Source organism: Pedobacter sp. KBW01 (assembly GCF_003852395.1).
Classification (GTDB): domain Bacteria; phylum Bacteroidota; class Bacteroidia; order Sphingobacteriales; family Sphingobacteriaceae; genus Pedobacter.
The window spans coordinates 1-57671 of the sequence record NZ_QAJQ01000022.1; the positions used below are offsets into that span (position 1 = coordinate 1).

At 40.2% G+C, this 57671-nt stretch carries 43 protein-coding genes, 2 tRNA genes and 1 pseudogene; 27 read left to right on the top strand and 19 right to left on the bottom strand.

What is annotated here, in order from left to right; translation table 11 throughout:
• Positions 1 to 459: pseudogene (locus DBR40_RS26905) on the bottom strand (Fis family transcriptional regulator); the annotation flags it as partial.
• A gap of 121 nt (positions 460 to 580) precedes the next feature.
• On the opposite strand from DBR40_RS26905, the gene recO reads away from it, so the two are divergent.
• The 6 genes from recO to DBR40_RS20555 all read left to right on the top strand — a co-directional run bounded on the left by recO (position 581) and on the right by DBR40_RS20555 (position 4487).
• A complete protein-coding gene (gene recO / locus DBR40_RS20530) occupies positions 581 to 1306 on the top strand; it encodes a DNA repair protein RecO (protein ID WP_124561628.1) in 726 nt (241 codons plus the stop codon).
• 93 nt (positions 1307 to 1399) lie between these two features.
• Positions 1400 to 1477 (top strand) — tRNA-Val (locus tag DBR40_RS20535).
• A 45-nt stretch (positions 1478 to 1522) separates the two neighbouring features.
• A tRNA-Val gene (locus DBR40_RS20540) sits at positions 1523 to 1600 on the top strand.
• A gap of 299 nt (positions 1601 to 1899) precedes the next feature.
• The gene (locus tag DBR40_RS20545) at positions 1900 to 2811 is read left to right on the top strand and encodes a UbiA family prenyltransferase (protein ID WP_124561629.1); all 912 of its coding nucleotides are present in this window, start codon (positions 1900 to 1902) and stop codon (positions 2809 to 2811) included.
• Positions 2812 to 2895: 84 nt separating this feature from the next.
• Positions 2896 to 3522, top strand: coding sequence for a class I SAM-dependent methyltransferase (locus DBR40_RS20550; RefSeq protein ID WP_124561630.1), 627 nt, complete (start codon positions 2896 to 2898; stop codon positions 3520 to 3522).
• A gap of 68 nt (positions 3523 to 3590) precedes the next feature.
• Positions 3591 to 4487 (top strand): NAD(P)/FAD-dependent oxidoreductase, encoded by an 897-nt coding sequence (locus DBR40_RS20555; RefSeq protein ID WP_124561631.1) that lies wholly within the window; start codon positions 3591 to 3593, stop codon positions 4485 to 4487.
• Positions 4488 to 4502: 15 nt separating this feature from the next.
• Here DBR40_RS20555 and DBR40_RS26745 read toward each other — a convergent pair whose 3' ends face one another.
• On the bottom strand, positions 4503 to 4667 hold the full coding sequence (locus DBR40_RS26745; RefSeq protein WP_158674090.1) for a hypothetical protein: 165 nt from the start codon (positions 4665 to 4667) through the stop codon (positions 4503 to 4505).
• A gap of 227 nt (positions 4668 to 4894) precedes the next feature.
• A complete protein-coding gene (locus DBR40_RS20560; RefSeq protein WP_124561632.1) occupies positions 4895 to 6349 on the bottom strand; it encodes an amino acid permease in 1455 nt (484 codons plus the stop codon).
• A 395-nt stretch (positions 6350 to 6744) separates the two neighbouring features.
• On the opposite strand from DBR40_RS20560, the gene DBR40_RS20565 reads away from it, so the two are divergent.
• From DBR40_RS20565 to DBR40_RS20580, 4 genes are all read left to right on the top strand, one after another.
• Positions 6745 to 7080 (top strand): PadR family transcriptional regulator, encoded by a 336-nt coding sequence (locus DBR40_RS20565; RefSeq protein ID WP_124561633.1) that lies wholly within the window; start codon positions 6745 to 6747, stop codon positions 7078 to 7080.
• Between the two features lie 17 nt (positions 7081 to 7097).
• Positions 7098 to 8840, top strand: a complete 1743-nt coding sequence (locus DBR40_RS20570) for a PspC domain-containing protein (protein WP_124561634.1) — start codon at positions 7098 to 7100, stop codon at positions 8838 to 8840.
• An 80-nt stretch (positions 8841 to 8920) separates the two neighbouring features.
• Positions 8921 to 11368, top strand: coding sequence for an outer membrane beta-barrel protein (locus DBR40_RS20575; protein WP_124561635.1), 2448 nt, complete (start codon positions 8921 to 8923; stop codon positions 11366 to 11368).
• A gap of 164 nt (positions 11369 to 11532) precedes the next feature.
• Entirely contained in the window at positions 11533 to 11895 is a 363-nt protein-coding gene (locus tag DBR40_RS20580) for a hypothetical protein (RefSeq protein WP_124561636.1), read from the top strand.
• Between the two features lie 238 nt (positions 11896 to 12133).
• On the opposite strand, the gene DBR40_RS20585 is transcribed toward DBR40_RS20580, so the two are convergent.
• The 8 genes from DBR40_RS20585 to DBR40_RS27295 form a co-directional block, all read right to left on the bottom strand.
• Positions 12134 to 14881, bottom strand: a complete 2748-nt coding sequence (locus DBR40_RS20585; protein WP_233603949.1) for a DEAD/DEAH box helicase family protein — start codon at positions 14879 to 14881, stop codon at positions 12134 to 12136.
• 71 nt (positions 14882 to 14952) lie between these two features.
• Positions 14953 to 15300, bottom strand: coding sequence for a hypothetical protein (locus DBR40_RS20590; RefSeq protein WP_199748397.1), 348 nt, complete (start codon positions 15298 to 15300; stop codon positions 14953 to 14955).
• Positions 15301 to 15389: 89 nt separating this feature from the next.
• Positions 15390 to 15782, bottom strand: a complete 393-nt coding sequence (locus DBR40_RS20595) for a hypothetical protein (protein WP_124561637.1) — start codon at positions 15780 to 15782, stop codon at positions 15390 to 15392.
• A gap of 41 nt (positions 15783 to 15823) precedes the next feature.
• Positions 15824 to 16474 carry a DUF4279 domain-containing protein gene (locus DBR40_RS20600; protein WP_124561638.1) on the bottom strand — a complete coding sequence of 217 codons (651 nt, stop codon included), beginning with the start codon at positions 16472 to 16474 and terminating at the stop codon, positions 15824 to 15826.
• Positions 16475 to 16854: 380 nt separating this feature from the next.
• Positions 16855 to 17934 carry an FISUMP domain-containing protein gene (locus DBR40_RS20605; RefSeq protein ID WP_124561639.1) on the bottom strand — a complete coding sequence of 360 codons (1080 nt, stop codon included), beginning with the start codon at positions 17932 to 17934 and terminating at the stop codon, positions 16855 to 16857.
• A 262-nt stretch (positions 17935 to 18196) separates the two neighbouring features.
• Positions 18197 to 18415 carry a hypothetical protein gene (locus tag DBR40_RS20610; RefSeq protein ID WP_124561640.1) on the bottom strand — a complete coding sequence of 73 codons (219 nt, stop codon included), beginning with the start codon at positions 18413 to 18415 and terminating at the stop codon, positions 18197 to 18199.
• Between the two features lie 15 nt (positions 18416 to 18430).
• Positions 18431 to 18592 carry a hypothetical protein gene (locus DBR40_RS26750; protein WP_158674091.1) on the bottom strand — a complete coding sequence of 54 codons (162 nt, stop codon included), beginning with the start codon at positions 18590 to 18592 and terminating at the stop codon, positions 18431 to 18433.
• Positions 18573 to 18737, bottom strand: a complete 165-nt coding sequence (locus DBR40_RS27295) for an AHH domain-containing protein (protein ID WP_410522641.1) — start codon at positions 18735 to 18737, stop codon at positions 18573 to 18575. The genes DBR40_RS26750 and DBR40_RS27295 overlap by 20 nt, the downstream gene beginning before the upstream one ends.
• A 391-nt stretch (positions 18738 to 19128) precedes the next feature.
• On the opposite strand from DBR40_RS27295, the gene DBR40_RS20620 reads away from it, so the two are divergent.
• The 11 genes from DBR40_RS20620 to DBR40_RS20670 all read left to right on the top strand — a co-directional run bounded on the left by DBR40_RS20620 (position 19129) and on the right by DBR40_RS20670 (position 38934).
• On the top strand, positions 19129 to 21222 hold the full coding sequence (locus tag DBR40_RS20620; RefSeq protein ID WP_124561642.1) for an FUSC family protein: 2094 nt from the start codon (positions 19129 to 19131) through the stop codon (positions 21220 to 21222).
• 207 nt (positions 21223 to 21429) lie between these two features.
• The gene (locus DBR40_RS20625; protein WP_124561643.1) at positions 21430 to 22092 is read left to right on the top strand and encodes a GDSL-type esterase/lipase family protein; all 663 of its coding nucleotides are present in this window, start codon (positions 21430 to 21432) and stop codon (positions 22090 to 22092) included.
• Positions 22093 to 22377: 285 nt separating this feature from the next.
• On the top strand, positions 22378 to 25296 hold the full coding sequence (locus DBR40_RS20630; protein ID WP_124561644.1) for a triple tyrosine motif-containing protein: 2919 nt from the start codon (positions 22378 to 22380) through the stop codon (positions 25294 to 25296).
• Between the two features lie 262 nt (positions 25297 to 25558).
• A complete protein-coding gene (locus DBR40_RS20635) occupies positions 25559 to 28681 on the top strand; it encodes a SusC/RagA family TonB-linked outer membrane protein (protein ID WP_124561645.1) in 3123 nt (1040 codons plus the stop codon).
• A 12-nt stretch (positions 28682 to 28693) separates the two neighbouring features.
• Positions 28694 to 30220, top strand: a complete 1527-nt coding sequence (locus tag DBR40_RS20640; protein ID WP_124561646.1) for a RagB/SusD family nutrient uptake outer membrane protein — start codon at positions 28694 to 28696, stop codon at positions 30218 to 30220.
• A gap of 88 nt (positions 30221 to 30308) precedes the next feature.
• The gene (locus DBR40_RS20645) at positions 30309 to 31712 is read left to right on the top strand and encodes a glycoside hydrolase family 30 protein (RefSeq protein WP_124561647.1); all 1404 of its coding nucleotides are present in this window, start codon (positions 30309 to 30311) and stop codon (positions 31710 to 31712) included.
• A gap of 17 nt (positions 31713 to 31729) precedes the next feature.
• On the top strand, positions 31730 to 33481 hold the full coding sequence (locus DBR40_RS20650; protein WP_124561648.1) for a cellulase family glycosylhydrolase: 1752 nt from the start codon (positions 31730 to 31732) through the stop codon (positions 33479 to 33481).
• An 87-nt stretch (positions 33482 to 33568) separates the two neighbouring features.
• Positions 33569 to 34696 carry a multiheme c-type cytochrome gene (locus DBR40_RS20655; RefSeq protein ID WP_158674092.1) on the top strand — a complete coding sequence of 376 codons (1128 nt, stop codon included), beginning with the start codon at positions 33569 to 33571 and terminating at the stop codon, positions 34694 to 34696.
• 92 nt (positions 34697 to 34788) lie between these two features.
• The gene (locus DBR40_RS20660; RefSeq protein ID WP_124561650.1) at positions 34789 to 37113 is read left to right on the top strand and encodes a TonB-dependent receptor; all 2325 of its coding nucleotides are present in this window, start codon (positions 34789 to 34791) and stop codon (positions 37111 to 37113) included.
• Positions 37114 to 37116: 3 nt separating this feature from the next.
• Positions 37117 to 37923, top strand: a complete 807-nt coding sequence (locus DBR40_RS20665) for a DUF4249 domain-containing protein (protein WP_124561651.1) — start codon at positions 37117 to 37119, stop codon at positions 37921 to 37923.
• A 42-nt stretch (positions 37924 to 37965) separates the two neighbouring features.
• Positions 37966 to 38934: a 2-hydroxyacid dehydrogenase gene (locus DBR40_RS20670; protein ID WP_124561652.1), complete on the top strand. Its 969-nt coding sequence runs from the start codon at positions 37966 to 37968 to the stop codon at positions 38932 to 38934.
• A 92-nt stretch (positions 38935 to 39026) separates the two neighbouring features.
• Here DBR40_RS20670 and DBR40_RS20675 read toward each other — a convergent pair whose 3' ends face one another.
• The 6 genes from DBR40_RS20675 to mutL all read right to left on the bottom strand — a co-directional run bounded on the left by DBR40_RS20675 (position 39027) and on the right by mutL (position 47789).
• Positions 39027 to 41753 carry an Ig-like domain-containing protein gene (locus tag DBR40_RS20675; RefSeq protein ID WP_158674093.1) on the bottom strand — a complete coding sequence of 909 codons (2727 nt, stop codon included), beginning with the start codon at positions 41751 to 41753 and terminating at the stop codon, positions 39027 to 39029.
• Positions 41754 to 42176: 423 nt separating this feature from the next.
• The gene (locus DBR40_RS20680; protein WP_124561653.1) at positions 42177 to 42809 is read right to left on the bottom strand and encodes a nitroreductase family protein; all 633 of its coding nucleotides are present in this window, start codon (positions 42807 to 42809) and stop codon (positions 42177 to 42179) included.
• A gap of 211 nt (positions 42810 to 43020) precedes the next feature.
• The gene (locus DBR40_RS20685) at positions 43021 to 44130 is read right to left on the bottom strand and encodes an endonuclease/exonuclease/phosphatase family protein (RefSeq protein ID WP_124561654.1); all 1110 of its coding nucleotides are present in this window, start codon (positions 44128 to 44130) and stop codon (positions 43021 to 43023) included.
• Positions 44130 to 44984, bottom strand: a complete 855-nt coding sequence (locus DBR40_RS20690; protein WP_124561655.1) for a rhomboid family intramembrane serine protease — start codon at positions 44982 to 44984, stop codon at positions 44130 to 44132. Before DBR40_RS20690 ends, DBR40_RS20685 begins: the two co-directional genes overlap by 1 nt.
• On the bottom strand, positions 44977 to 45678 hold the full coding sequence (locus tag DBR40_RS20695; protein ID WP_124561656.1) for a rhomboid family intramembrane serine protease: 702 nt from the start codon (positions 45676 to 45678) through the stop codon (positions 44977 to 44979). The genes DBR40_RS20690 and DBR40_RS20695 overlap by 8 nt, the downstream gene beginning before the upstream one ends.
• 269 nt (positions 45679 to 45947) lie before the next feature.
• Positions 45948 to 47789, bottom strand: a complete 1842-nt coding sequence (gene mutL / locus DBR40_RS20700; protein ID WP_124561657.1) for a DNA mismatch repair endonuclease MutL — start codon at positions 47787 to 47789, stop codon at positions 45948 to 45950.
• Positions 47790 to 48091: 302 nt separating this feature from the next.
• Between mutL and DBR40_RS20705 the strand changes: the two genes are divergently transcribed.
• From DBR40_RS20705 to DBR40_RS20715, 3 genes are read left to right on the top strand one after another with little or no spacing between them, the layout of a single operon-like run.
• Complete coding sequence (locus DBR40_RS20705; protein ID WP_124561658.1) at positions 48092 to 49726, top strand: amidohydrolase; 1635 nt, start codon at positions 48092 to 48094, stop codon at positions 49724 to 49726.
• Entirely contained in the window at positions 49713 to 51530 is a 1818-nt protein-coding gene (locus DBR40_RS20710; protein ID WP_124561659.1) for a serine hydrolase domain-containing protein, read from the top strand. The genes DBR40_RS20705 and DBR40_RS20710 overlap by 14 nt, the downstream gene beginning before the upstream one ends.
• A gap of 18 nt (positions 51531 to 51548) precedes the next feature.
• Positions 51549 to 51989, top strand: a complete 441-nt coding sequence (locus DBR40_RS20715) for a hypothetical protein (RefSeq protein ID WP_124561660.1) — start codon at positions 51549 to 51551, stop codon at positions 51987 to 51989.
• Between the two features lie 214 nt (positions 51990 to 52203).
• On the opposite strand, the gene DBR40_RS20720 is transcribed toward DBR40_RS20715, so the two are convergent.
• Positions 52204 to 53046, bottom strand: a complete 843-nt coding sequence (locus DBR40_RS20720) for a DUF6929 family protein (RefSeq protein WP_124561661.1) — start codon at positions 53044 to 53046, stop codon at positions 52204 to 52206.
• Positions 53047 to 53149: 103 nt separating this feature from the next.
• A complete protein-coding gene (locus DBR40_RS20725) occupies positions 53150 to 54112 on the bottom strand; it encodes an isopenicillin N synthase family dioxygenase (protein WP_124561662.1) in 963 nt (320 codons plus the stop codon).
• A gap of 345 nt (positions 54113 to 54457) precedes the next feature.
• Between DBR40_RS20725 and msrA the strand changes: the two genes are divergently transcribed.
• The 3 genes from msrA (at position 54458) to DBR40_RS20740 (ending at position 57479) form a co-directional block, all read left to right on the top strand.
• The gene (gene msrA / locus DBR40_RS20730; RefSeq protein ID WP_124561663.1) at positions 54458 to 55057 is read left to right on the top strand and encodes a peptide-methionine (S)-S-oxide reductase MsrA; all 600 of its coding nucleotides are present in this window, start codon (positions 54458 to 54460) and stop codon (positions 55055 to 55057) included.
• Positions 55058 to 55129: 72 nt separating this feature from the next.
• Positions 55130 to 55483 carry a VOC family protein gene (locus DBR40_RS20735; RefSeq protein ID WP_199748398.1) on the top strand — a complete coding sequence of 118 codons (354 nt, stop codon included), beginning with the start codon at positions 55130 to 55132 and terminating at the stop codon, positions 55481 to 55483.
• Between the two features lie 478 nt (positions 55484 to 55961).
• Positions 55962 to 57479, top strand: coding sequence for a malate:quinone oxidoreductase (locus tag DBR40_RS20740; RefSeq protein ID WP_124561664.1), 1518 nt, complete (start codon positions 55962 to 55964; stop codon positions 57477 to 57479).
• Positions 57480 to 57671 lie beyond the last annotated feature (192 nt).

The window sequence follows — 57671 nt, forward strand, 5'->3', positions numbered from 1 at the left end:
AGCTATTTCAGGACAAGACAGATTGTTGTAGATGGTATTTTTGATCGAATCCATCTCCATATCGGTTTTAACCAAACCACCCGGTATTGGTTTTAAAACAAACTTTTGATTTACGGTATCTTTCTCCAGCTGAAAAATCCTACCTGAGGATAATACCTGCTTAATCCCTTTTAATTTCTGGATGCTGTTGGAAAGTTCTACCCATCGGTTGTAAACATCTTTTTTAAAAATGTCGGGCGATTGTATCCCCACAACCATCACACTCCCATCCTCGCCAAAGGTTTTTTTGAAGGCATTGTATTTAATAAATGCACTGTCGGTTACGGGTAATATTTTACTTCCTGTGTAAGAGAGTTTTACGTTTTTGGCCTGATAGGCCATGAAAATGGTTCCGAGAACAAAAAATACGATGATTGCGATACGGTTCTGAAGAATAAATCTCGATAGCTTAACCCACATGTGCAGCTTTTTTTAATGATAATATTAACGGCAAAACTAATCTTATTTGTAAAACGTGATTACTTTTTGCACAATTAAATTTGCACAAATAACATACTTTTGAAAAAAATGTTTTAAACGCATGTTGCATAAAGTTAGAGGGATTGTTTTAAAGACTACCAATTACAGCGAAAGTAGTGTGATTGTGCAGGTACTTACCGATAAATTTGGCATGCAGTCTTACCTGATAAATGGCGTTAAAAAGCCAAAGGCGAAGATTAAGATGAACATGCTCCAGTCGCTCCATTTGCTCGATATGGTGGTGTATCACAAAGCCAATACCAATATGCAACGGGTATCGGAAGTGCGACAAACGCCGGTTTTTAAGAGCATTCCTTACGATATGGTGAAAACTAGTATCGTTATTTTCCTTAACGAAGTATTGTATAAGAGCATCAGGCAACAATCGGCAGATGAAGATCTGTTTGATTATATTTTCAATTCGGTGGCCTGGTTTGATGAGGTAGAAGAAATCAGTCCGAATTTTCACCTGTCGTTTTTGCTAAAGCTGACCCGTTTTTTAGGTTTTGCACCAAACGAAAAAAGAAGAACTGACCAGATTTACTTCGATTTGCAGGAGGGAGAGTTCTTTTCGCGGGTGCCCATTCATGCCAATTACCTGCAACTAGACGATGCTTTACAGTTTATTACGCTTTTTAATACCCCGCTCGAAAAAAATTCTGAAATAAAATTAGCCAATAGCCAACGCAGGTTTTTGTTAGATAAGGTATTGGTTTTCTATACCTTACATACGGCGTCGTTTGGCGCTGTTCAGTCGCATAAAATCCTCGAAACTTTGCTTAGCTGAAAAAAAAGAAAAAAAGATTTGCAGAACAGTTTTATAGCGCTATATTTGCATTCCCAAACGGAGAGCGGGGCATTAAATTGACAAAATACAAAAGGGAAATTAGCTCAGCTGGTTCAGAGCACCTCGTTTACACCGAGGGGGTCGGGGGTTCGAACCCCTCATTTCCCACCAATCTTTTCAAGGAGTTGAAAAGATTTTTAATTGCAATACTCACCAGGGAAATTAGCTCAGCTGGTTCAGAGCACCTCGTTTACACCGAGGGGGTCGGGGGTTCGAACCCCTCATTTCCCACCAAAGCCTTTCAGTATAACTGGAAGGCTTTTTTTGTGGATTTTTCCAGGTAAACGTCATCTCGATCTGATTGGTATCGGATGAAGCACAGTAGAATGCCTCTCCGTACAGGCGGGGAGAGATCTATAAAAGATTTCTCGGCTGCGTTGTACTTCGCTCGAAATGACGAGACTTCGAGACGGTATTTGAGAACGAGATTTGCATAAGGCCGCAACACATCAACCTAATCCGTTATATTTTAACCCAATTATTTACCTTATTCAATTATATATCCGAAATTGGCCGGATAAAGAACAGCTGCAATGCTCGGTAAAATAATTAGGTTCATATTTTTCGGAAACTACTTTGTTGGTATTCTGGCTGTTGCCTTAACCATCGAAGCTACTGTACAGCTGAGGGTGCCTTTTAACTCGTTAAATTATTATCTCCTGCTTTTCCTGGCACCAACAATTTATTATACTTATGCCTATAATAAGGTGTCTACAAAGCCATCTACAACCAATCCGCGTAACCAGTGGTATTTTAAGCATAAACGGTTTATTAATTACAGTCAGGCAGTACTTTTTATCAGCTGTATGTTGCTGGCTGTAAACCTCATTTATCAGAATTTAAATCACTTTTTGGCCTTGCCACTAAGCTACTGGATAGCGATACTGATTATTGTAACTGCCGGAGGATTGTATTATGGCTTGTTACCACGGTCGTTTTTGAAATTTAACCTGCGCAATACCGGCTGGTTAAAGGCTTTTGTTATTGGCTTTGTATGGGCATGCTGTGCCAATGTACTGCCGCTTATCATGCTCAAAATCGAAACGGGGATAGGTTACCACGATTCTATATTATGGACCTGGCTATTTATTAAAAACTGGATGTTTTGTACCGTAAATGCCATCATTTTCGATATTAAAGATTACCCAACCGACGCGAACAGGCATTTAAGGACTTTTGTAGTGCGCTATGGACTAAGAAGAACTATTTTCAATATCCTGATCCCCCTGTTAATTATCGGTTTAATATCTCTGGGTATATTTGCCAGTTATAAAGGTTTTGCCTGGCCATTGGTTTTCTGTAATGTGCTACCGTTTATATTGACCATTTATGTGGCCTATTCTATGCACCGCCGAAAAAACATACTTTATTATTTAATGGTAATTGATGGACTAATTTTGTTTAAAGCGCTTTGCGGAATAATAGGGATGCAATTTGTAAGGTAGATGGTTGACTGTTGTAATCGGTTAACGGGTTAATTTTTAGTAAATAGGATTAACCGATTTGTACAATTTAAACAATTAACCAACATGAATAACAACTACGATAGAATAGCCAGACATTACGATACCTTAAGCCGTTTGGTGTTTTTTAAGGCACAGGTAAATGCACAGGTCAATCAACTGCATTATATCCAAAAAAATAGTAATGTGCTGATTGTAGGTGGTGGAACAGGTTGGATTTTAGAAGAACTGGCAAAAGTGTACCCCCACGGGCTAAAAATAGTTTATGTAGAAATTTCAGCTAAAATGATTGCGCTTTCGAAAGCCAGAAATTATGGCGGCACCGAAGTAGTATTTTTAAACCAGGGCATAGAAACATTTACAACCGAAACACAATTTGATGTGGTGCTTACTCCATTTCTGTTCGATAATTTTTCGATGGAAAGGGCCGGAAAGGTATTTGAATTGTTAGATGGATGTTTGAAGAAAAACGGGATATGGTTTTTAGTTGATTTTGCGCTGAACAAAAACAATGGTAAATGGTGGAAATTGCTGTTGCTTAAATTGATGTATAGGTTTTTTAAACTGCTGCGCATTGTAGAAGCCAGTAGCCTGATTGATATGCAGCCTTATTTTTTAAGTAAAGATTATGAAGTGAAGGAAGTGCGTTTTTACTACGGAAGCTTCATTAAGGCCACGGTATTTAAAAAATGACACTTGTTTAGTGCAACTTTATTGCATTTAATAAAGTCTTTGCTGATTTTTGTTTCAAAGAAATAGATATGGATTTTGATGTAATTATAATTGGTGGTAGTTATGCCGGTTTATCTGCCGGGCTTACTTTAGCCCGGGCAACAAGAACGGTATTAATTATCGATAGTGGCGAGCCCTGTAACCGGCAAACCCCACATTCGCACAATTTTTTAACACACGATGGCGATAAACCGGCCGAGATTGCGGCCCAGGCCAAAGCTGAGGTATTGAAATATCCGACGGTAAAATTTTTGGCAGGTAAAGCATCGTCCGCCAGCCAAATAACTAATGGATTTACAGTTGGGCAGGAGAGTGGCGAAAGTTTTTCGGCTAGAAAATTGATTATTGCAACAGGCTTAAAAGACGTATTGCCAGATATTAAAGGTTTAGCCGAATGCTGGGCTATCTCGGTAATCCATTGCCCTTACTGTCATGGTTACGAAGTGAAGGGAGAAAAGATTGGATTAATGATGAATGGAGAGCACGCCTTTGATATGGCTAAAAACCTCCATTTATGGAATAAGGATTTAACCCTGCTTACCAATGGTAAATCGGAGTTAACAGCCGAGCAAACAGAAAAGCTAAAAGCTAAGTCAATTCAGATTGTAGAAGATGAAATTGTTGAATTTGAGCATACAAATGGTGATTTGCAGCAGGTAGTATTTGCTAATGGAGAAAAATTGGCACTAAAAGCAGTGTATGCAAGGGCAGATGTAAAACAGCAGGTAGATTTTGATCAGCAGCTAAATTTTGAACTAACAGAATTGAATACGATAAAGGTTAATGAGCAGCAGCAAACTACTGCAAAAGGAGTTTATGCAGCAGGAGATTGCACAACCATGTTCAGGTCGTTATCGGTAATAACAGCAACAGGCACTATGGCTGCAGTAATGCTGAATAAAGAAATGATTTCAGAAGATTTTTGATTGTCCATCTGAAATTTAGAATAAAATTGCACCTAAAATGGTGGCAATAAACATTACAGCAATTACAATTCTATCGGCGGTAATCCATTGCGCCCTAGTAAGCTGTACAGGAGTTTTTTTTATGGTTTCGCTTTTATGCCTGGAAAACCTGAATATGGGGGTGTGTAGTTTAATGAGCATGAGATTGAGTTTTATAGGTTAAATACCTTAAGACAAAACCCAAGCCAAAAAAACTAAAAAATGTGGAATTGTGAATAACTTACGCAGTTTATGTTCAACGATTTACAGTTTACGCAAGCACATTGGAAATGGTACTAAAATATTGCGATTAAGCTGTACAGAAAACCAAACAGCTTAATCGCATCGTGTATATGATAATGAATTTATTAAGAACCCAAATGCTGATGCTAAAGTGGCGAAACTTCATCATTGCCTGCCCTCAGTTTGCTGTTCTTTTTACCGTACCAAAAGTAAATGGCCAATCCAATAATTAACCAAACTGCCAGTCTTAACCAGGTTTCCCATGGTAAAAATACCATCATAGCAATACAGGTTAATATACCCAGAATAGGAATTAGCGGAACCAATGGAACTTTGAAAGGACGCTTAGCATCGGGATTGGTTTTTCGCAAGATTAGTATGCCTACGCACACCATCAGAAAAGCCAATAGCGTACCAATACTGGTCATTTCGCCAACCACGTTCATGGGTACAAATGCAGCAAACAACCCGATAAATACGCAAAGAATGATGTTGGACTTATAAGGCGTTTTAAATTTGGTATGTACATCCGAAAACATTTTGGGGAGCAGTCCATCTTTACTGATAGAATAAAACATGCGCGATTGCGCCATTAAATCGATCAGGATTACGGAGGTATAGCCAATTAAAATGGCTAAAATAATAGCTTGACTCAGCCAGGCATAAGGTGTTTTTTCGATAGCGATGGCTACAGGTGCACCACTGTTGGCAAATTCTTTATAATTGGCCAAACCTGTCATCACGTGGCCAAACAAACCAAATAAAACAGTACATACTACCAGAGAACCAATAATACCGATGGGTAAATCGCGGGCTGGGTTTTTGGTTTCCTGAGCTGAAGCAGCTACAGCATCGAAACCGATGAATACGAAAAACACCAGTCCTGCACCCCGCAATACACCACTCCAGCCAAACTGACCAAAAGTGCCGGTATTTTGAGGGATGTACGGATGATAATTAGCAGGATCGATATAATGCCAGCCCAGTGCAATGAAGACCAGTACAACGCCCACCTTTAAAAACACAATAATACCATTCACAATAGCCGATCCTTTCGTACCACGAATGAGGATAGCTGTCATAAGTACTACTACCAGGGCGGCCGGAATATTAATAATGCCGTTTACGGTAGAACCATCAGCCAGTTTAGCTGTTTCGAACGGCGATAGGGTGAGCTGTGCGGGCAGGTAAATATGTAAGCTGGCTAAGAATTTGGTTAAATACTGCGACCAGCTAATGGCCACGGTAGCACAGCCAACTGAGTATTCGAGCACCAGATCCCAACCAATAATCCAGGCAAAAAGCTCACCCATGGTGGCATAAGAGTAGGTATAAGCACTGCCCGCAACGGGAATCATAGAGGCGAACTCAGCATAACACAACGCCGCAAAACCACAACCTAATGCTGCAATTACGAACGATAAGGTAACTGCTGGACCTGAGTGGTTGGCGGCCGCTAAACCGGTAATGGAAAATAAACCGGCACCGAGGGTTAAACCCACACCGATTAAAATGAGGTTAACAGGACCCAATGTTCTTTTAAGCGTGCCTTCGCCGCTTTGGTTTGCTTCAGCAACAATGCTGGCAATAGACTTTTTCATGAAAATAAGTTAAGACGCTGCAAAATTATTAAAATATATTAATTCTATAGTATTTATATAGTTTAACTGTTCAAACTGTTTAAATTGGTTAACTAACCTGTAACCCAAGCCCAACCGGACCTGCAAACTAAACCCGATGGCGGCATATAGCTTCCGGCTTTTTTCTTCAAAAAAAATCGGGACTATGGGCAATAGCAGGACTGTTGAAACCGAAGAATTACTGGTCTTGCTTTGCTAAAAATAATCTAAATCTACATCTTTTTCAGATTTTTTCTTGAATCTCAAAAAATTTATTAAAAATTAATTATCTAATAATCAGATATTTGTGAGTATGTTTAGGTTTTATTTAGTACTATGTATTGCATGGTAGTTTATAAAACATATATCTTTGTATTATGATAGCAGAAAATACGCAAACACAAATGCGGAAGGGAATTCTGGAATACTGTGTTTTATCAATCATCTCGAGAGGCGAGATTTATGCCTCTGATATTATTGCTGAATTAAGGTCGGCAAAACTATTGGTGGTTGAGGGCACATTATATCCATTATTAACCAGGCTTAAAAACAATGGTTTGTTAAGCTACAACTGGGTAGAATCTACCTCAGGCCCGCCCCGTAAATATTATACCCTAACCGAAGTAGGCAAAGGCATTTTATCGCAATTAGATCAAACCTGGCAGGAGCTGGCTTATGCTGTAGGTGTTTCGCAACAAGGAGCCAATTCATAATCATTAGTAACAAGGAAATGGAAAAGACCATCATCATAAATATAGGGAACACGATTATTCACATTGAAGAAAGTGCCTACGAACTCTTAAAGGCGTATTTGAACGAAGTGAAGCAGTATTTCGCCAACCATGCCGACGATCTGGAAATTGTAACAGATATTGAAAACCGCATTGCCGAACTGTTAACCGAGCAACTGGAAGAGCAGAAAAAGCAGGTTGTTGATGCAGCCAATGTAAATTCGGTTATTGCACAGATGGGCAGGGTACAGGATTTTGATAACACGGCCGAAGGCGACGAAGAACCTGTTGCGCAAAGTGCTTATGAATATCAGTATGCAGAGAAGAAATTATACCGCGATATGGATGAGCGGGTTATTGCAGGGGTATGTGCCGGTATTGCACATTATGTTAATGCCGATGCAAAATGGATTAGGTTAGCAACAATTTTAACGGTTTTTCTGGGTGGTACGGGATTGTTGGTGTATGCGTTGCTTTGGATTATTATGCCGAAGGCGAAATCGCGCATTGAAAGAATGGAGATGAAAGGTGAGCCGGCCAACCTGCAGGGTTTTCAAAAGAACCTGGATGAAGAGCTGCAGGCGGTTAAGGAGCGTTTAAGCGAAGTTAACAAACATGCACAACCCTTATTTGCCCGCTTCGGTATTTTTATCGGTGAGTTTTTTGAGTGGCTTGGCCGTTTTATATCGGGCACCGGCAAAGTGATTTTTAAAGTAATTGCAGGTTTTATTGTGGTTTTCGGTGCTTTTTTACTGCTAACGCTAATTGTTACCACTGCCGCTTTTCAGGGCTTTTGGGATTCGAGCATTTATGAATATTTCCCATTCTCGATTGTAAATGACGGCAACCGTGGGATAATTTTATTTGGTGCTTTTATTGTGTTGTTTATTCCGATTTTAGCTTTGGTGCTTTTCTCTATCAGGGTGGCCTTTAACAAACAGGCTATTAATAAAACACTTTCTTTTGCCTTGTTAATTATCTGGTTGGTAGGCGTGGCGATTACAGGGTACCAGGCCGCAAAAATATCATCAGAATTTAAACAGCATGCAGAATTAACACAGACCGTTGATTTGAAAACCTATGGTGCCTATGTAATCGATATTGATAAAAGCAAGTATTTTAGTAAAGAAGATAGCATTGCTTACCACCTTGATGCCAATAACAGGCACCAGGTTGTAGTTGAAGATTTAGAAGACGGGCCATTTGTTTCGCCAAATCACATTCGTATCGAAATCAACAAGAGCGAAACTGGTGTTTCGCGCTTAACACAGAAATATGAATCGCAAGGCAAAACCTTTTCTAACGCATTGCAGAATGCCCAGAACATCAGTTATGCTTACGAGTTGAAAGATTCTGCCTTAGTTTTTAGTCCGAGGTTTCAATTGAGAAAAGGAACCATTTGGCGCAACCAGGAAGTACGGTTAATACTCGAAGTGCCTGTAGGTACCAGGTTAATTTTGAAAGAAGATTCGTACCGCTACATTAACAATTATTGGACCTGGGGCTGTAACAATACCGAAAACGACCATAACAATTATAGTGTTTGGGTAATGACCGATGATGGTTTGAAATGCGTTGCTGAATTAAAAGAAGAAGCAATTAAAAAGCAAAAACTGGAAGAAGAATTACATGATTTAAAATTACAGCTCAAGGATAGGACTACAGATACCATTTACCAGGATTCTGTATCGAACAGGATGAAGGAAGTTAAAGAACAGTTGGGTATCGAAACAGAACAATAGTTACATTACTTAAAGAGTTCGTCATTTCGATACGATAGCTATCGCATCGAAATGACGAACATACCTAAAAAGAAAAAACCATGAAAACATTATTTACGCTAATTGCATGCCTGCTGGCATGTGGGGTTTCTTTTGCCCAAAAATTAAATACAGTTTCAGGTAAGGTTGTTGATGAAAAGACCGTTCCGGTGTCGTTTGCTGTGGTTCGGGTGCTGAAATATCCGGATACCGCTTTGGCAAAAAGTGTATCGACTAATATTGACGGTGAATTTAGGATTGCCGGGCTAAAGGAGGGCGAATACCTGTTATCAATATCAATTGTGGGTTTTAAAAACAAAAAAACAGATCGTTTTTTGCTTAAAGAAGATTTACAATTACCGGCCATTGCGATGGAAAGTGTAAGCAAACAACTTAAAGAGGTAAGTGTGCAGGGGCGTAAGCCATTTATTGAGCACCAAATCGATAAAACAGTTTTAAATGTAGAAAATAGCCTTACCGCTACCGGAAGTACGGCTTTAGAAGTTTTAGAAAAAGCACCGGGTGTACAAATCGACCGGAACAGCGACCAGATTAAACTGAACAACAAGAGCGGTGTAGTGGTGATGATTGATGGCAAAACCAATTTCCTTTCGGGGGCTGATATTACCACCTTGTTGAGCAACATGAGCAGCGACCAGATTGGTACGATAGAACTGATTACCAACCCTTCGGCTAAGTACGACGCGGCCGGAAATGCGGGTATTATTAACATTAGGCTAAAAAGAAATAAGGCCTATGGCACCAATGGAACGGTTTCTTTTAATACCGGGCAGGGTATTATGCCCGATTCGCCCAGTGATTTGTTCCGTGCCGGTGTAAACCTGAATTTAAACCACAGGCAAGGTAAATGGAATATTTTTGGTAATGGTGCAGTAGCACGGAAAGCGCAGTTTAACAACACCTTTTTAACCCGTACCACCTTATCAAACGGATTGGCAAGTGCTTTAACCCAGAATTTCGACCGTAAAAATAAGGGCGTTGGTTTTCAGGGGAAAATAGGGGCCGACTATTATGCTTCAGAAAAAACAGTATTTGGTGTAATGCTCGATGCCAATACTGTAAACACAAAGCTGACCAATTTTAGCAATACCGATATTAATGCTATGCAAAACGGTGCTGCCAGTCAGAGTTATATTTTACAGGATGCCAATTCGAGCTCGCCCGTGGGCAACTTAACCGCTAACTTTAACATTAAGCACGATTTTGATAAGAAAGGTAAGAGCTTAACTTTCGACATCGATTTTTCGGGCTTCAGCAATAAAAAGGACGAGAATTTTTTAGCCAATTACTTAAATTCAGGCGGCAACCCAACCAACCAAACCAGCTTACGCAACAATACCGATGCTGAAATTAAAGTATATGCAGCCAAAACAGATTTTACTTTGCCACTTTCTAAAACTACGAAGTTAGAAACAGGCTTAAAAAGTAGTTATGTAATCACCAATAACGACTTCATTTCAGAGCAGCTGATTGCGGGGATATGGCAGAACGACCTGGGCAAATCGAACAACTTTGTGTACAAAGAAAATATTAATGCGGTTTATGGCAGTTTCTCTAAAGAGTGGAAATTGTGGCAAATGCAGCTGGGTTTACGGGCCGAGCATACCCACTCTAACGGTACCTCGGTTACCGATAATAAATCGGTTGAACGCAATTACCTCTCTTTATTTCCAACGGTATTTGTAAACCAAAAGATTAGCGAAAACCACAATATCAGGTATTCTTACGGGCGTAGGGTAGACCGGCCAAATTACCAGCAGCTAAACCCTTTTGTTTTTTATATGGATCCACTAGCGGTTGATCAGGGAAACCCTTACCTGAAACCACAGTTTACCAATAGCTACCAGATTAGCTACAGTTACAAAGAGATTTCGTTCTCTTTAAACTATTCGGATACCCGCGATATGATTACGCAAATTAGTAAGCAAGATGATGCTACCCGGGTAATTAGCGTAATTCGTCAGAACCTGGGCCGCTCACAAAACTATTCGGCCGATTTGTATGTGCCGGTTAAGGTAGCCAAATGGTGGAACATACAAAACAATATAAGTGTTTATTACAGCAAGTTTAATGATGGTAATATCGAAGGTGCAGCCTTCAGCGCCGGCAAAGCTGCAGTAAACTTATATACTTCCAACTCTTTTACACTGCCACAGAATTTTAGTCTCGAAATTAGCGCCTGGCTTAACTCGCCAAGGGTAAGCGGAGTAGAGCAAACTACCATTTATCAAGGCGCTCTAAATGCAGGGATACAAAAAACATTAATGGATAAAAAGCTGAAACTGCGCTTAAACATGGATGATATCCTGCTCACCAACCATTGGGAAGGTAAGTTGGTTTACCAGAACATTAACATGCAAGTGGTGAACCGCTACACCAGTCGTAGGGCCAATTTCAGTATCAGTTATAACTTCGGAAACCAGAATGTAAAATCTGCCCGATCGAGAAATACCGCTACGGATGATATTAAAGGCCGGGCAGGAGAGTAGGGAAGTTTGGAGTTCAGAGCTTGGAGTCCTGAGTCACCAGTCTTGAGTCGATAATCGGGAACTTATTATCCGGGATCTTGTCCCCCTTTGAAGGGGCAGGGGTATGAAAAACACGCGCACTACAATTAACCAATTTCAACAATTAACCAAATACCGATACAACTATGAAATATAAACTACACCTCATCGCAATCTTATTTGCTGCTTTAACCTTTGGCTGTCGCAATAGCGGTGGTCACTTATCCCTTAGTACCACGGATAATGACACTAATTTTAAGTTTGAAGCCAAATACGCCGAAAATAAAACAGCTAAGCTGGAGAAATACCTCGATAGTGCCCTGGATAATGAACTTCCACTAGATCAGCATATCGATTTGTTTGTTAATTTAAACGGCAGCGATAAGTTTAACCTGAAAGCACAAAAAGGTTCGTTGAGCATCAGTTTCGATAAAAGAAATAGCTCTTTGGCAGGATACATGCAAATTAAAAAGCTAACTGAAGGGATTAAGAAGAAGTTAACAGAGTGAACTTAGTCCGAAGTCGGGAGTCGGAGGTCCGAAGGCTGGGTGCTTATGCATGGCGGTGAAAATCCAGGGTTGAACCCTTTTTCAATCGTCACCTTGAATTTATTTCAGGGTCTCTCCATTAAATAAGTAATCGAAATAGAGAAACCTGCGATAAAATCGCTCTTTCCGGTCGTTACAAACGATGACGATGGAGGGCATCATTGGCTCTATTTTAGGAGAATAAATAATTCATTAATCATTATCTCCATTTATTTACATGTTCTACCTTGTTTTGGAACTGTGCTGATAAAGATTTTATTCTTGATTTTAAAAGCATTTTTCGGCCTTCCAGCGTTCTGGTAAATATCAGATCGCAAGAACCTACGTGTTTCTCCCATTGTTGCTTAAAGTATTCGGCCAGGTTTTTATTTCTTGCAATCAGTTCTGGTACGGCATGGTAATCTTTTTGTTTTGCAAAAAGCATAAATATGTTTTTCCTGATGATCACATAACGTGGATTATCGATTGGCGCAATTATTTCTTGCAGTGCGTTTATAAAAGTCGATTTTTCAAAGGTTGATGCACCTTCCAAATGGCAAAAAATGGCTCCATGTTCATCTACCGTGCTTTGAACATATATTTTCGAAATATCGGTTTGGATAATTCCGGTTTTTAATAAGCCAGCTAACAATGCTTCTCCAATTTGTTGGATATCTTTTGAAATATCCCGGTATTTTAAATAAAGCCTTAAGGTTTTGAAGGTTAGCCTGCCGAAAATGAGTATTCCGAATGTGCCGATAATCCCGAGGATGAAATAGAGTTGATCTGTCGATTTGATATGTCTCCCGCTTTGGGCGAGGATTTCGAGGCTTTCGAAACCAAAACCCAGTAGCCCCGAACCAAGTGTTGCCAGCAAATTTGCAATTGTTTTCTTGAGGTACATGGCTTTAACTTCTTGGTAAGGCTGCTCTTCGCGGAAAGGAATTTTAATTTCCTCAACCAAATTTGTGCCCTCGCTGAGTGCGGCTTGCCATCGCTGTTTCAGGCTTACGCGATCTGCGGCAAAAGCAAACATTTCGCTGTTCTTTTTTAAAGCTTCTGCCTCCTCAATAATGTTTTCTGGTAAATTTAAACGGTTTATACCATTTTCAATTCCAGGCTCCTTTTTAAACGAGATACCTACAAAGCTTCTGAAACGCCTCTTTAACAAGTCAAAATCATTGCCACCTGTTACAGATGTGGGGTCGATTGTAGCCAGATGCCAGATATTACCCGTTTTACCGGTATTACCATGCTGTGTTCTTATGGCTCTGCCACGCATTTGATTAGAAGAAACAAAAGAGCCGACAAAACTGGCAAGTATTAAAGCATTGATAGCTGGCGCATCCCAGCCTTCGCCCAGTAAAGATTTGGTTCCGATTAAAATTTCAATTTCCCCTTGCTGAAAAATTTCGGTTACAATATAAATCAAATCATTTTTGATTTGCTCAGTCTGATAAATAATGTGATAGTTTGGATCGAAAGCTACAGGAGTAGAACTGATTTGTGCAATACCGCGTTCCCGGGCCTTTTCTTCAAATACATGGCAGGCAGAAGCCGGAATAATGACCATCGACCCTGTAAGCACTCCAATTTTTCTGCCCATGGTATTTTGACGGCGCAGTTTTTCAAAAATTGGAATTACGCCGATTTTGGTCAGTTCGAGTTTATTCTCTGAGGTATTCGGGTAAAATTCTTTGCGGATATAATCGGATAAGATAACCATTCTTAAATCATGCCCCAGTTGATTAAATTCAAAATCAACAATGGCAGCAATACCGTTTAACTTGCTTAAGCTCGAAGTGAGCGAATGGCTTACCACTTTATTGTTGCTAAAGTTGATTTGTCTTTTCTCCATGGCTCCACAACGTTTAAGTTTGGTTTCCAGCTGTTTGCGGTGCTCATCAAAAAGTTTAAAATGTATTTTCTCCTGATATAAATAGAAATCAAGAAGGGTTTCCATCCAATTATAATCTAACGTTGGGATTTTCAGTTTTTGATCGCCGATTACTTCAATATGCAGCTGGTTTACTTCCCTGTTATTGGCGTGAAGAAAAATTAAGCAGGCCGAATAACAGGCTAAGTTGGTGTAAATCCATTCCAGGTGTTCAGTAGGATTTATCCATACCGGATGATTTTCAATTGCGTTTATTAATACCTTATCCGTTTTGAGCTCCAGAAAGAGTTGCTCAATGTGCGCTCTGAATGCGCTTATTTTTTCGTTTTCAGCTGCGGTTGGGAAGGTGAAATAAACGTAGTCCTGATGAGGGCATAGATCGCCTTCTATAATAAGTTCAGGTACCGATATTTCAGCATCAACCGATCCGTTAAATGCTATGTAACGTTGCCATTCGTTTGGGCTAACATCATACGGAGGTGTTGCTGTTAGGCCGATAATAACCGGTTTCAGCTTCTCTTTTACTTGTGTTAGGTTTTGCCACCATTCATTTTTTAAGTGATGGGCTTCATCAACTACAATAGTTTTTACCCGCTGTAATTTTAAATTGTTTACAATATTATCCAGATTGGGATTAGAAGATTTTATGGTTTGGGAAATATTTTCTTCCTCTTCAGTTTCGCTATCGTCCTCCTGTAGATTGTTGCAGGCTGCATGCAATCCCTGGTAGGTTACTACAGTCATAAATTTAGGGTTTCTGATGTCGTTCGAAATCCAGTCTGGAATGGTGTTTACCTGGAGAAAAAGTTCACAGAAACGTTGTATCCATTGGTTGCGGATAGCAATGGTAGGCGCAAGAATTAAGGTTGGTTTGTTTAACCTGATGGCTACTTCGAGTCCCAAAATAGTTTTTCCTGATCCGGGTGGGGCTATGATATGCAAATGCCTGTCGGCAATATGTTCGTCTAAATGATCGAGTATGCGTTGCTGGTATTTGCGCCAGCTGGATATAAATTGTATTTCTTTTGGGTAAGTTGTCAGTTTTACGGGAGCCTTAGGTACTTCAATCATGGTTTAAAAGGTAAAATTTGCAGCGTTATTGCATCACATGGTTATTGCCATTAAGGGTAGCCATACCGTTTTCACTTATTGCGAGTTGGATTAATTCCCTTTTGAAAATTATCAATTGCAGCTGGTTCTATTAAAATCTCGAGCTTTACTTTATCCTTTTCTTCTGCCCGGTACTCAGTAGCAACATATTCTTCCAGATGCACCTCGACCCCAACAAGGCCTGTCTTGCCTATCGAATAAAATCTCATACCAAAGTAAGCATAAGATTCTTTTTGTCCTGCCTCGTGTGATAATGTTTTTTTATCTGTAGGGTAATGCAGTAGCGATCTTGCAAAGCTCGAAAGTGAAGCTGATGTATCATAAACCTCCGTTGTACCACCATATCTTCCATTTGTTGCTGTAACCGCTAGTTGAAACATATCACTATCCTTCCAAATAACCTTTAGTCGTAAAAAGATTCTCCCCGATTGATATTCATAACTTATTTTAAACCTTGTTTCTTACGTTATTAAGAATCCTTTTCTTCACTGTCTACTATTTTCTTTAAATAATTTTGAAAATCATTATATCCATTCTTTTCCGGATGCTCAAGATCAAGCATTTCTCCAAGGCTTGTATCGAATATTTGCCAATTGTAAATTTTAGCGACACCTATTAATTCAAATAATGCAGGTTCACCATAGAGATGAAAAATTGTATTGCTGACTGGTTCTTCGTGAGTAAAGTAATCTATAATATAGTTCTCTCCTTTTATTGTCCGGTGGTTTTTGTCTCGGGTAATGTTATTAAAATGCTGCTCTAGCATTGCATTAAAATCTATGTCCACAAGTAATGCTTCGTCTACTTCTTCAATGGCATTTATTTTTTGCTTTGAATTAAATATTACAATGTCCCAACTCATATTAAATTTTATTCTGTGTAAAAAATATGGAAGCTAATATTTTATTTGAAACTCTTGCCACCAACATACAGATCGAAATCTATCGATAGGCCTAAGTCACTCATTCTGGCTATACTTTTTTTATCGAGATGCGGCCCACCAATTAATCCGTTTCCGTTGTGGATATCCATGGCAACCTGAATATAGCCCTTCGCTTTGCTTACCAGTTCTGTAATGCCTGCTTTGTCTTTTTCTAAACAGGTTAACAAGTTATCCAGTTTATCTTCAAATTCATCAGGTTCAGTGTTGGGCATTATTTTCAATGCACTAACTTGGTAAGTTGATCGACCATTGGGCTTTAAATCGCCTTTATTCCAACTTGTAGAAATTGCCAGGGTGGTCATTGATTTAAGCTCTGCGGCTGTCAGTTTTTCTGAAGTAACGAAAAAATACACGCAATGGTAGGGCTCTGTTTCGATATTGATGATTTCGCCCGATTTACCATTCAGGTACACTGCGAAATAGAACCTTTCGTTTAGTATGGGCAAGTAAGCTACAATGATATTGTCGCTGCGATCGCGGTCAATTCTTTCAATTTTTAGCTTATTGTCGAGATAGATAGGCTGATGGATTTCGAGGTACTGTTCGGTTACAGCAAACGTTTTTTCCTTAAATTCTTCTTCAATAAGTATTGTTACCTGTTCGTCTGTCATGGATGAGCGTTGGAGTATAAAGTTAACTATTTAGGCCGTAAATTCTCCCGCAGATTTTAGGTGATTTTTGCGAAATGGTTTGTGGTAAAGCCCGGTATAATTAATTGTGGCATTACCGGAAGAATGATTAGGAATTAGCGAGCGATAAAATCGCTGTTCCTGGTCGTCCTCGTTACAAACCATGACGATAAAGGGCATAAGGCAAGCCGCATATCAACTTCTATTTGCTTCAATGCCTTACCTGGTAAATTAATCACTGGTGTTTGATTTGGTCATCCCCCTAAACAAAATCAACCGGAAATCTTCAAAGATTTCCGGTTGATTAGGCGATTTCTACCCTTTATGGTTACGAAATCTGAGCATTATTGCGATACGGGCAATTAATCTTTTACCAGCCTTACAGCACAGCCAGTGGTTTTGCTGTAATCGGTTACACGCGGTTCGCTGTATTTGTTAAAATCAAGGTAATAGGCAAAGCTGTCGCCAATTGATTTGGTACTGGCCGACCACCAGTAACTTAACCATATGCCGTATTTGAAAGATTGGCCACCGCCATATTCATCGCCGCCGGCACTTCCGTTGGTTAGTAAATTAAGGCCTGATGAGTTATCACCATTGCCATGTGCAAACTTGTACGAATCTTGTATGTCCCAGCCTTTAGTACCACGCATTTTTTTACCTGCTACCTTTTCGCCGCCCAGGGCCGAAATAAGCGTTACGAATTCATTACTGGTAGGTACATGCCAGCCCGCCGGTGCTAAACCGCGACGATCGGTAACTGCATAAAAGTTGTAAAGCTTTCCATATTTCTTATCATTGCTGCTGTCGAAATTAAGGTAACAGTAAGCCGGAATTTTTTCCCTGCTTACTTTTTCCCATTCTTTCTGGTTGGCCGCATAATAAATCTGCTCGCCATTTCTGTAGGTGCTCACATTTAAGTTGGTGCTTGTCCACACCTGGTTACCAATTTTTACCGGACCAGTAATTTCGGGCGAGGCATTGTATATTTCTTTTAACGGAGCAGCTTGTGCCGCATTACAACTCCACACAAAGTTATTGGGTTGAATGCCGCCGCTTCTTTTTAAGCACTCTTTAATTGCTATTGCATCAGCTTCTTCTTTGGTTTTTGCTATGCCCCAGCCAAATGCTGTACCTACATTACCATTTATGGTGCGGTAAGCTGCACAACCCGTGCCCGAGTAAGTAAGTACAATACTGCAAGCTCCGCCACGTTTGTTACATTCATGAACAGCTCTTTTTTCGGCTTCGGCAAGGTTTGGCTGATCGAATGAAAAGCCATAATAAAAACCATTTGACCGGTCGATCGCTAAAGCCCCGTATTTGGTTTTAGCCGGAACAGCTGCTTTGGCTGCCGGTTTCTTTACCTGCGCCACTATACCCGAGGCTGTTGCCAATAGCACAAGCACTGGTGCCATTAGCAGGAGTTTGTTTATTTTCATGCCCTAAATTGTTTGTTTATTGCAGGCAAATTTCCCAAACACCCTACTCAGCATCAATACCATTTAATGGGTATATTTTTTAGTTCGAAGTCAGGGGGGCATATAAGGCATTTCAGCACATGTAAGCTTAATACATCAATATGGTTTAAATTCTCTTTGAAGAGCGGGCATGAATTAGTTTAACTTAATGTCTCACCTAAACTCGAGCATTGATGGTAGTTTGAGCAATATTTTCCGTGTTTCTGACGGTTAAAGTATATGCTTAACTTAACTGCATCATTACCTTAAAGCCTAAATCAAACCAGTTTTCATTGTCTTTTATAAAAATAATCTCGGTATCAAGTCCTTCGCCTTTTATTCCTAATCTTGGTATTGCGGGTAACTTACCAAACGCTTGTATAAAAACATCCTTCAAACCAACACCAATATCATTTTTTATATGGAAAACGGCAAGCAATATTACCCCCTCTGGGGTCGTCATGTGGTTCGAGAAATTTTAACAATGCAGCCTCCTCATATACTGAGTGGGTGCATCAATTCCCTTATGTTCATAATAAGCTTCAAACTGTGCCAAATCTTCGGGTATTTTAGGTAGGTTATATAAGGCACAAAGTTTATCAAAGGCCAGTTTGGCTTGTTCAAAGGGGGTATTCATCATATGTTTCTTTAGGAGAGAGATTAACATTAATCTGATCAAGCTTAAGTTGTACTAAGTTATCATAATTGGCATGGCTCCCATTATGAACAAGGGAATTTAAGAGAATTCCGTTCAAAGCCTCATTCATATGAAAATTTTTTTTGATTTAGCAGCTTTTTGAATTGCTCTATGCCCGGATTTTGCCCATGGAATGATATGCTTGTCTTAGATCGCCTTTCACTAAATAATGAAGAAGAGGAGCTTTGGGGTTGAGTTGTGCCTGTATCATTTTTAACCGCAAAGCACACAGAGAAAAAGACGCGGAGTACGCAGAGAAAGGTTTGCGATAATCTGTGCGAACGCAGACTTAACAGCTTGCCTTTTACAGTTAACCGCTTAACCAATTTAAACAGTTAACCTTTTCACTAGATCTGAATTTTGCAAAAGTCCAAAGAACGAATCAGTATCTGGTTTTATGGCACAATTTAATATGCATGCATTATAAATCTGTACCTTTGTAGTGTTTATAACTTTATCAGCATTCATTACATTAATACATGGGCAAAAACAGTATCGGCTCTACCATTACATATTTCTTTTTGGGCGAATATTTTTCTGATGCACTGCGCACCACCATTACAGTTGTGTTGCCCATTATCCTGTTTTTTTATCTGGGTAATCCCGATGCCGCAAAGGGGATTGGGGTAGGGGCTTTGCTTATTAGCCTGACTGATTTACCCGATAACCGTTTAAACAAACTCAAAACCGCATTGTGGAGTATTTCGGTATTCTTTTTAACCACGCTGGTAGTATCGTCGGTATTGGATCGGGTGTATCTCAGTGCTACTGTGGTGGTGCTGGCGGCCTTTAGCTTTTCGATGTTTGCTGTTTACGGGCAGAAACTGGCGTTAATTGGTACTATGGCTTTAATTGTGTGCACCTTTACCATGGGCTTACAACCCGCCCGTCCACTGTATTTTAGTACCTGCATTTTAATAGGTGGGGTTTGGTATTATGTAATCAGTTTAATCCAGATCCTCATCAGGCCTTACCGCTCGTTGCACCACGCCATTTTCGAATGCTTAATGAGCAGTGCCGAGTTTCTGCATATTAAAGCTAAAAATTACGATGTAAACGTACCGCTCGATTTGCAACAAAAAGAAGCCATTAAGCTGCACATTATGGTAAACCAGAAACACGAGCTGATTCGCAATTTGCTGCTTACCGATAAGTATGCCATGAACCCCAATAATGCAAAAGGGCAGTTGCTGTTAGAAAGGGCCCGTTTGCTGATCGATTTATACGAGCAGTTAAATGCAGTGCATTACGATTATGGCCTGGTACGCAAAACCCTCGATGGGGGCCAAAGCCTGCAACTGATTGCCACACTAATTGAACTTTTAGCCAAAGAACTGGAGCAACTGGGGCGACATGTGCGCTCGGCCAAAGCTTACAAAGGCGAGGTAGCCACCAATATGGCCTACCACCAAAACCGGGTACTGCTGTTACAGGAGCTGGAACGTTTAAACGAAACCCAGCGACTCATTGTACTCAAAGTAATGGCCAACATGAACGATATTGTACGCATTATCGAAATGATACGAGGTAATGAGCGCATGCCCCAAAAACACCTGCAGGAACTGAGCGATACCATTGCATACCCCTTGTTTATTACCGGCGACCGCTTTTCGGTTAAAGAACATCTTACCTTAAAATCGCCGATATTCAGGTTTTCGCTGCGGCTGGCCATCTGTTTCCTTTTTGGCTTTTTATTGATCTGGCAGCTCGAACCCAGCAAATATAGTTACTGGCTGTTTTTAACGCTGGTGATTGTGGCAAGGCCCAAGTTTTCGATTACCTGGAAACGCAACCTGCAACGTTTAAAAGGAAGCCTTGGAGGGGTGGCTATTGGCCTGGTTTTGGTTTATCTGGTTAAAAGCCCGGTGGTGCTGCTATCTTTTTCGGTAATCTTTTTACTCGGCTTTTATGCTTTTAACCGTCTAAACTACACCATTAGCGTACTGTTTATTACCCCTGCAGTAATTTTAACACTGGGTAGTTATCAGGGGCATTTCGATCATATTGTACATGATCGCATTATGTTTACGCTGATGGGCTGTGTAATTGCCATTTTTGCCACTTACCTGTTTCCGATATGGGATGGCCGTCAGCTGAAGGCTAAAATTGTCAACGCATCGCAGGCCAGTCGTAATTATTTGCAGGTAGCCATTCAAAACAGGGCCGAACGCGATGAAAATCAGTCGCGTATGGCTCGTAAAAATGCGAATCTGAGCTTGTCGGCATTGAGCGAGGCGATCGAATCGGCCCGGCAGGAGCCCATGCAGAAACACATCGATTTTAACGGACTTTATGGTGTCCAATCTACCATTTACCAGATCAATGCCATCATTACCTCAATATACCTTTCGCTTAACCACAAGGCAGAACAAACCGATTTGCTTTTGGTAGGGCAGATTGTAGCCGATTTAACAGGCGGGCCAGATGGCGGTAATGCAAAGGAAATTAAAGTTTTGCCAATGGCCGAAACTGAGCTTTACAATGAGCACTCTACTCCACAAAAACTAGCGCATATTGCCGCTTTATCAGCGGGTTTTAATGAGGCTGTGACACGGAGCGTACTTTGCGGTTAAAACAGACACAGGTGCACGGTGTAACACGGATGATTTTTGCGCCCTTATATCTATTATACTTTGTACCCTCTGTGCTTTTCTCTGTTCTTTCCGTGTCTAATCCCTGTATCCGTAGCAACCCCAATAAAACAGCCGTAATAAATTTGTTTGATTTAACCACCGCCACCGGTATAATGCTATATTGTGCCCGGTTTAATACAAAATAATATGAAAAGATTATCCTTCGTTCTGCTTTGCCTCTCTTTTTTAACCCTAACAGCCTTTGCCCAAAACAAACCCAATTTCTGGGATGATGTTCAGGTGATTAAAAAGTACGATCAAATGTATAAGCCACCTGTAAACCCCGTACTTTTTGTAGGAAGCTCATCCATACGCAAATGGGACGATTGTACTCAGCTTTTTGCTAAATACAATGCCTTAAACCGCGGAATTGGAGGCGCAGTAATTAACGACATCACCTATTATTTAAACGATGTTGTTTTTCCGTATCAACCTAAACAAATCGTGCTTTATGTAGGCGAAAACGACCTGCCTAACGATGCTGTAACACCCGATACGGTATTGAACCGAACCATTAACCTATACAAAGCCATCAGGGCAAAATTGCCAACAGTACCTATTGTATATATTTCGATTAAACCCAGTCCCAGTCGCGATAAATTTAAAGAGAAAGCTGTAGCCTCAAACGCTTTAATCCAAAAGTTTTTTGCTGGCGAAGCCAATACCAAATTTGTTAACATATACCCATTAATGCTCACCAAAAATGGCCAGTTGCGTCCCGAACTGTTTGTTGGCGATATGCTGCACATGAATGCCGCCGGTTACGCGATCTGGAAAAAAGCTGTTAAGCCACACTTGTTGAAAGACTAAACTGAAAGCTTAAAGCAAAAAGACTAAAGCAGAAAACTTGGGTGTTCTTAGGTGTCTGAGGGGGGGTAAAAAATGATTGGTACGATAAATCGTTAAGCTATTTCTTCACGCGTTAGAAACGCGCGCAAGCGGAAATGGACTTAGGTGACATGTCTCTGGCCGGAATTAAAAATCCCGACCAATAGTATGCGCGCAAGCAGGCAATCTGAGGTCGAAATCTAAACACGGCTAACCGGAATTAAAATTATATATTTATTATTGCGTTTTAACCGTCCCCTAACCTAAATGAAGAAACCTCTACTAGCTATATTATTCTTGCTAATTGCTTATTGTGCCCGAACCCAGGTATTATTGGGCATTCCGCAGGTAGTAAATTACAATAACGAGCAGTACAATGGCGGTATTCAGAACTGGGATGTAGAGCAAGATAAAAACGGGATACTCTATTTTGGTAACAACGAGGGCTTACTTACTTTTAACGGCCGCTATTGGAACCTGTTCAGGTTACCCAACTTTACTTCGGTCCGTTCGGTGGGCATTGATTCTAAAAACCGCATTTATGTAGGCGGTCAGGATGAATTTGGTTATTTCTATCCCAATGCACAAGGTGTTTTAAAATATACTTCGCTGCTAAACCTGTTGCCAGAAAACATGCGGAAACTGGCCGATATCTGGGGCGTTTCTATCGTTCGCGATGAAGTGTTTTTTAGGTCGATACATGCTATTTTGCATTATAAAGACGGGGTAATTAAAAGCTATAAAACCAATACCACCTGGCTATTTATGGGCGCTGCAAGAGGCAAGGTTTTTTCGCAATCTTCTGATTCGGGACTGATGATTTACGACCATGAGATGTGGAAGCCATTTTGTGTAGACAGTGCTTTAAACCGCTCGGGTATTACAGCGGTGCTGCCTTATGGTGGCGATACTTTATTGGTTTCGATGTTAAAAAAGGGATTCTTTCTTGTGGTTAACCATCAGTTAAAGCCTTTAAAAACCAGTTTAGATCAGGTTTTTTTAAACGAACGGATTTATTTTACCACTCAAATCAGTCCCGATTTATATGGTGTGGCCACCACTTCTGGCGGGGTGTACATCATGAACAAGCAGGGCAACCTAGTGCAGAAGTACAATTATAAAGAAGGCTTACAAAACAATAATGTAAGGGGAATACTGCTCGATAAGGATAAGAACATGTGGCTGGCCCTCGATGATGGAATTGCCTATGTAGCCATAAACAGTGCCGTTAAAAGCATTTTCCCCGACCGCAATAAGCAAATTACCAGTTACGCTTTTCGTAAATATGATCAGTCTATATACATTGGTACCTCTAATGGTTTGTACAGGGCAAAAATTAATACGGCTATGCCCGATTTAAGCTATTCGCCGGCCAATTTTGAGGAAGTAAAGAACAGCAAAGGGCAGGTGTGGGGGCTGGATGAAATTAACAACCAGCTGCTAATGGCACATGAAGACGGTACCCTGTTGGTAAAAGATAATATCGCGACCCCGCTTTACAGCCTGATTGGCACCTGGATGTACCAAACCATGGATAATGTTTATCCGAGCAAAGAAGTTATAGCCGGTACCTACGCTGGGTTGCAGGAAATAACCTATAATGGAAACCGCTTTGTTAGTGGTGGTAAAATTGCTGGAATTAACGAAACCCTGCGCTTTATTGTTGCCGATAATAATAATCCCGATCAGATCTGGGCTTCGCACCCTTATCATGGCGTGTATAAAATAGAACTAAAGTCCGATCATAAAAGCATCCTGCGTACTATGTTATTCTCCGATCGGGATGGATTGCCTACAAAGCTCTATAATTACGTGTTCCACATTAAAAACAGGGTAGTAATTGCAACCACCAGCGGTATTTTTGAATACAATGCTGCAAGTAAAAAGTTTATCCGGTTTAAGTTGTTAGGTTCGGCACTAAATGGAATTCCCATTCAATACCTCAAAGAAGATAACGACGGCAATATCTGGTTTGTTACCAACAAAAAGGTAGGGGTAATCGATTTTCACAGGCCCCAGGGCAAAAATGCCTTCAGTATTTTATACTTACCCGAGCTAAATGGCAAAGTGGTTGGTGGTTTCGAATCGATATATACACCCGATAGCAAAAACATATTTATTGGGGCTAATAAAGGGGCTTATCACATCAACTACCAAAAATACATTCAGAATATAACCCGGCCAAATGTAGTGCTGGGCACTGTTAAATTAATGGGCAATAAAGACAGTGTGGTTTTTGGGGGCTATTTTGTAAACAAGGGCACTATTGTGGGTAAGCAGGACCTGCACGAGATACCCGAATACGTTTACAGTTTAAATTCGATCCATTTCGAGTATGCCTCTACACTTTTTGAGCACGATAAGAATATTAAATTCAGTTACCAGCTTATCGGCTTTGACAGCGAATGGTCGGCATGGGGTACTAAAAGCGAAAAAGACTATACCAATTTACCTGCCGGAAAATATACCTTTAATATTAAGGCCAGTACAGAGGTAAATAACGAATCGGAAGTGGTGAGCTATACTTTTATAGTACTGCCTGCCTGGTACAATACCATTTGGATGCGGATTTTTTACCTGATCTTAATTGTCATGGCTTTACGACTGATCATCAGGTGGCAAAAAAAGAAACACATTAAGGAACAGGAACGAATGAGCTACTTGCACCAGCTGGAGCTGGATAGGAACGAAAAAGAAATTGTAAGGCTCCAGAACGAAAAGCTCGAAGCTGATGTAAATTATAAAAACAAAGAACTTTCGACCATGACCATGCACCTGGTACAGCGTGGCAAGGTGCTGGCCAAAATTAAAGAAGTAATATCGGCCGTAATTAAAAACCACGATCTTAACGAAAGCTCGCCAAGTTTCAGGCACCTGATCAGGCTGATTAAAGATGTAGAAAAGAAAGACCAGGAGCTTGATCACATGAGCGTGCACTTTAACCACGTAAACACCGAGTTCTTTACGCGGCTTAAAGACCTTTATCACGATCTGAGCCAGAACGATCTGAAGTTCTGTGCTTATTTATCTATGAACCTTTCTTCAAAAGAAATGGCGCAGCTGATGAATGTAACCATTAAGGCTATCGAAGTAGGCCGTTATCGCCTAAGAAAGAAGCTTCAGCTAAAGCCCGAAACCAATTTATACGAGTTCCTGATCGAAATAGCACGCCAAAAAACGCCTTAAACCGGTGTTTTTGTTACAATTGTTGACTTTTTTTGTTAAAAAATTTAAATAGCTGTAAGACAGTTTTTTACAATTCTGTTGTAGGGCTTATGTAGGCCCTTTTTTTCTGTTTTTTAGCCCGTTTGAGGGTTGGTGTATGGTTGGTGTAGTAGTGGTAAATTGTGCTATTGCTCCTCACGTCTCTAGATTTGATTTATGAACAGCAGCCAATAAGACTGTGTTCATGAACTAACCAAATATCATTAACTAAAAACTAATTTCTATGAGAGGAAGATTTACATTCGTATTCTTCATTTACTGTCTCCTGGCTTTTCCGCTCGCCTTATTGGCACAAGACATTCCAGTTACAGGAAAGGTAACAGAGCAAAATGGTTCACCATTACCAGGCGTAACAGTTAAGTTAGATGGAACTACAAAAGCAGCATCGACCGATGCCAATGGTGTATTTACCATTCAGGCTCCGGTAGGGGCAAAGTTAACCATCAGTTTAATTGGTATGGCAGCGCAAACGGTAACTGTTCCAGCAGGTGGCCGTATTAATGTAACGCTTACTGCCGATTCGAAAGACTTAACTGAGGTGGTTGTAGTAGGTTACGGTACGCAAAAGAAAAGTGTGGTAACGGGATCTATTTCAAGTGTAAAAGCCAAAGATTTGGAAACCATGCCAATTAACCGGATCGAGCAATCATTACAAGGCAGAACATCTGGTTTAACCATTGCTAGTGGTAACGGTCAGCCGGGTACCTCTTCAACCGTTCGGGTTAGGGGTTACACTTCATTTGCATCATCAGGTAATAACGATCCGCTTTGGGTTGTTGATGGGGTAATTGTTGATAACGGCGGTATAGGCTACCTGAACCAATCGGATATCGAATCCATTGAAGTGTTAAAAGATGCCGCTTCGCAGGCCATTTATGGTGCACGTGCAGCTAACGGCGTTATTATCATTTCTACTAAAAAAGGTAAAACAGGTGGTTTAAACATCAACTACAATGCTTTTTATGGTACTTCGGCACCAGCTAAAAAATTAGATCTGTTAAATGCTACTGAGTATGCCACGATCAGAAACGAATCGGCAGTAAACGCTGGTAAAGCAGCGCCTTATACAAATCCGGCTGCATTTGGCGAAGGAACCGACTGGCAGTCTGTAATTTTTAACAACGATGCCAGAAGACAAACACATGAATTCAGTGTTTCTGGTGGAAACGACAAAGCCAATTATTACACTTCTTTCGGTTATATCGATCAGGATGGTATTGTGGCCAGTCCTATTTCTAAATGGAACAGGGCCAACGTAAGGATTAACACTACGTTTAAACCAGCAAAATGGTTAACCTTTGGCGAAAACATGGGTTATAGCCATGCAGTATCAAGCAGTTTAGGTAACACCAACAGTGAGTTTGGCGGGCCATTGAGTTCGGCAATTAACTTAGATCCAATTACACCTGCAATTGAAACCAATGCAGCAATTATTGGTGCTTCACCTTATACCTTACCCAATGTTTTAAAAGATCCGGCTACAGGTTTTCCTTACGGTTTATCTTCGGTTGTAGGGCAGGAAATGAGTAATCCACTGGCTTACATGCAAACACGTTTGGGCAATTATACCTGGGACCATAATATTGTAGGTAACGTTTTTGCCGAAATCCAGCCAACATCCGAATTTAAATTCAGGTCATCGCTTGGAACTAAAGTAGCTTTCTACGGCGAAGACCGTTTTACACCATTGTTTTATTTAACATCTTCTAATAAAAACGATAAAGCATCATTTTACAGGGAAATAAATACGGTGTTAAATTATAACTGGGAAAATACGCTGAGTTATACCAAAAACATTGGTAAACACCATGCATTTGCCATTTTAGGTCAGGGTTATTATCTGGATAACAACAACCGTGGCATTAACGTAAACTTTGCCAACGTAATTGCAACCGATTTTTATCAGGGCAATATGAACTATAAGCCAATTGCCGGCGATAGAACCAGCGATGGTAGCGATGGTACACCACATACCATTAACTCGTTGTTTACCAGGGTTACTTATGATTATGATGAAAAATATTTATTTACTGGTATTATCCGCCGTGACGGTTCATCCCGCTTTGGTAGCAACAACAGATTTGGTTATTTCCCTTCATTCTCATTGGGTTGGGTACCGAGCAAAGAAGGTTTCTGGAAAGAAAATAAAGTCATCAACTTCTTAAAAATCCGTGGGGGTTACGGGGTAACCGGTAACGATGCAATTGGCGATTTCAGGTACATTGCGCTGGTACAAAGCGGACGTAACTACTCTTTCGGTACTACTGATATCAGCACCATTGGATGGAGTCCTGCTGCACTTTCAAACCCTGATTTGAAGTGGGAAGAAACCCGCCAAACCAATATCGGTTTCGATTTAACCTTGCTTAACGATTTCAGTTTATCGGCTGAGTATTACAAGAAAAAAACTGTGGGCGTTTTACAAACACCAGATATACCACTTTATGTTGGTGCAGCAGGTGGTGCGGCAGAAAACGTGGGTGATATGCAGAATACAGGTTTTGAGTTTGAGCTTGGTTACAAAAAAAGGATCGGCGAGTTTAACCTGGGTGTTAACGCAAACCTTTCTACCTTAAAAAACAAGGTAACCAGATTATTGCCTGGCAAAAGCTTTATCGAAGATAACGCTCAATCGTTTCAAACCATGGGTAACTTTACCAGAACTGGTTTAGGCAGATCGTTTAACGAATTTTATGGTTACGAAATGCTGGGTATTTTCCAAACGCAGGCAGAAATTGATGCTTACCGCGGTCCGGCAGGCACTATACTTCAGCCAACAGCAAAACCAGGCGATATTAAATATGCCAACTTAGACGGCAATGAAACCATTTCGGGATCGGACAGGACTTACATTGGCAGTCCGCTACCTAAATTAACCTATGGTGTAACCGTAAACCTGGCCTACAAAGGTTTTGATATGGTTATATTCGGAAACGGTGTTGCAGGTAACATGATTTTCCAGGGCTTAAGACGTCTAGATGTGACTTATGCCAACTGGCAGCATTCGATCTTAGATCGCTGGACACCTAACAATCCTTCTACTACAGTTCCAAGAGTGGTAGAAAACGATCCGAACGGAAACAATACCAAATTCTCTAAAAAATATCTTGAAAAGGGCGATTACTTCAGATTGAAAACCCTTCAGATTGGTTATAATCTTCCTTCAAAAATTACACAAAAAATTGGCGCACAGAAACTCCGTGTTTATTTAATGAGCGAAAACCTTTGGACCATTACCAACTATAGCGGCTACGATCCAGAAATCGGTGGTACCGTGTTGGGAGTAGACAGGGGTGTTTATCCGCAGGCACGCTCATTTATGGTTGGTTTAAATGTTGCATTTTAATTTAAGTAGAAGATGAAAAAGAATATTTTATTTTATGCAGCGCTTTTAGTTGCAAGTCAGGAATTGGTTTCGTGCCAAAAACAATTGGACGTAAACCCAAGAGATCGTATTCTGGAGAGCGGTTATTACGTGAACCAACAACAGGCTTTTAATGGTTTAGTGGCTGTTTACGATCAGTTGGGCAATCAGTCGTCGGGTTATTTAACCAAGCTAAATATTTTTGCTTCGGGCTCTGACGATCACTTTGCCGGGGGCGATTCGCCTTCCGATTTGGGCGATTTACAGGCCATGAATAACTATACCGTAAATTCACTTTCGGGTGCGCCGAGTTATTTATGGGGCAAAGGCTTTACTGGCATATACCGTGCAAATGTGTTGTTGAAGAAAATAGAAGGTATAGGCATGGATGCCAACACCAAAAACAGGTATATAGCAGAAGCCAAAGCGCTACGTGCTATCTTCTACTTCGATTTGGTACGTATTTTTAAAAATGTGCCGCTTTTATTAGAGCCTGTAGATAAGGATAACATGTACAATGTGGTACAAGCAGCACCTGCCGATGTTTACAAACAGATTGAAGCAGATTTAAATGCTTCATTAGGAGCTTTGCCTGCTACCATACCCACAGCAGAAGCCGGGCGTTTAGGGCAAGGTGCAGTACATGCTGTTTTGGGTAAGGTTTATTTATGGCAGGAGAAATGGGTACAGGCGGCATCAGAATTTGCTTTGGTAAATGGGGCAGCACCCGGTGCAAGTACCTATGGTTATAAATTGCTGCCTAACTTTGCCGATTTGTGGAAAGTAACCAATAAGTTCAACTCCGAATCTATACTCGAGCTTGCCTACAATACCACCTCAAACATGGGTTGGGGCAATGTGGGTAGCGGCGAAGGTAACGTTATGGGCATTTTGGTTGGCCCGCGTAACTATGTGCCAAAAATTGCTGCACAGGCTCCCGATTATGTTTCGGGCTGGAGCGTAATGCCGTTTACACAAGAATTTTTCGATTTAATTCATTTCGATCCACGAAATAAACCTACTGTTGCCAATTTAGACAGTTTAGAAAAAGCGGGTATTGTAAGCTATAAACATGCCAACGCCAATACTGGTTACTTTGTCGAAAAATTTGCAGGCCGTACCTCAACCAAAGCAGCTGTAGGTCAGCTGGAATTAAACTTTGGCCAAAACATGTACGAAATCCGTTTGGCCGATACCTATATGATGGAAGCCGAAGCCTTGTTAAAAAGTGGCGCAGCAGTTGGTGCCGGTACTAAAGCCTACATCATGTTTAATGCTGTTAGGGCGAGGGTTGGCTTAAATCCGGTTGCGGTTACCATAGATAACATTATGAAGGAAAGAAGGATTGAGCTTGCTGCAGAAGGCCAACGCTGGTTTGATCTGGTACGTTGGGGTCTTGCCGCTTCAAAACTCTCTTCAAAAGGTTTTGTTGCAGGTAAAAATGAAATATTACCCGTTCCGGAAAGAGAATTGGCCAATTCTAAAATTTTACAGAGTAAAGAGTGGGGCGGCTCTAAATAAATTCCCGTCTATATATCCTTAATGTTTAATTGTTACAGGGAGAAAGCAAAGTCTTTCTTCCTGTTTTTTATCAGCTCATCTTTTTTATATGCTATTCACCAAGTCCTTTGGGCTCATAATGGGTTGTGCTTTTACTTTTTCGGCAGCTGTTATGGCACAAAGCCAGCCAGAGGTGTGGTTAACGAAAGCCGACCGTACAGCCTTATTTACCCGGCAAGCTACAGGCTTAAACCCGGTCACTGCTAAAAATAAGCAGCCCACCATTTTTGTAAACGATAAAGAAACTTTTCAAAGTATTGATGGTTTTGGCTATGCCTTAACCGGCGGAAGCGCCCAGCATATCGTTAAAATGTCGGCACCGGCAAGGGCAGCTTTGCTTAAAGAACTGTTTGCAACCAATGGTACCAACATTGGGGTAAGTTACATAAGGTTAAGTATTGGCGCATCCGATTTAAACGAAAAAGTATTTTCTTACAACGACCTTCCCGAGGGGCGAACCGATCTGGAGCAGGCTAAATTTGATTTGGGACCAGATAAGGCAGATGTTATTCCGGTAATGAAGGAAATCCTGTCCATTAACCCTAAAATAAAAATTATGGGTTCGCCATGGTCTCCTCCCTTATGGATGAAAACAACATACGATGCCCGCGGCGGTATGCTAAAACCTGAATATTATGGTACTTATGCCAAATATTTTGTACGTTATGTACAGGAAATGCAAAAGGCAGGTATTCCTATCGATGCCATTACTGTGCAAAACGAGCCTTTACATCCGGGTAATAACCCCAGCTTACTTATGGTAGCACCAGATCAGGCTGTTTTTGTAAAGCAGTTTCTTGGCCCAGCATTCGCAAAAGCCAATATTAAAACTAAAATTATTGTGTACGATCACAATGCCGACCGGCCCGATTATCCAATCAGTATTTTGGATGATCCGGCAGCAAAGAAATACATAGCTGGCTCTGCCTTTCACTTGTATGGTGGTAAAATCGAAGCGCTAACCGATGTGCACAACGCCCATCCCGATAAAAATATCTACTTCTCTGAGCAAATGGTGGTAGAGCAGCCTGATGCGGCAACCATTAATATCGTTAACCCGGTAAAACGCTTAATTATTGGCGCTACCCGCAACTGGAGCAAAAACGTGCTGGAGTGGAACCTTGCTGCCGATCCGCAAAACAAGCCTTATACCGATAGAGGAGGTTGTTCGATGTGCCAGGGCGCGGTTACCATTAATGGTGACAACTATAGCCGGAACCTGGCCTATTTTTCTATTGCCCATGCTTCGAAATTTGTGAGGCCTGGCTCGGTACGCATTGCGTCTAACGAATTAAACGGTTTGGCCAATGTTGCCTTTAAAACGCCCGATGGTAAATATGTACTTGTTGTGGCCAATACAGGCAAAGATGCTGCTGCATTTAACATCAGTCAGAACGGCAAAACATACGCTGCAACGCTCGATAAGGGCGCGGTAGCCACTTATCTCTGGTAAAATCAATCGTCTCAACTATGTTTTTAAAAAAATCACTTTTATATATTTTTCTCTTTAGCAGCATTTCAATTACCGGTTTTAGTCAGGGTTTTTTAAAAGCATCGGGCACAAAAATTGTTGATGGCCAGGGCCGGAATGTGTTGTTGCGTGGCATTGGTCTTGGGGGCTGGATGTTGCAGGAAGGCTACATGCTTAAAATTAATAAAGAAGCGCAGCAATACCGCATCCGCGAAAGGATAACGGAGCTAATGGGACCGAAGCAAACGCAGGAGTTTTACGACGTCTGGCTAGCTAACCACATGCGTAAAACAGATGTAGACTCGATGAAACGCTGGGGTTTTAACTCGATCCGGTTGCCCATGCATTATAATCTTTATACCTTACCTGTTGATCAGGAGCCGGTAGCCGGTAAAAATACCTGGCTCGAAAAAGGTTTTGCCATGACTGATAGTTTACTCAACTGGTGTAAGGCCAATAAAATGTACCTCATTTTAGATTTGCATGCAGCACCGGGAGGGCAGGGCAACGATTTAAACATTGCCGACCGCGATCCGTCAAAACCCTACCTGTGGGATAGTGAAGCTAATCAGGAGAAAACCATTGCCCTTTGGCGAAAACTGGCCGAGCGCTATAAAAACGAGCCCTATATCGGGGCCTACGATATTATAAACGAGCCTAACTATGGTTTCAGCAATCCCGAAGAAGATAAAAATGGAACCAAAGAAAAGGTAAACGCCCCTTTGAGGAAACTAATGGTAGAGATTACCAAAGCCATTCGCGAGGTAGATCAGCAACACCTTATTATTATTGAAGGGAATGGCTGGGGCAATAATTACAATGGTATTTTCCCGTTGTGGGATAAAAATATAGCCTTAAGTTTCCATAAATACTGGAATTATAACGATCAGGCTTCGATTGCACATATTATCAAAGCGCGCGATGAGCAGCAGGTCCCCGTTTGGCTGGGCGAAACAGGCGAAAACTCTAACGTTTGGTTTACCGATGCCATACACCTGTTAGAAAAAAATAATATTGGTTGGTCGTGGTGGCCTTTGAAAAAAATCGGCGTAAATAACCCAATGGAAATTAAATCGAATCCCAATTATGATGCCCTGGTTAAATACCTGAATAACGGTGGCAACAAACCTAAAGATAGCAACGTGTACAGTGGCCTGATGGAACTGGCCATTTATTCGAGGTTAGAAAATACGATCATCCACCGCGATGTAATCGATGCGATGATTCGCCAGCCTTTTAGCAACGAAACTAAACCCTTTAAAGCCAATTTGGTTAAAAACAAGAGCATTATTTATGCTGTTGATTATGATTTGGGTAAAAACGGTTTTGCTTATTTCGATACCGATACGGCAGATTATCATACTTCAACCAATAAAAGATCGGCAGGAAACCGGGGCAGGATTTACCGCAATGATGGTGTAGATATTGCCAAAGATTCGCTCCAGTACGAAAAGTATTATGTAAACCATATCGAAAAAGGGGAATGGCTACAATACACGGTAAACGTTGCCCAAAAAGGGAATTATACTTTAAAACTCAATATTGCTGCCGATCAGGATGCTGGCAGGATAAGCATTTTAATTGATGGTAAAACTGTAGTTAAAGCAGTAGCTGTGCCTAATACAGGTGATGCGAAAAAGTTTGCCACATTCGAAATCAAAAACCTGGCACTAAAGGCCGGTAAACAAAAAATTAGGATACTGGCCGCAGTTGGCGGTTATAATTTTAGTTATATTCAGTTTGTAAAATAAAAAGCTAACAACATCTTGAAAGGTATAAAACGGATCCTGACTATTATAGGGGCGATGGCGGTAGTCGTCTTTATCCTTTCAAGATGCATGAATACGGCCGTCCGGTTACCAAAGGATATCAGAGGCGAAGCTTATATCGGGGCAGCTACCTGTGTAAAATGCCATAAAGAAATTACGCAATCTTACCTACACAATACCCATGGGTTAACCTCTAAACCAGTGGCCGATATGGAGTTGTTAAAAGTTTTTGCGCCCGATTCTAATGCCTTTAGTTTCGATGCGCATCAAAAGGTAGTGGTTGAAAAACGGGCAACGGGTATTTTTCAGGTAGCTTATGTAGCTGGCAAAGAAGTGCGGGCCCAAAGGTTCGATATGGTATTCGGCTCGGGCGAGAAAGCCTATACCTACGCTTATTGGAAAGGCAAAAAGCTTTACGAACTGCCGCTTTCGTATTTTTCGGCGATCAGGAACTGGGCCATTAGTCCGGGTTTTACCAAACAAACCTTTTATTACGACAGACCGATTGGTAGCCGTTGTTTAGAATGCCATGCTTCGTATGTAGAGAAAAAGGTGACTCAAACTTCGGGTATTTCTACCGATGAGGAAATGGAGCGTGCTGCATTGATTTACGGTATAGATTGCGAGCGTTGCCACGGACCGGGCCGGCAACATGCGGTTTTTCACCTCGAAAACCCCGAAGAGAAAACTGCAAAATTTATCACCATTTATAAAACGCTCAGCAGAAAACAAAAGATGGATGCCTGCGGGGTATGCCACTCGGGCAATTCACTGGTTGCCCAAAAATCGGTTTTCGGTTTCCAGCCCGGCGATAATTTAGATGACTATTATGCACAAGATTTTGCAGGTTTTGGCAGTGCCGATCCCGATGTGCATGGTAACCAGACTGAAATGCTGAAGGGGAGCAATTGCTACCGCAAAAGCGAAAGTATGACCTGCCAATCGTGCCACAATACACACGAAAATATTAAAGGCAATTTAAGTATCTACTCGCAGCGCTGTATAAGTTGTCACCAAACCACCAGACACAGCAGTACCACGCTTGCAAAAGGATCGCTCAGCACCAATTGCATCGATTGCCACATGCCCAAAACTCCTTCCAAACTCATCACTTTTCAGCAGGCTGGCATAGATCAGGTAAGCGCTTATATGTTGCGCTCACACCATATTGGCATTTATCCCGTTAATAGTAAGTAAACCAATTTTCGTGGCAGTAAATGCACAATGTTCTCATAAAAAGAACTTTGAATTCGTACATTTGGTTTCCTTCATCTTAGATAGTTGCCGATATGCTCATAAAAAATTACTTTGCTTTATTTTCCCTTCTTCTTTTAAATACAGTTGTTTTTGCCCAAAGTAAATTTACCCTTAGTGGTACCATCCGCGATGCCGGCACCGGCGAAACATTAATTGGCGCAACAATAAAAGTAATTGGCCCTACAACCGGCGCAACCTTAACCAATGCCTATGGCTATTTTGCCTTAACCCAGGTAGAAGGAGAGTATACCGTATCGGTTAGCTACACCGGGTATGCGCCTCTGGTTAAAAAAATCAATTTAACAAAAGATACCAAATTAAACGAAGAATTAAAGAGTGCCAACGATTTGGCCGAAGTAACCGTGAGTGCCAATAACCGCAAAAACGAAAATGTTAAAAGCGCGCAAATGGGCCTTGAACGGGTTGATATGAAAGCGTTGAACGCCATTCCGGTTCTACTTGGTGAAAAGGATATTCTGAAAACCATCCAGTTGCTGCCCGGCGTAAAATCGGGTGGGGAGGGTAATACCGGTTTTTATGTGCGTGGTGGCGCTGCCGATCAGAACCTTATTATTCTCGATGAGGCTGTGGTGTACAACTCGTCGCACCTGTTGGGATTCTTCTCTACCTTTAACGCCGATGCCATTAAGGATGTAAGCCTGTATAAAGGCGGTATGCCTGCCCAGTATGGCGGCCGTTTATCGTCTGTTTTAGACGTGAAAATGGATGATGGCAACAATAAAGAGTTTAAATTTCAGGGTGGTATTGGTTTAATTGCTTCGCGTATTAAAGCCGAAGGGCCTATTGTTAAAGACCGCGGCTCGTTTATGGTAAGCTTTCGCCGTACCTATATCGATTTATTTTTAAGGGCTTCACCAGATTCGTCGGTAAATGGGAGCACGTTGAATTTTTACGATATTAACGCCAAGGCCAACTATAAAATAAATGATAAAAACACCATCTATATTTCGGGTTATTTTGGTAAAGACAATATAGGGGTGAAGGATTTGTTTGAGAATAACTGGGGTAATGTAACCACTACAATCAGGCTAAACCATATTTTTAACGACCGTTTATTCTCTAATACCTCGTTAATTTACAACAATTACAATTACACTGTTCGCCTGCTTAACGATGCCACTAATTTTAAGGCCACCTCGCTGGTACGCGATTTTAATTTTAAAGAAGATTTTCAATACTTCAGCAACAAACACATTTTAAGATTTGGATTAAATGCTACGCAACACCGCATTTCGCCGATTGATATTGATAGCGATGTAGCCTCGCAGGTAAATTCGCTTACGCAGGAGCGCCGCTATGGAATAGAATCTGCCGCTTATATTTCTGATGAATGGAGCGTAAACGAACACCTTAACTTTTTGTATGGTGTAAGGCTGGCTGCCTTCTCTTTAATGGGCCCCGGTAATTTTAATAATTACAATGCGGCTGGCGAAATCATCTCTACAGAAAGTGTGGCTAAGGGCAAGTTTTACAAAAACTATTTCAATCTGGAACCCCGTTTTTCCGTGAGCTATCTTTTTAACGAAGAAAATTCAATTAAAGCATCGTATAACCGCAATACGCAAAATGTTCATATTTTAACCAACGCTACTTCAAGTTCGCCAACCGATCAGTATGTGTTGAGCAGTAACAACATTAAGCCTGAAATTGCCGATCAGGTGGCTTTGGGCTATTTTAAAAATATTAAAGAAAATACTTACGAGTTATCGGCCGAGATTTATTATAAGTGGTTGCAAAACCAAATCGATTATAAAAACGCGGCCCAGTTGCTGGCTAATTCAAATGTAGAATCGGAGCTGTTGTATGGTGTTGGTCGTGCTTATGGATTGGAGCTGTTCTTCAAAAAAAAATTTGGTAAGCTGAATGGTTGGGTAGGTTATACCTTATCGCGTACCGAACGCAAATTTACCGAATTAAATAACGGTAAATATTTTCCGGCTAGGCAAGACCGCACGCACGATATTTCACTGGTTGGAATATATAACATGACCAAAAGGTGGACTTTTTCATCAAGCTTTATTTACAGTACAGGTAATGCCGTTACTTATCCGGCAGGTAAATATACCGTTGGGGGGCAGCCGGCTTATTATTATACCCAACGCAATGCAGGCCGTATGCCTTACAACATGCGTTTAGATGTAAGTGCAACACTAGAAGGTAAGAATAAAGGTAAATACCAATCGAGCTGGAATTTTGGTATTTACAATCTACTGGCCAGAAAAAATCCTTATTCGATAGAGTTTATCACCGATCCCGACAATCCAAACAAAACGGCTGCACAGCAAACCTCATTGTTTGGGCTTATTCCATCTATAACCTGGAACTTTAAATTTTAATCCATGAAAACACTAACGATATATTTTGCCCTTTTTACTTTGTGCCTGGCTTCCTGCAAGAAAATTATCTCTATCGATACTGAAAATGCGGCACCTCAAATTGTAATTGAAGGCATAATTAACAACCAGTTGATTGATCAGGAGATTAAAATCAGCAAAACGATTGGTTATACCGAAGAAAATGTTTTTCCGAAGGTTTCGGGCGCTACGGTAACGGTTACCGATAGCAAGGGAAATAAGTTTGTGTTTAAAGAAGGCACTAAACCGGGTACTTACATTAACCGGATGAAAGGCGAGCCAGGAGTTACCTACAGCTTAAATGCAACAGTTGAGGGACAGAACTATACCGCGAGTTCTAAAATGCCCAATGTGGTTAAAATGGATTCGATTGGGATAATTAAAAACACTTTTTTTGGGCGTGACCGAAAAACAGCTGCTGCATTTTTTACCGATCCGGTTAACGAAGTAAATTTCTACCATTTTAACCTGTACGTAAACGATGTACTTTCGCGACGTTTTTATGCCAACAACGACCGTTTAACAAACGGTAACGACTTACGGATTCAGCTGTTTTTTAAGCCCAACAACGATCATGATAGCGATGAACTGAATACCAATGATAAGGTGAAGATTGAAATGGAATGTGTTGACAGCAATATATTTGATTATTGGTATGCGCTGAGCCAGCAGGCGGATCGAGGACCTAACCAGGGTACTACGCCGGCCAATCCAACATCGAATATTTCGAATAATTCACTAGGCTATTTCAGCGCAAACACTTATCAGGTACTTTCGATTACAGTAAAATAACTATAATCAAAAACTCCTGGTTGGATTTACTGTTAAATTAATATGAAAGTATTTATAAGTGGCAACATTGCTCCGGTCGGTTTAAAACAACTGGAAGAAAACGGTATTACCATTACCCAATGGAAAGAAAACCGGCAAATTACTGCCGAAGAACTAATTGAAGCCTGTAAAGATCATGATGCTTTGATTAGTGTTGGCCCCAATAAGCTTAATGCTGCTTTTTTAAATGCCTGTAGTCATTTAAAGGTTATTGCACTACATTCGGTAGGTTTCGATCAGGTTGATGTGGCTGCAGCTAAACGTTTAAATATTCCTATTGGTAATACACCTGGCGTTTTAAGTGCCGCAACTGCCGATACTGCTTTCTTACTGATGCTGGCTGTATCGCGTAAAGCCTTCTTTTCCTGCCAGAAAATTATCAGAGGCGAGTGGAAAAACTATGAACCCAGCCCCGAACTGGGCATCGAATTAAATGGTAAAACCCTCGGGATTTTTGGTCTGGGCAAAATAGGTTTAGAAATGGCCAAAAAATGTGCCGCCGCTTATCACATGGAAGTGATTTACCATAATCGCTCGCAAAATACAGAAGCTGAACAGGAAATTGGTGCTAAATACGTCTCATTCGAGGAACTTTTAGCGAAAAGCGATGTACTTTCGGTACATACTGCCTTAACTCCCGAAACCAAAGGTAAATTTACTTTTGATGTTTTTAGCCAGATGAAATCCAATGCTATTTTTATCAATACGGCAAGGGGGGGCATTCACAACGAAACGGATTTGATCCGCGCATTAAAGGAAAAAGTAATTTGGGGTGCTGGACTTGATGTTACCAATCCCGAACCTATGGATAAAACAAACCCTTTACTAAGCATGGAAAATGTTGCTGTTTTACCACACATTGGCTCGGCAACTGAAGAAACGAGGGCAGCCATGGCTAAAATTATTGTACAGAATATAGTTGCCGGATTGAAAGGGGAGCAGTTGCCTTTTGAAGTAAGAGGTGAGATGTAAGACGGAAGATGTGAGAGGTATGATGGAAGGTGTAGGATGTAAAATGGAATATGTAAGATAGACTTTCCATCTTACATATTACCTCTTATATTTTACTTAACTGTGTACTTAAACACCGATCTGCCTAGGTTTCCGTTGGCATCTATACCTTCTATAATCACTTTGTATTGTCCTTTTCCATCAGCGTTATAATACTCGAAAGAGGTGTTGCCGGTTGCATCGGTAACTACTTTAGGGTTCCAGTAAATGGTAGTTCTTAAATCGTTTCGGTTCATGCTTGCAGGCACATCGTAACGCGGCGAGTAGAATTGCTTTTCTTTGTTATAGCCTTGTGGCGAGAAAGTAAGTTCGTAGTATTTAGGCAACATATCCATCAGTTGCGCTTTGGTAATCTTGGTTCCTTTAGGTGCTTTTTTTTGGTTAAATACAATAACACCGTTTACATTGTTGGCACGGTTAACCAGGCCTAAATCGTCTCTTAAAAATACCTCAACCGATTCGAGTTGGTTGGCATCGAGTGTATTGATCTGGTTCACATCCACGTTCATTCCGTTAATGAAAATACCCATCGGAATTTTTTTGCCCTGATTGTAATCGCGGGTTACATAAAAGTTATTGTCGGCAAAAGTAACGCCCGCCAACATACCTTGTAAGCAATTAATCAGTAAACCACAGCCTTTTAAACGATCGCCAGAAATTTCATGATCGGCCATTTGACTAAGCCCCGACAAGGAAGGATAATCTTTATGGCTTACTTTCGGAATTACAGCAGCCTTAATATTTACATCTTTTAAGGTATGTAGGTAAGCATACTGGCGTTTGCTGTTATCCAGATAAGAAGTTAAGGCACTGTCGATATTTAAAACCTCTTCGGCTGCACTGAAGTTACGGGTTAACGTAGGGACTGGTGCACCGTTTAAGCTTAAGGTCATGTTTTTATAGTTAACATTGTACTTAGCCGTAACAGTAACTTTCGATGAATCGTTAAATACGAGGTTCGAAAATTTAAAGTTCCCTACCGGATCTGTAGTGCCTTCCAGGTTAAAGCGTTTATCTGGGATGCTCAAAAGCAAGGCTCCCTTTCTAACCGGAATTCCATTATTCTGCCTTAAAATTCCCGAAATTTCAATTCCTTGTTCAGGAAGGAAATCAATTTTAGGCAGTTTGTTGGCAATAATATCGGTGTATTTAAAGCTGCGGTAACCCTGTGTAAGTAACAGCACATCTAAGTCTGCATTTTTCTTGGCATCGGGCGCATTGAAATAGTAGTTGGCTTTTTCAATATAACCTTTAACATCGCTGCTTAATAAAAGTCCGGTTAAGATGGTACTTGTTGCATCTTCGCTTGATGGTACTTTAGTTTCATCTACTACTGCTACAGAGAAGCTACCCTCAACAGGTGCACCATCTTTTTTAGCTGCAACATTAATTTTAACCTTTTTCTTAACGCCGTAAGTAGTTGCAGCACTGGTTAAAGCTACGGTCATATTATTTTTATGCTGTACAAAAACAAGTCTTTCGCTAAGCGGTTTACCATGTTCGTTAAACAGGGTTAGCTGGGCAATTCCGGTCGGGAATTTCAATTTAGGTATGGTAGTATTGTATTCTTTGTTCGATAGGGCTGTTTGTGCGCCGTAGCAGATTACCCCTTTGCTTTGGGCAATGAGGTAAAGTTTTTTCCCCTGGTTCTCTGCAAAAAAAGCTTCGTTTGCAGCAATTTTAATTACCACATTATCGACATTGCTATTATCCACATTAAGCACTACACCATTAGTAGTTACAGCAGGTAAATTATAGCTTTGTGTGGTACCATCGGCATAGGTTACAGCAGCTTTATAGGTTTTTCCGGCTTCGGCAGGTAAATTAAAACTACCCATGCCTAAATGTTGATCGCTGAAAGTAGCCACGCTTTTGCCTTCACTATCGGTAACAGTGCCTTTGGCGCCAATGCCTAAGCCATCGCTTTTAATGGCTTTAAAGGCTACCTTGTTTGTTAAACCGGCAACTAAATTTCCTCCCTCTGGGAAAAACTGAAAATCTTTGCTCAAAATGGCATTTTTTAGCGGGAATGAGCTACTGGCTACGTCTTTATCTGTAGTGTTAATGCTGGTTATCAGCTCGCCTTTTTGCAATTGATATTCGGCTTTCTGCGCATTGGTCATAGCAATGGTCAGGTAACCATTTGCATCGGTAGTTCCGCGGCCTTTGGCAATTACTGTATAACTGGTTACTACCTGCCAGGTTACATTTTTATTGGCATAAGGTTTATTGCTGGCATCCCTGAACTGCACGCGTGCATCAATTTTTTCCTGCTTATCTGTAGAGAGATTTTTGTAGGTAATATGGGTTTTAACTTCTTTATCAATAGCTTCACCAACATAAAAAGTTTTGTTAAAATAGGCGGGATCCAGGCTGTTGAGCATCCATAAAGTATAAGCCCGAACGTGGTAATTACCTTGTTTATAATTCAGCTGATCTAAAGGGAAACTACCGTATGCAAATCCGCCTGTAATTGGGAGTTTTAAGGTTTGGACGAGCGAATCTTTCTGGTTAATTATATCCACATAAATAATTTTACTGATGCCCGATAAGAAATTCTGGTTTTCGGTAACATAGGCTTTAAACCAAACGGTATCTGCAACCGCATAATAAGGCTTATCGAAATGAAGATAAATTTTTTCGTTTGGATAATCAGTTAAAACCTTATTGGTTTTGGTGATAATGGTATTTATACTTACAGTATCGGTTTGGGCCGATGAAGAAAAATTTAGTGCTAACAGAAATGAAAGTATAATAAACGATAATCTATAAATCTTCATGAATTGGATGTTAAATGCTAATCCTGTAAATATATCCAATTATCAATAGAGCTCCTAAATTGTAAGGAGGTTTAACATTTTTTTACAAAAGTTTATTATTGCTCATGGGCATTTCCTAAAGAGTATGGCTTTAGCTAAGTATTTTTAACGTGGCTTTGCGATAGAATCGAAGGACTATTACTGCACGCGTTGGAAACGCGCGCAAGCTCACGTCTGTCCGTAGTGTTCCGAAGGACACTACGGATTGCAGCATAGAATAGCGTCTCCGACTCACTCTATAATCATTGAGTTGTAAACTCAATCTTATTCAAAAATCCGTAAAGACGCTACGCTTAACTCTACGGAAAGTATCTGAAAGATTGCTGCAAACAACACAGGCCACTAATTAGCGGCCCGTGTTAAAAATATAATGGTGTTTACCTTTTAATTTAATTCGATTAAGAATTCTTCTTTCGGAGAACGTACCTTTTTAAGGTTAACCAACCAGTCGCCTGCTTCGTCTCTATGACCTAATGGCAATAGGGTAACGCTTCTTAACCCTTTTTTATCTAAACCTAAAAGTTCGTCTAAAGCTGGTCCGTTAAAGCCTTCCATTGGGGTGGCATCTACTTTTAGTAAAGCAGCTTCTGCAATAGCAACACCAAAACCAATATAAGCCTGACGTGCAGCATGGTTAAAGTTTTCTTCAGCACTTCTCGATAAAATCATGCCTTTAAGTTGTGCTTTGTAAGCATCGGTTCCGTTTTGTGGTAAACCACGTTCAGCATTCATTCGGGTAAATACAGCATCAATACCTTCTTCTGTATAATTTTCGTTTGCAGCAAAAATTAAAAGGTGCGATGAATCGATAATCTGAGATTGGTTATAAGCAATCGGTGCAATTTTCTCTTTTAACTCCTGATTGGTTACAACAATAACTTTAAATGGCTGTAAGCCTGATGATGTTGGTGCCAAATGCGCAGCTGCAATAATTTTATCAACCTTTTCTTGTTCAACGGGTTGACCATTCATTTTTTTAACGGCATAACGCCAGTTTAGGGCATCTATTAAACTCATATCTTTTGATTATTTTTTTAAATTTTACGAAGCAAATATGGGGATAAGCTTTTTGCCAACTGTTGATGTATGGTAAGAAAAAATATTTTTGAGCGAATTGTATTGCTGCTGATATTTTTAAATGAGAGAATGAGTGCGGTTTGAATGAGAGAATAGACGTTGAATCACTCTATAAATTTAATCACTCTCTAATTCAATCATTGAATCACCCCTAATCCAAAAACCTCAAATCGCTGCGTACCGGAAAGTGATCGGATAGTTTGGCTTGCGTAATTTTATAGTTAAGTACTTCCAGTTCTTTAGAGGTTGCGATATAATCGATCTGGAAATTAGGGAATTTACCATTATAGGTTTTGCCAAAACCATTACCTTTTTTAATGAAGCTGTTGTTGAGTCCAGCAGTAATTTGCGTAACCACATACGAGGCAGGGGTATCGTTAAAATCGCCAGCTATTAAATAAGGAGTTTTGCAGCTTGCCATTTCCTTTTTCATAATATCAACCTGACCGCTCCTTTTATAGAAAGCTCCTTTTAGCATTCTTAAAATGCGTTTCGAAGGCTGCAATTCGGTATTCATTTCTTTTACCTTATCCAGGTAATCGTAATCTTGCTTTTCGAAAGAAATGGATTGAAAGTGTACATTATATACCCGAAGGGCTTTGCCTTTAATATTTAAGTCTACATAAATACTCATGTTGCCCGAATAACCATCAACAAAAGGGATCTTGCCCGAATCTTTAATCGGGAACTTTGAAAAAATGGCTAAGCCTGTTGCTTCGTAATCGTTACGGTTGGTAGGTACAAAGTAATAGTATTTGGTATTTAGCAGAGCCTTTAAGCTGTCTACTGTATCAAAAGCACCTTTGTAACGTGTAAAAAACTCCTGAAAACAAATGATATCTGGATTTTGATCTTTAACCACCTGCAGCATTTTCTCTTTAACCGATTCGGTATTGTCTTTTCCGTAAAGCTTAAAACTGTGCACGTTGTAGGTCATCATTCTGATGCTGTTATCGGCTTTTTTGATAGCACCTTCATCGCCGCCTAAGGCAAAAGTTGCTTTTAAGGTTTTAGCACCAATGGCAATAGCAAGAATGGTTACCACGGCAAAGATCCATTTTTTGCTCAGGAGCCACCAAACCAGAAAAATGATATTGCAAAAAAGAACATAGGGATAGGCCAAACCAAAAAACGCAATGATGGCGTGTTTGCGTGGATCCATATTTCCGGCAAGTACACCCAAGAGCAAAGCTACTGCCAGTGCAACCGCAATGGGCAAAAGAAGCTTGTCGAGGAAATTATACCGTTTCTTTTTTGTCATTAATCTTTACTTGCCTTAAATAATTTTTCTTTTTCCGCTGCCGTTAATTTGTCGTATCCTGAAGTAGATATTTTATCTAAAATGGCATCAATTTCCTGTTGCGAAACTCCTTCCTTAAATGCTGTTTTTTTAACAGGTTTATCGTTTCTAACTACTTTTAATTTAGGTTTACGCTCAAATAATTTGCTCCAGTCGTTTCCGTTTTGCAGGCTTTTAATGTAAAAGAAGCCCAGCAAGGCACCCCCGATATGTGCAAAATTTCCGCCGGCATTTGCCGATGATAAACCTATAAACGAAATGAGGAAGTAGGCTATTGCTACCCATTTAATTTTGACTTCGCCAATAAGCAACAGCATAATGGTATAATTGGGTACTAAGGTTGCGGCCGCGACCATAATCGCCATTACTGCTGCAGATGAGCCAATAACAGTTTGTCCCAGTAAATTATCGGCAAACACTGGAATGGTGTTTAAACCTACTACGTAAATTAGGGCTCCGGCTAAACCACCAGCAAGGTAAACAAAGTGGAATTGTCTGCTTTTCAGGAAATTCATGAATATACTGCCGAACCAAAACAAACCCAGCATATTAAACAGAATGTGAAGAATCCCGTCGTGAAAAAACATATAGGTGAACGGGGTATAAAAGCGTTCTGCTAGTTTAGAAAGGCTGGAGGGTAAGCCAACATACTCTCTAACCAAATCATCAATACCTAATGTTGATTTGCTAAAAAATGCAAGCACACCAATAATAGCAGTGATCAAAAACAGGATTACATTAATGCCAATGTAAAAAAACAAGGGATTGCCTGATTGAAAAATCTTGTACTTTAAATCTTGAAACGTATTATTCATAGAGCGTATAAAATGTATCGTTCTTGTCTTTCCATATTTTAACCAGTATAAAGCCGATTAAAGCACCACCCAAATGCGCGTAATGGGCTATAGAATCGCCTTCGAACTGAGCAACACCTAAAGATAGTTCTATTAAAATATAAATTGGAATAATGTATTTAGCTTTTACCGGTACGGGAATAAACATAATCAGTAATTCGGCATTTGGATACAACATGCCAAATGCGACCAGTAAGCCAAAAATGGCTCCCGAAGCACCTACCATGCCACCATAATAAATGCTGCCCAATGTTTGGGCTTGTCTTTCCGATTGGATCAGTTTTTCCCAACCATCAAACATGGTAATATGGCCGATAATCTGATGTACTTCATATGCCTGTACTACCCATTGTAAGGCCAATGCGCCTAATCCGGTAACAAAATAAAATATGAGGAATTTTTTTGCACCCCAGCGCGATTCGAGGATACTGCCAAAAGAATATAAGGCAAACATGTTGAAGAATATGTGCGCAAAACCACCATGCATAAACATATAAGTAATGGGCTGCCAAAATCTGAATTTGGGAGAATCGAAATAGAAAACTGCAAGTAAATTATCTAAATGAAGATTAGGAAGCAATAGCGTAGCTGCGAAAAATAAGATGTTAATAATCAGCAGGTTTTTAACTATTGGAGGGATATATATGTTGTTCATTTAATTTTAAAAATTGGTTAATCTGCTAACTGTGTTTAAAGGTTGAACTGGTTAATTGTTTAAATCGGTAAACTGTTATTTTATCATATTTAACATCAAAATTCGGCTTTAGTCTTTCGCATAGATTTCCCCCGCCTTTACGGGTAGTCACTACGGTCAAAATGACGATTTCCGTTTTAAGCTTTAGTCTCCAGGCTTCCGACTTTGGTCTTTTTATCTCCTTAGAGCATCTAAGCTTTCCGCTTTAGTCTTTAACCTTTAGTCTTTTTCTAATTTTTCTCAAACTTCTTATCCAGCTCTGCCAAAGTTATGGTTTGGATAATCGGTTTGCCACTAACGCTAAAGTTAGGGGTTTTGCAGGCAAAAAGCTCATCAATAAGTGTATTCATTTCTTCTTGTGCAAGACTTGTACCCGCTTTAATGGCGCTGTTTTTAGCTAAGCTCCTGGCTAAACTATCGCGCTTATTTAATTTTAATTCCTGTTGCGAATTTTTAAAGCCTTCAATCAACTGTTCAAATAATTGTGTCTCGTTAATGTTGGTACTGCCCAAATCAACTGGTACACCTTCAACTACAAGGGTATTTTTACCAAACTCGCGTACATCGAAACCCAGGCTTTTGATATCGTCTAGCAAACTTTTGGCCAGTTCGAAATCGTTTGCGTTCAGCGTAATGGTTTGCGGAAACAAACTTTGCTGCGATGCTCCTTTGCGGTCATCGAGATGTACGAGAAAACGCTCGTAAAGGATTCGTTCGTGCGCCATTTGCTGATCGATAACCATTAAACCAGATTTAATCTGCGAAACAATATAACGGTTGTGCAACTGCATATATTGCTTTTGCTTGGTCTCTAAAACAGCATCGTCAGCCTCATAAAAGCTGGTTTGCTCAACTACAGGTTGCTCAGTTATATCGTAAAGCGTACCCCAGTTTTTGGCGCTGGGTTTGGCATCATAATTTCTTGGCGATGAAGCATAACCGGAAGTAGAACTTTTATCGCTGGCAAAAGGATTAAAATCAGGATTAAAATTAATGCTTGGTGGTACAATGTCTTCAACCGCTTTGTGCGTAATCATATTGCTAAAGCCCGTTTCCTGATCAAAATCAAGGGTAGGGGCAATGTTATACCGGCCTATCGAACGCTTAACGGCCGATTTTAAAATGGCATAGATCGATTTCTCGTCCAGATATTTAATTTCGGTTTTGGTAGGGTGAACGTTCACATCAATTTTTGCCGGATCGATCTCAATAAACAATACGTATAACGGATAACTGTCTTCGGGCAAAAGATCTTCGAAAGCTGAGCTTACCGCATGGTTTAAATAGGGGTCTTTTATAAAACGGTTGTTTACAAAAAAGAACTGTTCGCCCCTTGTTTTTTTTGCAAAAGCAGGCTTACCAATATATCCTTTCAGATTAATAATGGTAGTTTCTTCCTCTACAGGTACCAGTCGTTCGTTATAGTTGTTGCCGAAAAGGTGTACAATGCGCTGTTTTAAATTGCCTTTTGGCAGGTTAAAAATTTCTACACCATCGTGATGCAGACTGAAAAACACCTCGGGGTGTGCCAAGGCTACCCGTTGAAATTCATCAAGGATATGACGCATTTCTACCGGATTGCTCTTCAGAAAATTTCTGCGGGCCGGGGTATTGAAAAACAGGTTCTTAATCGAAATCTGCGTTCCGGCTGCAGTGGCTACGGGTTCTTGCCCGGTTACCTGCGCACCCTCAATAGAAATGCAGGTGCCAATTTCATCTTCGTACCGGCGGGTTTTCATTTCTACCTGCGCAATGGCGGCGATCGAAGCCATGGCCTCACCACGGAAACCCATGGTACGGATGGCGAATAAATCTTCGGCCTTTTTTACCTTGGAGGTAGCATGGCGCTCGAAACACCTGCGTGCATCGGTAACACTCATTCCACAGCCATTATCAATAATCTGAATCAGGGCTTTGCCTGCATCTTTTACTACCAGTTGAATTTTGTCTGCACCGGCATCTATCGAATTTTCGAGCAATTCTTTTACTGCAGAAGCAGGTCGTTGAACAACTTCTCCGGCAGCAATCTGATTGGCAACAGCATCAGGCAATAAGTGAATAATATCAGTCATGTATTAGGGCAAAGTGAATTCGCTAAATTATGCAAAATAAGCTTAAAGAACCGGAATTGTTTAAAACTCAACATGTAAATGACTGTGGGTAAATAGGATTAATTGGTTTGATGGTTCATTTGTTTACTGATCATTAGTTCACTTGGTTAACTGGTTAACTGTTTGAATCGGTTAATCGTAAACTGGTTAATTGATTAACTGTTTAAACAGGTTAAATGGAAACTGTCCACTGTAAACTGATTTCGCCTCTGTAAAACCGAATTTACAAAGCCAAATGCTTTCAATTTTCTATCTTTATCAACATGAAATCTAGTTTGTACAGCCTTTTGCTGGCTTTGTTGTTTACCTCTTGTACCAAAAAGGAAGAAGTAGATGTGATGGTGTACAACACGAAAGTGTACACCGTTAATGCCGGGTTTGATACAGTTGAGGCTTTTGCCGTGAAAAATGGTAAAATTTTAAGCCTGGGCAATACAGCCGAAATCAGAGGTAAGTATAGTGCCAAAGAAGAAATTAATGCCAAAGGCAAAACGGTTTATCCTGGTTTTATCGATGCCCATGCACATTTTTTTGGTTATGGACAAAGCCTCCAGACTGCCGATTTACGCGAAACGAAATCGTGGGATGAAGTGCTGGACCGTTTAACCGTTTTTGCCAAAACCCATCCCGATGGCTGGTTAATTGGCAATGGCTGGGATCAGAACGATTGGGAAAACAAAGCTTTTCCAACTAACGAAAAGTTAACGCAACTGTTCCCAAATCGTCAGGTGTTTTTAAACCGGATTGATGGTCATGCTGCTATTGCCAACCAAAAGGCACTTGATGATGCAGGAATCAAAAGTCCTAAAAAACTAACCGGTGGCGATATGCTGACCGAAAATGGTAGGTTAACGGGTGTGTTGATCGATAATGCGGTAGCACTTGTAGAAAGTAAAATTCCTTCACCGGATGCTAAACAGGCAGAAAAGATTTTTACCGATGCCCAGCGGAACTGCTTTGCTGCTGGTTTAACTACGATTGATGATTGTGGACTAAGTTATCTGGCGGTTGAGTTTATCGAAAAACTGCAAAAAGAGCAGAAGCTCAAAATGAGGTTGTATGTGATGCTTTCTGATGCACCCGAAAATTATAAATACCTTTTTGCCCGTGGCCCCATTAAAACCGATCGGCTAAATGTACGGGCATTTAAGGTATATGCTGATGGGGCCTTAGGTTCGAGAGGTGCTTGTTTATTGCATCCCTATAGTGATATGCCCAATAAAACTGGTTTTCTGCTCAGCAATAGGCAGCATTTTGAAGAAGTTGCAGCTAAAATTGCAGCCAATAATTTTCAGATGTGTACCCATGCCATCGGCGATTCGGCCAACCGGGTAATACTTGATATTTACAACAAAATTTTAAAAGGCAAAAACGATAAACGCTGGCGCATTGAGCATGCCCAGGTGGTAAATGCCAACGATTTTAACTTGTTTGGTAAAGCGAGTATTGTTCCGTCAGTTCAGCCTACACATGCTACTTCCGATATGTATTGGGCTGGACAGCGTTTAGGTGCCGAAAGGTTAAAGGGTGCCTACGCTTACAAACAATTGTTGAAACAGAATGGTTGGATTCCATTGGGAACAGATTTTCCGGTCGAAAACATTAATCCATTATTAACGTTTTATGCTGCAACGGTTCGGGCAGATGCAAAAGGTTTCCCGAAGGGTGGTTTTCAGGTCGAAAATGCCTTAACACCCGAAGAAGCTTTACGCGGAATGACCATTTGGGCAGCTAAAGCTAATTTTGAAGAGCAGGAAAAAGGAAGTCTGGAAAAAGGTAAATTAGCCGACTTTGTAATCCTCGATCACGATATTTTAAAAACAACACCACAAAATATATTAAAAACCAAAGTTTTAAAAACCTACCTGAACGGAGAAAAAGTATATGAAGCGAAATAAATTGTATGTTCTGGCTGCGGCAAGTTTCTTTAATGTTTTATGTTTAGCTGCCTGCGCACAAGACCATGCAGTAAACGAGAAAAAACTTGCTATTGCCAACAGTATTACCAGTACAACTGTATTATTAAACAATCAGGGTTCGGTTGTACCTTTAAAATCGCTCGATAAAAAGAATATTGCATCTGTTAGCCTCGGGTTCACTTACAGCACTGCTTTCGATAGTTTGGCCAATAAATACACTAAGATTACTTCCTTTTCGGCCGATGAGTATAAAGACAGCATAAACCTCAATAATCTGGAGGATGATCTGAAATACTTCAATACCATTTTAATTGCCATTGATGATCAGCATGTAACCCAGGCCAAATACATCAATTTTATTAACAGCATTAGCAAAAACAAACAGGTTATCATTTCCTTTTTCGGTAACGGGCCCGCTTTAAAATCTTTCGATCTGCTGCAATCGCCCATAGTCTGGACGGTACAAAACAATGCCGATGCAGCCAATCTGGTACCTCAGTATATTTTTGGAGGTATTGCTGCTACCAATAAATTAACTATGGCTTACTCTGCCCGTTATACCATGGGATCGGGCTTTACCACCAACGCTATCCGTTTAAAATATACAGTGCCCGAAGATGCAGGCTTAAACTCTAATAATTTAAAGGAAATTGATGCCATCGCAACCGAAGCCATTGCCCAAAAAGCAACACCAGGTTTGGTGGTTTTGGTGGCTAAAGATGGAAAGGTGATTTTTAATAAAGCATACGGCACGCATACTTACGATACCAATGTGCCAGATAAGGTAACCGATATTTTCGACCTGGCTTCGGTAACCAAAGTTACTGCCACAACGCCTGCCGTAATGCGTTTGTTTGAAGAAGGGAAATTAAAATTGGATACCAATATTGGTGCATATATCCCTAAAGCACGTACCACCCCGATGAACAACATCCAGGTGCGCGAAGTAATGTTGCACCAAGCAGGTTTTATCCCTTACATTCCGTTTCATGATTATGTGAAAACCGACGATTACAGCAGAGATTCATCTGCAGCTTACCCTACCAAAGTAGCCGATAACTATTACATTAAAAAAGGCTTCTTTAAAGATTTTATGTGGCCTAAAATGCTCAATTCACCCATTAAAACCCGAGGTAAATATGTATACAGCGACATTAGCATGTATGTAATGAAAGATATTGTGGAACACATTAGCGAAGAGCCATTAAATCAATATACATACGAAAATTTTTATAAACCGCTGGGAATGCAGACTGCAGGTTTTTTACCTCGAAACCGTTTTAAACCTGAGCAGATTATTCCAACCGAGGATGATAAATATTTCAGGAAAACCTTGTTGGTAGGCTATGTTCACGATCAGGGAGCAGCTTTGGCTGGTGGTATTTCAGGTCATGCTGGGTTATTTGCCAGCGCAAACGATCTGGCTATTATTTACCAGATGCTGTTAAACCGCGGAACCTATGGTGGAGAAACCTATTTTAAAAACACAACGGTTGATATGTTTACATCAAAACAATCGAATGTGAGCCGTAGAGGTTTAGGTTTCGACCGATGGGACCCTGATACAACTAAACATTATCCATCTGAACTGGCCTCGCCACAAACTTACGGCCATACGGGTTACACCGGCACCTGCGTTTGGGTAGATCCTTCACGCGGCCTGGTTTATGTTTTCTTGTCAAACCGTGTTAATCCAACCGTTACCGATAAATTGTCGAATCTAAAAATCAGAGGTCGGATTGAAGATGTGGTAAACAAAGCTATTGACGAATCTAAAAAATAAATCTAAAACGCATTAATTATGAAAAGTATCAAAGCATTAGCCTTTTTATTGCTCCTTGTGGTTGCATCAATCAAGGTAAACGCACAGCAGATTAAAGATGGCGAAACCGTAAATGTAAATGGGATTGCAGTAACATATACTGTTGTAAATAAGGAAAAGGTAAATGTAAAAGACCAGGATTTCGATCGGTATAAAGTTTTAGCCTCAATAAAAAACAATAGTGGTAAATCTTTTAATATCCGTTTGGCCAGTTCGCTTGATCTTACTGGTATAGCGAATTCAAAAATTATTGAATTGGATTGTATAAATGCTACGGGAGCCAGGTTAACCTCAAAGAAGGTACAGGTAAGCATGAAAAGCCATTTAATTAATGTTACTTATGCTACAAAAGATAAGGACGGAAAAACCATCACTGCGGTACTTCCGGTTACAGCCGGATATTATTTCGATCAGGGCTAGGTGATAGAAAATGATGCTATTTTTATTGTGCCGGCAGGCGAAACGCCGCAGGTTAGTGTAAGGAGTTTGTTGAAGAATTAAAAGTTGGCTAGTAAACGTAGATGTTCTAAGGTGTTTCAGGTGGTCGAAAAGTAGGCTTCAATTTAAGTAATTGCTAGAAAATTAGAGGCATTGAGGTACGATTTACGCTTTGAATCTTAATTAAAATATAAGTTTATTTGGTTAGCGCTAACTTATAGATTGTAGTTTTAAGCTCGTCCATATCGCGGTCTTCACAAAGTAGAAATTCAATCTTATCATTGCTTTGCATTAAAAAGGTAATCCCTTCGAATTTATGGCTTCCGGGTATTTTATGACTAAAGGTTAGGTTTAAAGTATCTAAATGTATACTGCCAATGAAACTGCCTAAAATTTCGCCATCCTGATAGGTTGAGCTGGTATCTTCAGCAGTTGCAATGAAAAATATTTCGTTTTTTACCAGTGCAGCATCCGTAAAAGTGGATTCAATATGATTGATATTAGGAAGCTTAAAATCAACGAATTTAGCTTTACTAGCATCTGGTAGATTAGCTTCTTCAATAATAAATATTCCGTTCTTTTGCTCAGTTCCGTTGCCTCGGTTAAAAAGTAACCAGGTTGTGCCGGTATAAATTGCGCCTTCGAGGTTAAAGTTTTCGTCGTTTATATGGGCAATGGTTTTGAGCTTGTTGTAAGTGTGGGTGAGATCTCTCTGAATAACCTCTTGCGTTTTCAGATGGAATTCGACCATCAGGTTCCTTTTGTTTGTTGAGCCGGAACCTAAAATGTACAATTTATCGCCATGCTGACAAAGAATTTCAAAATCGGGTTTTAACGATTTGGGGATGTTTTCCAAATAATTTAATCCGGGGTCAGATAAAATTTGAATTTTTCGAAGCAGACTGGTTTTAATGTTATATTCATTCAGATAGCCACTATTATCGCCAATAATGTACAGTAAATCTTTGCTAAGGAATAACCCGGAGGCAGAGCCGATACCATTAATTTCGGCAAAAATTGCTAAAGTTGTCGAATGCATCGTTTAAATTAATAAAAAAGCACCGGTTTTAGCCGATGCTTAAATTTTTAGAAAAAGATTGCCACGTCTCGATGAAAAATCGAGCCTCGCAATGACGATCCCTTTATTTTTTCAATCCAATTTCTCTCAAACGTTCATCCAGGTATTCGCCAGCAGTCATATCGCTATAGGCTTTCGGGTGTTCGGTATCGATAGTCGAAGCTAAACTAGTTAAATCCATGTCACTACGTGGGTGCAGGAAGAAAGGGACTGAGAAACGCGAGGTTTTCATCAGCTCGCGTGGCGGATTTACTACTCTGTGCGTTGTCGATTTTAATTTGTTGTTGGTTAAGCGTTGCAACATATCGCCAACGTTTACTACAATATCGGTATGGTGCGCTTTAATCGGTAACCACTCATTGCTGCGGGTTAAAACTTCCAGGCCATCGGCACTGGCGCCAATTAATAAAGTAATTAGGTTAATATCCTCGTGTGCTCCAGCGCGTACAGCATCATCCGGAATAGTTTCAGGATTTTCAATCGGGAAATAGTGAATGCCCCTTAAAATCGAATTGCCATTGTGTACATGTTTGTCAAAATAATTAATCGGCAGTTCTAAATAAGTAGCAATGGCACGTAATAAATGTGTTCCGTTTTCTTCCAGTTTCTTGTAAATTTCGCTGGTAACCGGGTTAAAATCGGGTAATTCGGTTAAAACTTCGTTATCCGGATATTCATTTTTAACCGGATCGCCATCTGTAACCTCCTGACCAATTTGCCAGAATTCTTTCAGATCAGGAGTTTTAGCACCTTTAGCTGTTTCTTTCCCTGCACTGGTATAACCGCGTTGGCCAGCCAGTTCGGGTTTTTCATATTTCCTTTTTGTTTCTACCGGTAAAGCAAAAGCAGCTTTAATGTTTTCGTAAAGTTTATCAATCAACTCCTGGCTCAGGCCATGGTTGGTAATGGTTACAAAGCCCGAATCGTTAAAGGCTCTGCCCAGTTCATCAGAAAACTTTTTGCGTTCTTCTTCGGTGCCGTTAATGTACGAGCCTAAATCTAAACAAGGGATATACGGTGTTGACATAATTTTAAATTTAATGTTGTACGAATTTAGAAAGAATTGTTAATAACTGATTTTTGCATCAATGATATACTATTAATGAATTAATATACAGTTTTTTAAGTTATTAACAAAAACAGAAAAGACAAAGAAATGTTCTATTGTCACACTAAATCCATTATAATTTATTCGCAAACTACGGGCAGTTTTATTTCGTATAATTAGCTTTAAATAGTTTAATGGTGTTGTAAGGATAAGGATTTGTTTACGACTAATTAAATAATACAATGAAACCATTATGATTGGTTCTGGTCGAACAGTCGGTTCTAATTAGGATGGCCTCACAATAGATAAAACAATAAACACAAAATGAAAAAGATAATTTTAATACTATTGGCCGTTTGTGCCATCAACCAGGTGCAGGCGCAAGGAAAGAAAACAGAAAAGGCAACCTTTGGTATGGGTTGTTTCTGGTGTACAGAAGCTATATTTCAACGCTTAAAAGGGGTAGTCTCTGTTAAATCGGGTTATGAAGGTGGTACTTTAAGCAATCCAACTTACGAAGAGGTTTGTACTGGTGCAACAGGTCATGCCGAAGTACTCGAAATTACCTACAATCCAATGGTAATTTCTTACGATGATTTACTGGAAGTATTCTGGAAAAGTCACGACCCTACTACACTAAACCGCCAAGGTGCTGATAGTGGAACTCAATATCGCTCGGTTATTTTTTACCACAGTGCAGAGCAAAAAGCAGCTGCCGAGAAGTATAAAGCCGAACTGAATAAAACCAATGCCTACGGCAAAAAAGTGGTTACAGCCATAGAAGCTGCCAAGCCTTTTTATGTTGCCGAAAACTACCACCAGAATTATTTTAATAAAAACGGAAGCGAACCTTATTGCAGGTTGGTTATCCTCCCGAAAATAGAGAAACTGGAAAAAGTATTTAAGGCAAAACTTAAAAATTAAAGATAGAAATAGAGAGCCCTGTGATAAACATTGCAGGGCTTTTCATTGTTGAAAACAACTGATATCCTAATTATGGTAAAAAGAATAGTAGTTAATATTGATGCCACCGAAATTGCAGTTGCAGCCCGTTTTTATCAGGATATTTTAGGTCTGGATTTACTCATGGATCATGGTTGGATAACAACCTATGGTACGGTTGGGCAAAAAATGGATGTACAAATCAGTTTTGCCAGCGAAGGCGGCTCGGGTACTGCAACACCCGATCTGTCTATAGAGGTAGAAAATGTTGATCAGGTATTGGCGAAAGTGATAGCAGCAGGGTTCCCTGTCGAATATGGTCCTGTTAATGAAACCTGGGGTGTAAGGAGGTTTTACACCCGGGATCCCTTTGGTAAACTGATTAATATTTTAAGCCATATTGATTAGTATCACTTTCAATTTTTCTGCTAATCATAGTTAGTCGATTCTATGAATTTTTTAACGTTGCAAACAGTTCGCTGCCTTAAAATTAAAATTTGATTGCATTAATGCTAAATTGATGCATGTGAAAAACTATCATTTTGATAGAAAACGAAGTAAATAATGGTGATTCGACAGAATTTGTAGGTTGATTTTGAAATTCTTTATCAAAATTTTAAAGAATGAATGTGTTTAAAAGCAATATGATAAATTTCTCAAAGAAAGGAGTGTTGTATTTAGTAAATTAATATTGAAGCTTATTGTTTAGTGAATGTCTTTTTTAATGAATATACAGGTTGGGTGAAATTTTGGATTAAGATTTGATTAGAAGCAATTAAAAATAGGGAAGTATTTCTCGTTTTTACGCAATTTTTTTCAGATTTAATGCCCTAAAATTCGTAGGATGTTTAAAATCGTGTTAAATTTGTAACTCCTTTAGAATAAGATGACAAAAAAGAAAAAGACAGTTGGTAAAACTGACGCTGATGTAATTTTAATAGGGGCAGGCATCATGAGTGCAACCCTGGGTGTTTTATTAAAACAATTAGAGCCTAATTTAAGCATTGAAATTTACGAACGTTTAGATATTGCAGCAGCAGAAAGTTCTGATGCCTGGAATAACGCCGGAACGGGACACTCTGCTTTTTGCGAATTAAACTACACGCCCGAGAAGAAGGACGGTACGGTGGAAACAAAAAAAGCCATTCAGATTGCCGAACATTTCGAAGTTTCTAAACAGTTTTGGTCATACTTAGTAACAAAGGGTTTGGTTTCCGACCCCTGCAATTTTATCCGCAACATTCCACACATGAGCTTTGTTTGGGGTAAAAAGAATGTCGATTACCTGAAAAAACGCTACGATGCATTAACACAATGCGATCTGTTTAGCGATATGCAGTACACCGAAGATACCGAACTGGTAAAAAGCTGGGCACCATTGATTATGGATGGCCGCAAAAAAAATGAAAAAGTTGCTGCAACAAAAATGGATCTGGGTACCGATGTTAACTTTGGTACACTAACCCGTGATATGTTTAACAACCTGAAAGAGCAGAATAATGTTAATCTTCATTTCAACCACGAAATCCGCGATCTGAAAAAGAACAAAGATGGTAACTGGATTGTAAAGGTAAAAGATCTGGATAGCGGCGATAAACGTAAACGCGTAGCTAAATTTGTATTTATCGGTGCTGGTGGTGGCTCTTTGCCATTGTTAGAAAAATCTGATATTCCTGAAGGAAAAGGTTTTGGCGGTTTCCCGGTTAGCGGACAATGGTTAAAATGTACCAACGAAGAAATTATTAAAAAACACCACGCAAAGGTTTACGGTAAAGCTGCGGTTGGTGCGCCGCCTATGTCGGTGCCACACCTCGATACCCGCATGATTAATGGTAAGCAAGCCTTATTATTTGGTCCTTATGCAGGTTTTTCAACTAAATTCCTTAAAAACGGATCGTTTTTAGATTTACCAAAATCGATCAAGTTTAACAATATCCGTCCAATGATTTCGGCTGGATTGCACAATTTAGATTTAACAAAGTATTTAATTGAGCAGGTTAGACAGTCGCCCGAAGATAGACTGGAAGCATTGAAAGAATATTTACCAACTGCTGAATTGAAAGATTGGGAACTGGAATATGCTGGTCAGCGCGTACAGGTAATTAAGAAAGATGAGAAAAAGGGTGGTATTTTAGAGTTTGGTACCGAAGTAGTAAATGCAGCCGATGGTTCTATTGCAGCTTTATTAGGCGCTTCTCCGGGTGCATCAACAGCTGTTTCTATCATGCTCGATTTACTAAACCGTTGCTTTGCAGAAGATTTAGCTACTGATGAGTGGCAGGCTAAAATCAGAGAAATGATCCCAACCTATGGAAAAGCATTGGCACAGGATTCAGATCTTTGCAAAGAAACAAGAAAGAAAACTTCTAAAATATTGAAAATTGAAAATACTGTAGTTGCTTAAGCAATACTACAAAAAATCATATGTTAAAGGTCTGTGTATTCATAGGCCTTTTTTGTTTTCTATCCATGCGGCGATCGTATACTGTCCACAGGGTTCAGCGAAGCGTCTCTACGGATGGATGAGTAAGGTTGGTTTGTGTGGACACCAACCAGTAGAGCAACAATCAATAAAAAAGGGTATCCAATCGCTTGA

Bases quoted from the DNA above. Each gene is read 5' to 3' on its own strand.
- DBR40_RS20580 (WP_124561636.1), top strand. From the start codon at position 11,533: ATGAAATATAAACTACACCTCATCGCAATCTTATTTGCTGCTTTAACC.
- DBR40_RS26745 (WP_158674090.1), bottom strand. From the start codon at position 4,667: ATGCTCATTAAACTACACACCCCCATATTCAGGTTTTCCAGGCATAAA.
- DBR40_RS20670 (WP_124561652.1), top strand. From the start codon at position 37,966: ATGAAAGTATTTATAAGTGGCAACATTGCTCCGGTCGGTTTAAAACAA.
- DBR40_RS20665 (WP_124561651.1), top strand. From the start codon at position 37,117: ATGAAAACACTAACGATATATTTTGCCCTTTTTACTTTGTGCCTGGCT.
- DBR40_RS20610 (WP_124561640.1), bottom strand. From the start codon at position 18,415: ATGACGACCCCAGAGGGGGTAATATTGCTTGCCGTTTTCCATATAAAA.
- DBR40_RS20585 (WP_233603949.1), bottom strand. From the start codon at position 14,881: ATGATTGAAGTACCTAAGGCTCCCGTAAAACTGACAACTTACCCAAAA.
- DBR40_RS20590 (WP_199748397.1), bottom strand. From the start codon at position 15,300: ATGTTTCAACTAGCGGTTACAGCAACAAATGGAAGATATGGTGGTACA.
- DBR40_RS20710 (WP_124561659.1), top strand. From the start codon at position 49,713: ATGAAGCGAAATAAATTGTATGTTCTGGCTGCGGCAAGTTTCTTTAAT.
- DBR40_RS20720 (WP_124561661.1), bottom strand. From the start codon at position 53,046: ATGCATTCGACAACTTTAGCAATTTTTGCCGAAATTAATGGTATCGGC.
- DBR40_RS20675 (WP_158674093.1), bottom strand. From the start codon at position 41,753: ATGAAGATTTATAGATTATCGTTTATTATACTTTCATTTCTGTTAGCA.
- DBR40_RS20625 (WP_124561643.1), top strand. From the start codon at position 21,430: ATGAAAAGATTATCCTTCGTTCTGCTTTGCCTCTCTTTTTTAACCCTA.
- DBR40_RS20555 (WP_124561631.1), top strand. From the start codon at position 3,591: ATGGATTTTGATGTAATTATAATTGGTGGTAGTTATGCCGGTTTATCT.
- DBR40_RS20685 (WP_124561654.1), bottom strand. From the start codon at position 44,130: ATGACAAAAAAGAAACGGTATAATTTCCTCGACAAGCTTCTTTTGCCC.
- DBR40_RS20595 (WP_124561637.1), bottom strand. From the start codon at position 15,782: ATGAGTTGGGACATTGTAATATTTAATTCAAAGCAAAAAATAAATGCC.
- DBR40_RS20570 (WP_124561634.1), top strand. From the start codon at position 7,098: ATGGAAAAGACCATCATCATAAATATAGGGAACACGATTATTCACATT.
- mutL (WP_124561657.1), bottom strand. From the start codon at position 47,789: ATGACTGATATTATTCACTTATTGCCTGATGCTGTTGCCAATCAGATT.
- DBR40_RS20705 (WP_124561658.1), top strand. From the start codon at position 48,092: ATGAAATCTAGTTTGTACAGCCTTTTGCTGGCTTTGTTGTTTACCTCT.
- DBR40_RS20635 (WP_124561645.1), top strand. From the start codon at position 25,559: ATGAGAGGAAGATTTACATTCGTATTCTTCATTTACTGTCTCCTGGCT.
- DBR40_RS20630 (WP_124561644.1), top strand. From the start codon at position 22,378: ATGAAGAAACCTCTACTAGCTATATTATTCTTGCTAATTGCTTATTGT.
- DBR40_RS26750 (WP_158674091.1), bottom strand. From the start codon at position 18,592: ATGATGAATACCCCCTTTGAACAAGCCAAACTGGCCTTTGATAAACTT.
- DBR40_RS20575 (WP_124561635.1), top strand. From the start codon at position 8,921: ATGAAAACATTATTTACGCTAATTGCATGCCTGCTGGCATGTGGGGTT.
- DBR40_RS20640 (WP_124561646.1), top strand. From the start codon at position 28,694: ATGAAAAAGAATATTTTATTTTATGCAGCGCTTTTAGTTGCAAGTCAG.
- DBR40_RS20545 (WP_124561629.1), top strand. From the start codon at position 1,900: ATGCTCGGTAAAATAATTAGGTTCATATTTTTCGGAAACTACTTTGTT.
- DBR40_RS20655 (WP_158674092.1), top strand. From the start codon at position 33,569: ATGAATACGGCCGTCCGGTTACCAAAGGATATCAGAGGCGAAGCTTAT.
- DBR40_RS20645 (WP_124561647.1), top strand. From the start codon at position 30,309: ATGCTATTCACCAAGTCCTTTGGGCTCATAATGGGTTGTGCTTTTACT.
- DBR40_RS20620 (WP_124561642.1), top strand. From the start codon at position 19,129: ATGGGCAAAAACAGTATCGGCTCTACCATTACATATTTCTTTTTGGGC.
- DBR40_RS20660 (WP_124561650.1), top strand. From the start codon at position 34,789: ATGCTCATAAAAAATTACTTTGCTTTATTTTCCCTTCTTCTTTTAAAT.
- recO (WP_124561628.1), top strand. From the start codon at position 581: ATGTTGCATAAAGTTAGAGGGATTGTTTTAAAGACTACCAATTACAGC.
- DBR40_RS20680 (WP_124561653.1), bottom strand. From the start codon at position 42,809: ATGAGTTTAATAGATGCCCTAAACTGGCGTTATGCCGTTAAAAAAATG.
- DBR40_RS20600 (WP_124561638.1), bottom strand. From the start codon at position 16,474: ATGACAGACGAACAGGTAACAATACTTATTGAAGAAGAATTTAAGGAA.
- DBR40_RS20725 (WP_124561662.1), bottom strand. From the start codon at position 54,112: ATGTCAACACCGTATATCCCTTGTTTAGATTTAGGCTCGTACATTAAC.
- DBR40_RS20715 (WP_124561660.1), top strand. From the start codon at position 51,549: ATGAAAAGTATCAAAGCATTAGCCTTTTTATTGCTCCTTGTGGTTGCA.
- DBR40_RS20650 (WP_124561648.1), top strand. From the start codon at position 31,730: ATGTTTTTAAAAAAATCACTTTTATATATTTTTCTCTTTAGCAGCATT.
- DBR40_RS20735 (WP_199748398.1), top strand. From the start codon at position 55,130: ATGGTAAAAAGAATAGTAGTTAATATTGATGCCACCGAAATTGCAGTT.
- DBR40_RS20560 (WP_124561632.1), bottom strand. From the start codon at position 6,349: ATGAAAAAGTCTATTGCCAGCATTGTTGCTGAAGCAAACCAAAGCGGC.
- DBR40_RS20565 (WP_124561633.1), top strand. From the start codon at position 6,745: ATGATAGCAGAAAATACGCAAACACAAATGCGGAAGGGAATTCTGGAA.
- DBR40_RS20550 (WP_124561630.1), top strand. From the start codon at position 2,896: ATGAATAACAACTACGATAGAATAGCCAGACATTACGATACCTTAAGC.
- DBR40_RS20740 (WP_124561664.1), top strand. From the start codon at position 55,962: ATGACAAAAAAGAAAAAGACAGTTGGTAAAACTGACGCTGATGTAATT.
- msrA (WP_124561663.1), top strand. From the start codon at position 54,458: ATGAAAAAGATAATTTTAATACTATTGGCCGTTTGTGCCATCAACCAG.
- DBR40_RS20605 (WP_124561639.1), bottom strand. From the start codon at position 17,934: ATGAAAATAAACAAACTCCTGCTAATGGCACCAGTGCTTGTGCTATTG.
- DBR40_RS20690 (WP_124561655.1), bottom strand. From the start codon at position 44,984: ATGAATAATACGTTTCAAGATTTAAAGTACAAGATTTTTCAATCAGGC.
- DBR40_RS20695 (WP_124561656.1), bottom strand. From the start codon at position 45,678: ATGAACAACATATATATCCCTCCAATAGTTAAAAACCTGCTGATTATT.